The organism is Nocardioides turkmenicus, assembly GCF_011045035.1.
Lineage (GTDB): Bacteria > Actinomycetota > Actinomycetes > Propionibacteriales > Nocardioidaceae > Nocardioides > Nocardioides turkmenicus.
The window spans coordinates 1-55,928 of sequence record NZ_JAALAA010000002.1 but is presented as its reverse complement, the minus strand read 5'-3'; the positions used below and the strand labels follow the sequence as shown (position 1 = coordinate 55,928).

General features: G+C 69.8%; 54 protein-coding genes (1 of these 54 running past the window's edge). 36 read left to right on the top strand and 18 right to left on the bottom strand.

Annotation, left to right across the window (positions count from 1 at the left end):
- Positions 1-537, bottom strand: partial view of a bifunctional glutamate N-acetyltransferase/amino-acid acetyltransferase ArgJ gene (argJ, locus tag G5C66_RS02460; RefSeq protein ID WP_165109382.1) — the beginning only. It extends 612 nt beyond the left edge of the window; 537 of the gene's 1,149 nt are visible here — the first part of the coding sequence; its start codon is at positions 535-537; its stop codon lies off the left edge, out of view.
- Between the two features lie 36 nt (positions 538-573).
- Complete coding sequence (locus G5C66_RS02455) at positions 574-1,035, bottom strand: hypothetical protein (RefSeq protein WP_165109381.1); 462 nt, start codon at positions 1,033-1,035, stop codon at positions 574-576.
- 331 nt (positions 1,036-1,366) lie between these two features.
- On the opposite strand from G5C66_RS02455, the gene G5C66_RS02450 reads away from it, so the two are divergent.
- The 3 genes from G5C66_RS02450 to G5C66_RS02440 all read left to right on the top strand — a co-directional run bounded on the left by G5C66_RS02450 (position 1,367) and on the right by G5C66_RS02440 (position 4,306).
- On the top strand, positions 1,367-3,208 hold the full coding sequence (locus tag G5C66_RS02450; RefSeq protein WP_165109380.1) for a phosphoenolpyruvate carboxykinase (GTP): 1,842 nt from the start codon (positions 1,367-1,369) through the stop codon (positions 3,206-3,208).
- A 166-nt stretch (positions 3,209-3,374) separates the two neighbouring features.
- Positions 3,375-3,749 (top strand): DUF805 domain-containing protein, encoded by a 375-nt coding sequence (locus G5C66_RS02445; RefSeq protein ID WP_206443652.1) that lies wholly within the window; start codon positions 3,375-3,377, stop codon positions 3,747-3,749.
- A 59-nt stretch (positions 3,750-3,808) separates the two neighbouring features.
- Positions 3,809-4,306 (top strand): PGPGW domain-containing protein, encoded by a 498-nt coding sequence (locus G5C66_RS02440; protein ID WP_165109379.1) that lies wholly within the window; start codon positions 3,809-3,811, stop codon positions 4,304-4,306.
- A 51-nt stretch (positions 4,307-4,357) separates the two neighbouring features.
- Here the strand turns inward: G5C66_RS02440 and G5C66_RS02435 are convergent, their stop codons facing one another.
- Together G5C66_RS02435 and G5C66_RS02430 are read right to left on the bottom strand one after the other, a co-directional pair.
- The gene (locus G5C66_RS02435; protein WP_165109378.1) at positions 4,358-5,743 is read right to left on the bottom strand and encodes a hypothetical protein; all 1,386 of its coding nucleotides are present in this window, start codon (positions 5,741-5,743) and stop codon (positions 4,358-4,360) included.
- Positions 5,740-6,237 (bottom strand): hypothetical protein, encoded by a 498-nt coding sequence (locus G5C66_RS02430; protein WP_165109377.1) that lies wholly within the window; start codon positions 6,235-6,237, stop codon positions 5,740-5,742. The genes G5C66_RS02435 and G5C66_RS02430 overlap by 4 nt, the downstream gene beginning before the upstream one ends.
- Positions 6,238-6,258: 21 nt before the next feature.
- Here G5C66_RS02430 and G5C66_RS02425 point away from each other — a divergent pair, with 21 nt between their 5' ends.
- The 4 genes from G5C66_RS02425 to recD all read left to right on the top strand — a co-directional run bounded on the left by G5C66_RS02425 (position 6,259) and on the right by recD (position 15,382).
- Positions 6,259-6,900: a hypothetical protein gene (locus tag G5C66_RS02425; RefSeq protein ID WP_165109376.1), complete on the top strand. Its 642-nt coding sequence runs from the start codon at positions 6,259-6,261 to the stop codon at positions 6,898-6,900.
- A 63-nt stretch (positions 6,901-6,963) separates the two neighbouring features.
- Complete coding sequence (gene recC / locus G5C66_RS02420; protein WP_165109375.1) at positions 6,964-10,350, top strand: exodeoxyribonuclease V subunit gamma; 3,387 nt, start codon at positions 6,964-6,966, stop codon at positions 10,348-10,350.
- 2 nt (positions 10,351-10,352) lie between these two features.
- Positions 10,353-13,628, top strand: coding sequence for a UvrD-helicase domain-containing protein (locus tag G5C66_RS02415; RefSeq protein WP_165109629.1), 3,276 nt, complete (start codon positions 10,353-10,355; stop codon positions 13,626-13,628).
- A complete protein-coding gene (gene recD / locus G5C66_RS02410) occupies positions 13,625-15,382 on the top strand; it encodes an exodeoxyribonuclease V subunit alpha (protein WP_165109374.1) in 1,758 nt (585 codons plus the stop codon). Before G5C66_RS02415 ends, recD begins: the two co-directional genes overlap by 4 nt.
- A gap of 8 nt (positions 15,383-15,390) precedes the next feature.
- On the opposite strand, the gene G5C66_RS02405 is transcribed toward recD, so the two are convergent.
- The 4 genes from G5C66_RS02405 to G5C66_RS02390 form a co-directional block, all read right to left on the bottom strand.
- Complete coding sequence (locus G5C66_RS02405; protein WP_165109373.1) at positions 15,391-16,002, bottom strand: ACT domain-containing protein; 612 nt, start codon at positions 16,000-16,002, stop codon at positions 15,391-15,393.
- 71 nt (positions 16,003-16,073) lie between these two features.
- Complete coding sequence (locus G5C66_RS02400) at positions 16,074-16,523, bottom strand: nitroreductase family deazaflavin-dependent oxidoreductase (protein WP_165109372.1); 450 nt, start codon at positions 16,521-16,523, stop codon at positions 16,074-16,076.
- A 46-nt stretch (positions 16,524-16,569) separates the two neighbouring features.
- Positions 16,570-16,905 carry a thioredoxin gene (gene trxA / locus G5C66_RS02395; protein WP_165109371.1) on the bottom strand — a complete coding sequence of 112 codons (336 nt, stop codon included), beginning with the start codon at positions 16,903-16,905 and terminating at the stop codon, positions 16,570-16,572.
- Entirely contained in the window at positions 16,902-17,282 is a 381-nt protein-coding gene (locus tag G5C66_RS02390; RefSeq protein ID WP_165109370.1) for a MerR family transcriptional regulator, read from the bottom strand. The genes trxA and G5C66_RS02390 overlap by 4 nt, the downstream gene beginning before the upstream one ends.
- Before the next feature lie 73 nt (positions 17,283-17,355).
- On the opposite strand from G5C66_RS02390, the gene G5C66_RS02385 reads away from it, so the two are divergent.
- Complete coding sequence (locus tag G5C66_RS02385; RefSeq protein ID WP_165109369.1) at positions 17,356-18,303, top strand: 1,4-dihydroxy-2-naphthoyl-CoA synthase; 948 nt, start codon at positions 17,356-17,358, stop codon at positions 18,301-18,303.
- Positions 18,304-18,313: 10 nt separating this feature from the next.
- Here G5C66_RS02385 and G5C66_RS02380 read toward each other — a convergent pair whose 3' ends face one another.
- The 3 genes from G5C66_RS02380 to G5C66_RS02370 all read right to left on the bottom strand — a co-directional run bounded on the left by G5C66_RS02380 (position 18,314) and on the right by G5C66_RS02370 (position 20,646).
- On the bottom strand, positions 18,314-18,532 hold the full coding sequence (locus G5C66_RS02380; RefSeq protein WP_165109368.1) for an amphi-Trp domain-containing protein: 219 nt from the start codon (positions 18,530-18,532) through the stop codon (positions 18,314-18,316).
- A 161-nt stretch (positions 18,533-18,693) separates the two neighbouring features.
- Positions 18,694-19,818, bottom strand: a complete 1,125-nt coding sequence (locus G5C66_RS02375; protein WP_206443650.1) for a Fic family protein — start codon at positions 19,816-19,818, stop codon at positions 18,694-18,696.
- 102 nt (positions 19,819-19,920) lie between these two features.
- Complete coding sequence (locus tag G5C66_RS02370) at positions 19,921-20,646, bottom strand: PaaX family transcriptional regulator C-terminal domain-containing protein (protein ID WP_165109367.1); 726 nt, start codon at positions 20,644-20,646, stop codon at positions 19,921-19,923.
- A 63-nt stretch (positions 20,647-20,709) separates the two neighbouring features.
- On the opposite strand from G5C66_RS02370, the gene G5C66_RS02365 reads away from it, so the two are divergent.
- Together G5C66_RS02365 and G5C66_RS02360 are read left to right on the top strand one after the other, a co-directional pair.
- Positions 20,710-22,353 (top strand): acyl-CoA dehydrogenase family protein, encoded by a 1,644-nt coding sequence (locus G5C66_RS02365; RefSeq protein WP_165109366.1) that lies wholly within the window; start codon positions 20,710-20,712, stop codon positions 22,351-22,353.
- On the top strand, positions 22,350-23,117 hold the full coding sequence (locus G5C66_RS02360) for a crotonase/enoyl-CoA hydratase family protein (protein ID WP_165109365.1): 768 nt from the start codon (positions 22,350-22,352) through the stop codon (positions 23,115-23,117). The genes G5C66_RS02365 and G5C66_RS02360 overlap by 4 nt, the downstream gene beginning before the upstream one ends.
- A 7-nt stretch (positions 23,118-23,124) precedes the next feature.
- On the opposite strand, the gene G5C66_RS02355 is transcribed toward G5C66_RS02360, so the two are convergent.
- On the bottom strand, positions 23,125-23,589 hold the full coding sequence (locus tag G5C66_RS02355; protein ID WP_165109364.1) for an Lrp/AsnC family transcriptional regulator: 465 nt from the start codon (positions 23,587-23,589) through the stop codon (positions 23,125-23,127).
- Between the two features lie 84 nt (positions 23,590-23,673).
- Here G5C66_RS02355 and G5C66_RS02350 point away from each other — a divergent pair, with 84 nt between their 5' ends.
- A complete protein-coding gene (locus G5C66_RS02350; RefSeq protein ID WP_241248167.1) occupies positions 23,674-24,642 on the top strand; it encodes a DMT family transporter in 969 nt (322 codons plus the stop codon).
- On the opposite strand, the gene G5C66_RS02345 is transcribed toward G5C66_RS02350, so the two are convergent.
- Entirely contained in the window at positions 24,628-25,674 is a 1,047-nt protein-coding gene (locus G5C66_RS02345; RefSeq protein WP_165109363.1) for a LacI family DNA-binding transcriptional regulator, read from the bottom strand. The two genes, G5C66_RS02350 and G5C66_RS02345, sit on opposite strands and share 15 nt — an antisense overlap.
- A 135-nt stretch (positions 25,675-25,809) precedes the next feature.
- Here G5C66_RS02345 and G5C66_RS02340 point away from each other — a divergent pair, with 135 nt between their 5' ends.
- Genes G5C66_RS02340 through G5C66_RS02325 form a run of 4 tightly spaced genes read left to right on the top strand, consistent with a single transcriptional unit; the run spans position 25,810 to position 30,254 of the window.
- Complete coding sequence (locus tag G5C66_RS02340) at positions 25,810-27,201, top strand: ABC transporter substrate-binding protein (protein WP_165109362.1); 1,392 nt, start codon at positions 25,810-25,812, stop codon at positions 27,199-27,201.
- The gene (locus G5C66_RS02335; RefSeq protein WP_165109361.1) at positions 27,201-28,133 is read left to right on the top strand and encodes a carbohydrate ABC transporter permease; all 933 of its coding nucleotides are present in this window, start codon (positions 27,201-27,203) and stop codon (positions 28,131-28,133) included. The genes G5C66_RS02340 and G5C66_RS02335 overlap by 1 nt, the downstream gene beginning before the upstream one ends.
- Positions 28,134-28,143: 10 nt before the next feature.
- A complete protein-coding gene (locus tag G5C66_RS02330) occupies positions 28,144-28,983 on the top strand; it encodes a carbohydrate ABC transporter permease (RefSeq protein WP_165109360.1) in 840 nt (279 codons plus the stop codon).
- Between the two features lie 44 nt (positions 28,984-29,027).
- Positions 29,028-30,254, top strand: a complete 1,227-nt coding sequence (locus tag G5C66_RS02325; RefSeq protein ID WP_165109359.1) for a glycoside hydrolase family 32 protein — start codon at positions 29,028-29,030, stop codon at positions 30,252-30,254.
- A gap of 263 nt (positions 30,255-30,517) precedes the next feature.
- On the opposite strand, the gene G5C66_RS02320 is transcribed toward G5C66_RS02325, so the two are convergent.
- Positions 30,518-30,937: a MarR family winged helix-turn-helix transcriptional regulator gene (locus G5C66_RS02320; protein WP_165109358.1), complete on the bottom strand. Its 420-nt coding sequence runs from the start codon at positions 30,935-30,937 to the stop codon at positions 30,518-30,520.
- Between the two features lie 84 nt (positions 30,938-31,021).
- Here G5C66_RS02320 and G5C66_RS02315 point away from each other — a divergent pair, with 84 nt between their 5' ends.
- The 6 genes from G5C66_RS02315 to G5C66_RS02290 all read left to right on the top strand — a co-directional run bounded on the left by G5C66_RS02315 (position 31,022) and on the right by G5C66_RS02290 (position 38,516).
- A complete protein-coding gene (locus tag G5C66_RS02315; RefSeq protein WP_165109357.1) occupies positions 31,022-31,786 on the top strand; it encodes a crotonase/enoyl-CoA hydratase family protein in 765 nt (254 codons plus the stop codon).
- Positions 31,783-33,762, top strand: a complete 1,980-nt coding sequence (locus tag G5C66_RS02310) for an acetoacetate--CoA ligase (protein ID WP_165109355.1) — start codon at positions 31,783-31,785, stop codon at positions 33,760-33,762. The genes G5C66_RS02315 and G5C66_RS02310 overlap by 4 nt, the downstream gene beginning before the upstream one ends.
- Positions 33,759-34,658, top strand: coding sequence for a 3-hydroxyacyl-CoA dehydrogenase NAD-binding domain-containing protein (locus G5C66_RS02305; RefSeq protein ID WP_165109353.1), 900 nt, complete (start codon positions 33,759-33,761; stop codon positions 34,656-34,658). The genes G5C66_RS02310 and G5C66_RS02305 overlap by 4 nt, the downstream gene beginning before the upstream one ends.
- Positions 34,659-34,694: 36 nt before the next feature.
- Entirely contained in the window at positions 34,695-36,233 is a 1,539-nt protein-coding gene (locus G5C66_RS02300) for an acyl-CoA synthetase (RefSeq protein ID WP_165109351.1), read from the top strand.
- Entirely contained in the window at positions 36,230-37,120 is an 891-nt protein-coding gene (gene couO / locus G5C66_RS02295) for a 4-hydroxyphenyl-beta-ketoacyl-CoA hydrolase (protein WP_165109349.1), read from the top strand. The genes G5C66_RS02300 and couO overlap by 4 nt, the downstream gene beginning before the upstream one ends.
- Positions 37,121-37,214: 94 nt before the next feature.
- The gene (locus tag G5C66_RS02290) at positions 37,215-38,516 is read left to right on the top strand and encodes an MFS transporter (RefSeq protein WP_165109347.1); all 1,302 of its coding nucleotides are present in this window, start codon (positions 37,215-37,217) and stop codon (positions 38,514-38,516) included.
- Between the two features lie 50 nt (positions 38,517-38,566).
- Here the strand turns inward: G5C66_RS02290 and G5C66_RS02285 are convergent, their stop codons facing one another.
- Positions 38,567-39,037, bottom strand: coding sequence for a winged helix-turn-helix transcriptional regulator (locus G5C66_RS02285; RefSeq protein ID WP_165109345.1), 471 nt, complete (start codon positions 39,035-39,037; stop codon positions 38,567-38,569).
- A gap of 96 nt (positions 39,038-39,133) precedes the next feature.
- Here G5C66_RS02285 and G5C66_RS02280 point away from each other — a divergent pair, with 96 nt between their 5' ends.
- From G5C66_RS02280 to G5C66_RS02255, 6 genes are all read left to right on the top strand, one after another.
- Positions 39,134-39,598 carry an SRPBCC family protein gene (locus G5C66_RS02280; RefSeq protein WP_165109343.1) on the top strand — a complete coding sequence of 155 codons (465 nt, stop codon included), beginning with the start codon at positions 39,134-39,136 and terminating at the stop codon, positions 39,596-39,598.
- Between the two features lie 458 nt (positions 39,599-40,056).
- Entirely contained in the window at positions 40,057-41,241 is a 1,185-nt protein-coding gene (locus G5C66_RS02275) for a histidine kinase (protein WP_165109341.1), read from the top strand.
- Positions 41,238-41,900, top strand: a complete 663-nt coding sequence (locus G5C66_RS02270) for a response regulator (RefSeq protein ID WP_165109339.1) — start codon at positions 41,238-41,240, stop codon at positions 41,898-41,900. The genes G5C66_RS02275 and G5C66_RS02270 overlap by 4 nt, the downstream gene beginning before the upstream one ends.
- A gap of 102 nt (positions 41,901-42,002) precedes the next feature.
- Positions 42,003-42,839: an alpha/beta hydrolase gene (locus tag G5C66_RS02265; protein WP_165109337.1), complete on the top strand. Its 837-nt coding sequence runs from the start codon at positions 42,003-42,005 to the stop codon at positions 42,837-42,839.
- The gene (locus G5C66_RS02260; protein WP_165109335.1) at positions 42,836-43,576 is read left to right on the top strand and encodes an ABC transporter ATP-binding protein; all 741 of its coding nucleotides are present in this window, start codon (positions 42,836-42,838) and stop codon (positions 43,574-43,576) included. Before G5C66_RS02265 ends, G5C66_RS02260 begins: the two co-directional genes overlap by 4 nt.
- 1 nt (position 43,577) lies before the next feature.
- Positions 43,578-44,408: an ABC transporter permease gene (locus tag G5C66_RS02255; RefSeq protein ID WP_165109333.1), complete on the top strand. Its 831-nt coding sequence runs from the start codon at positions 43,578-43,580 to the stop codon at positions 44,406-44,408.
- Between the two features lie 18 nt (positions 44,409-44,426).
- Here G5C66_RS02255 and G5C66_RS02250 read toward each other — a convergent pair whose 3' ends face one another.
- From G5C66_RS02250 to G5C66_RS02240, 3 genes are all read right to left on the bottom strand, one after another.
- Positions 44,427-44,978: a hypothetical protein gene (locus tag G5C66_RS02250; RefSeq protein ID WP_165109331.1), complete on the bottom strand. Its 552-nt coding sequence runs from the start codon at positions 44,976-44,978 to the stop codon at positions 44,427-44,429.
- Between the two features lie 45 nt (positions 44,979-45,023).
- The gene (locus tag G5C66_RS02245) at positions 45,024-45,434 is read right to left on the bottom strand and encodes a hypothetical protein (protein ID WP_165109329.1); all 411 of its coding nucleotides are present in this window, start codon (positions 45,432-45,434) and stop codon (positions 45,024-45,026) included.
- A 75-nt stretch (positions 45,435-45,509) separates the two neighbouring features.
- Positions 45,510-46,670 carry a beta-1,3-glucanase family protein gene (locus G5C66_RS02240; RefSeq protein ID WP_165109327.1) on the bottom strand — a complete coding sequence of 387 codons (1,161 nt, stop codon included), beginning with the start codon at positions 46,668-46,670 and terminating at the stop codon, positions 45,510-45,512.
- A 133-nt stretch (positions 46,671-46,803) separates the two neighbouring features.
- Here G5C66_RS02240 and G5C66_RS02235 point away from each other — a divergent pair, with 133 nt between their 5' ends.
- From G5C66_RS02235 to G5C66_RS02195, 9 genes are all read left to right on the top strand, one after another.
- A complete protein-coding gene (locus G5C66_RS02235) occupies positions 46,804-47,505 on the top strand; it encodes an NAD-dependent deacylase (RefSeq protein WP_165109325.1) in 702 nt (233 codons plus the stop codon).
- Positions 47,506-47,536: 31 nt separating this feature from the next.
- Positions 47,537-48,253 (top strand): hypothetical protein, encoded by a 717-nt coding sequence (locus G5C66_RS02230; protein ID WP_165109323.1) that lies wholly within the window; start codon positions 47,537-47,539, stop codon positions 48,251-48,253.
- 119 nt (positions 48,254-48,372) lie between these two features.
- Positions 48,373-49,737 carry an MDR family MFS transporter gene (locus tag G5C66_RS02225; RefSeq protein ID WP_241248180.1) on the top strand — a complete coding sequence of 455 codons (1,365 nt, stop codon included), beginning with the start codon at positions 48,373-48,375 and terminating at the stop codon, positions 49,735-49,737.
- Positions 49,738-49,797: 60 nt separating this feature from the next.
- Complete coding sequence (locus G5C66_RS02220) at positions 49,798-50,946, top strand: acyl-CoA dehydrogenase family protein (protein ID WP_420901724.1); 1,149 nt, start codon at positions 49,798-49,800, stop codon at positions 50,944-50,946.
- 161 nt (positions 50,947-51,107) lie between these two features.
- Positions 51,108-52,289, top strand: coding sequence for a M24 family metallopeptidase (locus G5C66_RS02215; RefSeq protein ID WP_338144041.1), 1,182 nt, complete (start codon positions 51,108-51,110; stop codon positions 52,287-52,289).
- Between the two features lie 22 nt (positions 52,290-52,311).
- Positions 52,312-53,520, top strand: a complete 1,209-nt coding sequence (locus G5C66_RS02210) for an aminotransferase-like domain-containing protein (protein WP_165109319.1) — start codon at positions 52,312-52,314, stop codon at positions 53,518-53,520.
- Positions 53,517-54,683, top strand: coding sequence for a M20/M25/M40 family metallo-hydrolase (locus G5C66_RS02205; protein ID WP_165109317.1), 1,167 nt, complete (start codon positions 53,517-53,519; stop codon positions 54,681-54,683). The genes G5C66_RS02210 and G5C66_RS02205 overlap by 4 nt, the downstream gene beginning before the upstream one ends.
- A gap of 58 nt (positions 54,684-54,741) precedes the next feature.
- Entirely contained in the window at positions 54,742-55,185 is a 444-nt protein-coding gene (locus G5C66_RS02200) for a hypothetical protein (RefSeq protein WP_165109315.1), read from the top strand.
- Positions 55,169-55,928 (top strand): VIT1/CCC1 transporter family protein (locus G5C66_RS02195; RefSeq protein ID WP_165109313.1); only part of this gene is annotated, 760 nt, incomplete at its 3' end. The genes G5C66_RS02200 and G5C66_RS02195, both read left to right, overlap by 17 nt.

The window sequence follows — 55,928 nt, the reverse complement described above, 5'->3', positions numbered from 1 at the left end:
GTAGGTCAGCATCGTGGCCATGTCGGGCTCGAGCATCCCGACGCCCTTGGCGATCCCGACGATGGTCGCCCCGCCGACGGTCCGGGTCTCGATCTTGGCGATCGTGTCGGTCGTCATGATCGCCGCCGCGGCGGCCTCGAAGTCGGCCTCGCCGGCGGTGCCGACGAGCTTCTCCAGCGCGGGGGTGAGCACGTCCATCGGGTACTGCACACCGATCACGCCGGTCGACGCGACCAGCAGCTCCTCGGGGCGCACCCCGACGATCTCGGCCGCCCGGCGGCGTACCTCCAGGGCGTTGGCCTCGCCCGTCGGGCCGGTCGCGACGTTGGCGTTCTTCGAGATCGTCACCATGCCGCGGAACGCGGAGAGGTCCGAGGCGCGGGAGAGCAGCACCGAGGGGCCGGCGAAGCGGGAACGGGTGAAGACCGCTGCGCTCGTGACCCGGCCCGAGGGGGCGGCGACGACGGCGAAGTCGTCAGCGCCCTCCTTGAGACCGAGGTTGGCGGTGACTCCGACGAATCCGGCTGGCTGAGGCATGCGCACAGCCTAGAACCAGTCGATGCCTTGCAGGCCCTATGTCCGCAACCAGGCGAACGCCGCCGCCTCGAGGATCATCCAGGACCGGAGTACGCGACCCACGAACGTGATCCCGACGAAGAGCATCAGGTTGGCCTTGAGCGAGCCGTAGACGACCGCGAGGATCGCCAGCGGCGGGAGGCCGCTGAGCGCTGCGACGGCGAGCAGGCCGCCCGCGTAGGCGGGTCGTCCCTGCGTACGTCGCTCCCACTTCTCCATCCGCCGCTGCCACTTCTCGCACGACATCTTCTTGCGGACGAAGGGGAGGGAGGTGGTGCCGTGGCCGGCGTAGTACCAGACGACCTTGGAGCTGGTCTGGCCGATTCCCGCCACCAGGGCGAGGATGAGAGCCGAGAAGGTCAGGTTCGAGGCGGCCACCGCGAGGTAGGTCTCGAAGTTGATGACGGGGAAGAGTCCTCCGGTGAAGGACGCGGCGAAGGTCCCGAGAACGAGGTCCATCAGCCGACCTCTGGACCGCGCAGGAATTGAAACAATTCAACGGAAGTGTGTTGGGGGATCACCCGCGAAACCTTAGATGTAATTCGTGTCACCATGCGACTTGGGCGTCACATCCACATTACGGACCGACCTCCGAAATGAGGCGTTTCTCACTTAGACATGGGGGTCACGGGGGTCTCGGGACCGGCTATCGGAACATCGCCTGCAGTTGGATCGATCAATTGTCCAGGCCCGTGACCGATGACCCACTCTGGTGCACGGTACCCCGGTTGGAGGCCTCTTCAACTGGGGTAACGTGCCTGCAATCGGCGAAACTTTGAAGGGTGTCGGAATGGTTGACGTGGACAAGGTCCTCGATGAGGCGGGGCTGACGAATCCTCATGTGCGGGAGTATGTCTCCTACTGGGCAGGGGTGACCGGAGCCGAGCGGATCGAGGTTGTCAGCGCGGCCGACGACGAGCGGCTCCTCCAGGAGTCGCTGGAGGCTGGTGAACTGCTCCCGGTGACGGGCGGTCGCTACTACAGCCGTTCCTACAGCAAGGACACCGCGCGCTCCGAGGAGCGCACCGTGGTCGCCACCTCCAACCCGGAGGACAAGGGCGTCTACAACAACTGGAAGCCGGCCGACGAGACCGTCAAGACGCTCACCGAGCGGATGACCGGTGCCTCCAAGGGCAAGACGATGTACGTCATCCCCTACCTGATGGCTCCCGCGGGCAGCCCGCTCGAGGCCTACGCCGCCGGCGTCGAGCTCACCGACAGCCGCCCGGTCGTGCAGCAGATGATCCGGATGGCCCGCGTCGGCATCGACTACATCAACAACCTCGAGGACCCGAACTCGTTCGTCCGTGCCGTGCACGTGACCGGCGACCTGCCCAACCTCGGGCAGGGGACCGACGACGACCAGCGTCTGTTCGCGACGGTCGCCGACCAGCGTACGATCCTCCACTTCGGCTCCTCCTACGGCGGCAACGCGCTGCTGGGCAAGATCGCCCACGGCCTGCGCCAGGCCTGCTACGACGGCCGCGCCTCCGGCAAGTTCCTGGCCGAGCAGTTCCTGCTGCTGGGCATCAAGGACAAGGAGACCGGCGAGGAGTTCCACGTCGTCGGCGGCTTCCCCTCGGCCTCCGGCAAGACCAACCTCTCGATGACGCTCTCGCCCGACGCCCTCGGTGAGCGCTACGAGGTCACCTTCTATGGCGACGACATCGCCTGGATCTGGGTGGGCGAGGACGGCAAGCTGCGCGCCTTCAACCCGGAGAACGGCGTCTTCGGTGTCGCCAAGGACACCAACGAGAAGACCAACCCGGGCGCCATCCAGGCGATCCTGCCGGGCTCGGGCGCGATCTTCACGAACGTCGCCTACAACGAGAAGACCCAGGAGGTCTGGTGGGAGGGGCTCACCAAGCACCACCCGGACGATCTCGACGGCTGGATCGACTGGAAGGGCGAGCGCATCGCCGACCGGATCGACGACGAGCTGAGCGAGCCCTGGGCCCATCCCAACTCCCGGTTCACCACGCCGATCTCGCAGGTGCCCAACGCCGCGCCCGACTTCGACGACGCCGCCGGTGTGCCGATCGACGCGATCATCTTCGGTGGCCGCACCCGTGACCGCGAGCCGCTGATCCGTGCGATCACCGACGTGGCCGAGGGCGTCTACGACGGCCTGACCCTGGGTGCCGAGGCGACCGCCGCGGCCGACGGCCTCGAGGGCGTGCTCCGCTACGACCCGATGTCGATGCGTCCGTTCCTCGCCTACGAGGAGGGCGACTACGCCCGCCACTGGCTGAAGATCATCGGCGAGGCCACCGACAAGCCGGTCTTCGCCCACGTCAACTGGTTCCAGCGCGACGCCGAGGACGGTCACTTCCTGTGGCCCGGCTACCGCGAGAACGTGCGCGCGCTGCTGTGGCTGCTGCAGTTCAAGAAGGGTGAGGTCAAGGGCCAGCAGAGCCCCGTCGGCATCATCCCGACCGAGGACGAGCTCGACCTGCGCGGACTCGACCTGCCGCAGAAGGACCTCGACCGGATCCTCTCCCTCGACCTCGCCCGCTGGAAGCAGGAGATGGGCTTCCGCGAGGAGCACCTCAAGCAGTTCAAGCTGCCCGAGGAGATCTGGGAGGCGCACAAGCGCGTCGCTGCTGCCATCGACGAGGCCGCTCAGGCCTGATCGAGCCACAGCCGGGGGCGGCGTACGGGATTTCGTTCCGTACGCCGCCTCTTCATGTTTCCGTCTGCGTCCGTTTCCTACGGGAAGATGAACTTTGTACTGATCTGGAACAGATGCCCGGCCAGACATTTACGCGGCCGATCCCGCCCACCTAAGGTTCCTGCCCGTGACGATCCCCATTGACCAGCCGCTTCGTGCTGCCTCGATCACCGAGGCGTACGCGCGGTTCTGGAAGAAGTACGCGACATTCTCGGGTCGCGCCAGCCGCACGGAGCTGCTCTGGCCGATGCTCGTGAACCTTCTGCTGCTCATCGTCCTCGTGCTGGCACGCAACGACGTGGTGAGCCTCGTGATCGGTCTCTACGCGCTGGTCGCGTTCGTGCCGACCATCGCGCTCGGCGCCCGACGGCTGCACGACATCAACCGTTCGGGGTGGTGGCAGCTGATCCTGGTCGTACCGATCATCGGCGACATCGTCCTCGCGGTCCTCTGGCTGACCTTCCCGAGCCCTGAGGGTGTCAAGTACGACCTGGCCGCATGACCCCTCGTAAGATTCCCCTGGTTGTTCTCGGGGTTGTCCCGGAATGGCAGGCTATTGGCATGAAGTCCCTCGCAGGAGCCGCAGCGAAGCGGCTCGCCCTGGAGACCCTCGGCTGGCTGCTCGTGGTCGCCGGGATCGCGGCGATGGTGTTGCCGGGTCCGGGGCTGTTGATGCTCTTCGGTGGGCTTGCTGTGCTCTCTCGTCAGTACGCGTGGGCTCGCCGTTACGTCGAGCCGGTCCGCCTCCGGGCCCTGCGCGGGGCCGCCGAGGGCGTCGAGACCTGGCCACGGATCATCCTGTCCACGCTCGGAGCGCTCTCGATCGGTGCCGTCGGCGTCGTCTTCCTGATCAGGCCGCCCGCGCCGCACTGGTGGCCGCTCGAGGCTTCGCTGTGGCTCCTCGGCGGTGAGTGGACCGGCGTGACGCTGCTGGGCTCCTGCATCATCGCTCTCGCCGTCCTGGGCTACTCCTACAAGCACTTCCACGGCCACCCCGACGCTCGCCACCAGCTCGACGAGGACATCGAGCACACGGGCGAGATGAACAAGGTCGCCTGACGTACACGAAACCGGCCGTCGGATTCATCCGACGGCCGGTTTCGCGTAGTGCTAGGCCTTCCGGCCGTTCTTGCCGGTCTCGTCGCCCTGAGGAGTGCTCGGGGTCCAGCCGCGGGACGCGTTGGGGTCCAGAACGTCGCTGGCGCTCTCGGTCCAGTCGTCGCTGTAGTCGGCCTGCCAGTCCTGGTCCTGACCGTTGCGCCGGTCGTTCTTCTTGCCGCCGCGGCCGCCGGCCCCGCCGACTCCGCCGCGCCCGGCCCGGCTGCCCGCGCCGGTCGGACCGCCTCGGGTCCCGCGCGCGCCTGCGCCTGCCCCGGCACCCCGGGCACCTGTTCCGGCGCCCGCGCCACGTACGCCTGCTCCGGCCCCGCGCGCTCCAGCGCCTGCGCCAGCACTCGCGCGGGCACCGGCAGCACCGGCCCGGGCGGCCGCAGACCTCGACGTCGCACCCGCCGTCGCGGCCTTCGCCGAGGCTCCGGCAGCGAACTTGCTGGCAAGCGCCTTCGCCACACCAGCACCGAGCAGAGCCCCACCGCCGCCGATCGCGAGCGCGGTCATGCCACCCGCACCGCCCGCGAGCGGCGCGAGACCATCAGCCGTCTCGACCATCGCGTACGACGTCGACGGCGCCGGCGAGCCGTCGGCGTTCACCCACTGCGTGCCGTTCCACTCGGGGATGTTCTCAGCCTTCGCCGCCTCGATGTTCGCCTTCTCCTGGGCGATCAGCTCGTGGCCCCAGCCCTCGGGGTAGAGCGTGCCGGAGTTGTACTTCGCCATCCGGGCTTGGGACGCCGCGATGGCGCTGTAGGAGCCGGGTGACGAGGGAGGCTGCGGGGCGGGATCGTTCGGAGTGCCGGGCTCCTCGGTCAGCGCACGAACAGGGGGCTGCGAGGTGTAGTTCTGCTGATCGACGACCTCGATCTGTTTGGCCGCGGCCGCCTCGGCGTCTGCGATCGCCGCCTGCTGAGCGTTGTACGCATTGCGATCGGCTTGCAGAGCCTTCTGATTCTGAACCGCCTGAGCCGAATCGATGCCAGGGCCGGACTGGGCATACTTTGACGATGACGCGTCTGGCGCAGAGACAGGTTCGAAAGAAAGCGTCTGTTCGAGCTTTTCGTGGGTCTTCTGGGCGTTCCGTGTCGTGGTCTGCGCTTGGGAGAGAGCGTCTATGGCAGCAGTGAGCTGTTGAACCTTGTTCGTCAGCTTGGTTGCCGAGGTTCTGAACGCTTCCTGGGCCGCACTTGCGGTGTAAGAAGTCTCCTCAAATGCCTCTGGCACCCGCCTGGCCGCAAGGTCGAGATCGCGGGCGAGTTCTTCGAAGGTGCGCTTTGCGGTTTCCCAGTCGTTCAGCCGCGCTTCGACTTCCTCTGGATTGGCGGTGGCCACGTACTGCTTCAAGACGTTCATCATCGCGCCTCTAGGACCCATGTCGGTCATCCCTCCTCATCCTGGCCGAACTTCGACCTAGTTACCGCTTCTTCGATCGCGCCGAGATCTGGGAAGAACGGAAGGTTCACGTCAGGCAGATTCAGCCTCGCATCCTTCGCCAGGTTGTCGAAGAATGGCTGGCTGATCAGGTCCACGGCAGTCGTCATCTGGTTGTCGAAGGCCTTCCGAGCGTCCTCGTCGGCGTCTTCGACGGCCCGGACGGCGTCATCGAGACCATCGACGAAAGCAACCATGGCCTTGGATGTCTCTGAGAGGGCAGAGTTGATCCGCTCCGTCGCCAAGTTCATGAGAGTCTCAAGGGTCTCAGCGGTCTTGCTCCCGCCCAACGTGCCAGCGCCAGGCTTGTCGACGTGAATCTTGTCGACCTTGACAGTGTCGTCGATGAGAACCTGTTTGATCTTGTTGACGAGGGGCTTGTTGACCCCGGTTGAGCGCGACCCAGTCATCGCCAGCCTCCCGAGTGTTTCCGGATGTTGCTCCAAGTAAACAGGAGACCCCACGGGGTGTCGACCGGAACAGCATTGCCCCAGCAAGCCGATACGCTCTCCGGCATGAGCCGATCTCGGACGTACCCCCTGTTTAAGTCGATGGCTGCTCTGGCTGCTCTGGCTGCTCTAGGCGTGGGCCTGACGGCCTGCGGCAATGAGAATCCGTCCGGCACTGAGCCGACGGGAAGTGGTGCCGCTTCGCCGAGCGAAACCACTTCGACAGAGCCTGCCTCGGAGTGGAAGGTCGCGGAACTGGAAGGGATGCAGTTCAAGGCTCCTCCGGACTGGTCTGTCAGTCTGGAGGATGGCGTCAGTTACGTCATGGGTTCGCCGAAGGACGAGCAGGGGTATCGCGCTGGGCGCGGCATCTTCAACGCCGGATCGTCGCTTGCGCTCTCGCTCGACGAGCTCGCTACGACGAGTCGCGACAACGTCATCGGGGACTACTCGAAAGTCGAGCGTTTGAAGGACGTGACGTTTGGAGGGACCACGTTCTTCCACATTCGAGGATCCGGCGAGGCGCAGACTTATGACCTCTACGGAGCGCTGGTAGGCGATGTCGAGGTCTCCGTCGCGTGGTCCTTCAACCCTGATCTCGCCACCCAGAAGCAGATTGACGGGTGGATCAACCAGGTCATGCCGACGTTTAAGGCGTAGGACCAGTTGGGCGCCGCGGAGCCCTGAGGATCACTGTCGGCGGTGCCCGATAGGTTGCGGTCTGTGGTCGTACATCTCCACCGCGCGCCGCGGACCGATCTGCTCGCCGACTCGCTCGGCGAGCTGTTGTCGGTGCCGCTCCGGGATCCGTTCGCGACCGAGGTCGTGGTGGTGCCGGCGCGGGGGGTGGAGCGGTGGTTGTCGCAGCGGCTGGCGCATCGGCTGGGGGCCGCGGAAGGTCGGTCGGACGGGATCTGCGCGGGGGTGGACTTCCGGTCGCCGTGGTCGCTGTTCGCCGAGATCGCGGGCACGGGGGACGAGGATCCTTGGGTGCCCGAGTTGCTGACCTGGCCGGTGCTGGCGGCGATCGACGCGTCGCTGGACGAGCCGTGGGCAAGGCCGCTCGCGCAGCATCTCGGGCATGGGGACGCGACCGAGGAAGGCGTACGTCGGCGGGGGCGGCGGTTGGCGCTGGCCAGGCGGCTGGCGCGGCTGTTGGCGGCGTACGCGGACCAGCGGCCGGCGGTGGTCGCCGACTGGGGTGCGGGGCGGGACACGGACGGGCTCGGCGGCGAGATCGCCGAGGACCTGGCGTGGCAGCCGCCGCTGTGGCGGGCAGTCGCTGAGCTGGTCGGCGGGCCGACGCCGGTGGAGCGGCAGGCGGCCACGGTGGCCAGACTGAGGCAGACCCCGACGGCATTCGAGCTGCCGGAGCGGGTCTCGTTGTTCGGGCACACCCGGCTGTCCGCGACCGACGTCGAGCTCGTCGCGGCGCTGGGGGAGCACCGGGAGGTGCACCTGTGGCTGCCGCATCCCTCCGAGGCCCTGTGGGACGCGCTTGCGGGTCTCAGCGGGACGGTGGCCCGCACCGCCGACAGGTCGCACGACGCGGTCGGTCATCCGCTGCTGGCCACCTTGGGGCGGGATACGCGGGAGCTGCAGCGCGGGCTCGCGCGGCTCGCGGCCGTTGACGACTGTGTTGGTCTCGACACGCTCGCTGGCGCTCGCGGCTCGACCAGCGGGGGACTGCTGTCTTGGCTGCAGGAGGACATCCGGGGCAACACCCTCGGCGAGGCGGCGAGCCGGGTGCTCGATCCCGGCGACCGCTCGATCCAGGTGCACGCCTGCCATGGCGAGGCGCGGCAGGTGGAGGTGCTCCGGGAGGTGCTGCTCGGCCTGCTCGAGGACGACCCGACGCTGGAGCCGCGGGACGTACTGGTGATGTGCCCCGACATCGAGACCTTCGCGCCGCTGATCGAGGCCGGGTTCGGGCTGGGCGAGGTGATCGGCGAGACCGGGCACCCGGCTCACCGGCTGCGGGTCAAGCTGGCGGACCGGTCGCTGACGCGTACGAATCCGCTCCTGGACGTGGCCACCAGGCTGCTCGACCTGGCCGGCGGCCGGGCGGGGGTGAGCGACGTACTCGATCTCGCTCATCTCGATCCGGTGCGGCGCCGGTTCGGGCTCAACGACGACGCGCTGGAACAGCTCGAGGAGTGGGCCAAGGACGCCGGGATCAGGTGGGGCTTCGACGCGGAGCACCGCGAGCCCTTCGGGCTGGAGACGTACGTCGCCAACACCTGGCGCTTCGGCATGGACCGGATCCTCACCGGAGTGGCGATGTCCGAGGATTCGGCGACCTGGCTGGACACGACACTGCCGTTGGACGACGTCGGCAGCGGCAGCGTCGAGCTGGCGGGGAAGTTCGCGGAGCTCGTCGATCGGCTGGAGCGGGTGACCGACGAGCTGGCCGGGGTGCATCCGCTCGAGCACTGGCTGAAGGTGATCGAGGAGGGGGTCGCCGGACTGACGTCGGTCTCGACCAACGACGAGTGGCAGTCGGGCCAGGTGACCCGGGAGCTGTCCCGGGTCCGGGACGACGCCCGAGGTCACGAGGTGGACGAGCTGCGGCTCCCCGACGTGCGCGCGCTGCTGGGGGCGCGGCTGGCCGGGCGGGCCACGCGCGCCAACTTCCGCACCGGCACGCTGACCGTGTCCACACTGGTGCCGATGCGGTCGGTGCCGCATCGCGTGGTGTGTCTGCTGGGCATGGACGACGGGGTGTTCCCGCGGGTCGGGGTCACCGACGGCGACGACCTGCTGGCGCGCGATCCGCAGACGGGGGAGCGCGACCTGCGCAGCGAGGACCGGCAGCTGTTCCTCGACGCGCTGCTGGCGGCGACCGAGACGCTGGTGGTGACCTACACGGGCGCCAACGAATACTCGGGTCAGCCGCGGCCGCCCGCGGTGCCGCTCGGTGAGCTGTTGGACGCGCTCGACGCGACCGCTGTCACCGCAGACGGCAGGCCGGTCAAGGAGGCCGTGACGACCCGGCATCCGCTGCAGCCGTTCGACCCGCGCAACCTGACGCCCGGAGCGCTGGTGGCGGGACACCCCTTCTCCTTCGACAGGTCGGCCGAGGCCGGTGCTGTCGCCGCGGTGTCGGACCGGGTCGAGCCGCCGGAGCTCCTGCCCGCGCCGCTGGGACCGAGCACCGCCGGCGATGTGACGCTCGAGGAGCTGCTGGCCTTCTACCGCGCGCCCGTGCGCGCGTTCTTCCGCGACCGCCTGGAGCTGGCGCTGCCGCGCGACGACGACCCGCTCTCCGACGCGCTGCCGGTCGAGCTCGACGGGTTGGGGCAGTGGTCGGTGGGAGACCGGCTGCTCCACGACCTGCTCGCCGGGATGTCGGAGGAGCAGGCGACCCAGCAGGAGTGGCGGCGCGGCGTACTCCCGCCGAAGTGGCTCGGCTGGCGCATCCTCACCGATGTGATCACCAAGGCGAAGCCGATCGCGGCCGAGGCGCTGCGGGTGCGTCACGCGGGCATCTCCACCGGCCAGGCGCGAGCGGTCGACGTGGAGGTCGATCTCGGCGACGGCCGCCGGCTGACCGGCACCGTCCCCCAGGTCTACGGGGACCGACTCGTCCCGGTGACCTACTCCCGCCTGGGCGCCAAGCAGCGGATCGAGTCGTGGGTGCAGCTGGTCGCGCTCGCCGCCTCCGACGAGGACCGGGCGTGGAGCGCCTGGACGCTGGGCCGGCCGGGCAACTCCAGGTCGCGTACGCCGTTCGGGCTGTCCCAGCTCGGGCCGCTCGATCACACCGCGCTCGACGTGCTGCGTGACCTGGTGCGGTTGCGCGACAAGGGGCTCTCCGCGCCGCTCCCGCTGCCGCTGAAGACCTCGCTCGCCTACGCCCGCCAGCGCCGCACCCAGGCCGGTGTCGACGACGCGCTCTACAAGGCCGGATGGGAGTGGAACGACGGACGCTACGAGGGCGAGGAGTCCGACGTGGAGCAGGTGCGGGCCTGGGGCGCTGGGTCCGGGATCCCGGGGCTGGGCGATCCTCCGGAGCCCGGCGAGGAGTTCGACGGGGAGACCTCCCGCTTCGGTGCGCTCGCGATGCGGGTCTGGTCGCCGTTGCTCAAGGCTGAGCAGGGGAGCTGGTGAGCATGGACGGATTCGACCTGACCGGGCCTCTTCCGACCGGCACGACGCTGATCGAGGCCTCGGCCGGCACCGGGAAGACCTTCACCATCGGCGCGCTGGTCACCCGCTACGTCGTCGAGGGGGAGGCGACGCTCGACGAGATCCTGGCGATCACGTTCGGACGCGCCGCCTCGCAGGAGCTGCGCGACCGGGTGCGATCCCACCTCGTCGAGGCCGAGCGAGCCTTCGCAGCCGCGGTCGCCGGACAGCGGCCGAGCCCGCTCGACGCCCACCTCGACCTGCTGTTGGACGTGCCCGAGGAAGAGATTCGCGTACGCCACGAGCGCGTGCGCGACGCGCTCGCCTCGTTCGACGGGGCCACGATTGCGACGACCCACCAGTTCTGCCAGCTCGTGCTGCGGTCGCTGGGCGTGGCCGGTGACACCGACGCCGGCGCCGAGCTGGTCGAGTCGCTGGACGAGCTGGTCGTGGAGGTCGTCGACGACCTCTATCTGAAGTGGTTCGGTGAGGCGCGCGAGCGTCCGCCGTTCGACCGCGACGACGCGCTCGGGCTGGCGCGCACCGCGGTCGAGGACCCGCAGTCGCGGATCGCTCCGGCGCCGGAAGAGGACCCGGTGGCCGGTGCCCGGGTGCGGTTCGCCGAAGCGGTGCGGGACGAGGTCGACCGACGCAAGCAGATGCGCGGCGTCCTCTCCTACGACGACCTGCTCTCCCGGCTCGCGGTCGCGCTGGAGGATCCTTCCGCGCCCGCACGGGCACGGATGAGGCAGCGGTGGAAGATCGTGCTGGTCGACGAGTTCCAGGACACCGACCCGGTGCAGTGGCAGGTGCTCTCGCGCGCCTTCGAGGGCCACGCCACCCTGGTCCTGATCGGTGACCCGAAGCAGGCCATCTACGCCTTCCGCGGTGGCGACGTCTTCACCTATCTGACCGCCGCCCGAACGGCCGAGACGCAGGCGACGCTCGACACCAACTGGCGCAGCGACGCGCCCCTGGTCGACAGCCTCCAGGTGGTCCTGCGCGGCGCGGCGCTCGGCTCGCCCGAGATCGTCGTCCACGACGTGAAGGCCCATCACGCCGGGTCCCGGCTGGTCGGCGCCCCGCATCTGTCACCGTTCCGGATCAGAAGGGTCGGCCGCGCCGGCTTCAAGCTCACCCGCGGCAAGATGATCACAGCCGGCGACGCCCGCAACCACATCGCCCGCGACCTCGCCGCCGACATCGCCGAGCTGCTCGGCTCCGGAGCGACCTGGTGCGACCGGCCGGTCCAGGCCGGTGACATCGCCGTCATCGTCGCGATCCGTTCCCACGGGCTGTTGGTCCAGCGCATCCTCCAGGAGCACGGCATCCCGGCGGTGATGGCCGGCGGCGGCGACGTCTTCCTGACCCCCGCCGGCGAGGACTGGCTCGCGCTGCTGCAGGCGCTCGACTCGCCCCACCGGGCGCCGCTGGTGCGCGCGGCCGGACTGAGCGTGTTCTTCGGCTACACCGCGACCGAGCTCGACGCGGGCGGCGAGGCGCTGACCTCGCGCATCGCCGACACACTGCGTGGCTGGGCGCTGCTGCTGCGTGGCCGGGGTGTGGCCGCGCTGATCGAGGCGGCGGAGGAGCGCGGGCTCACCGCGCGGGTGCTGCGGCGCACCGACGGGGAGCGGCTGCTCACCGACGTACGTCATCTCGGGCAGCTGCTCCACGACATCTCCGTGCGCGACTCGCTCGGCCTGCCGGCGCTGCTGACCTGGTTCCGCGACGAGCGGAGGCGATCCGCGGCGACCGAGCGGCCGCGGCGGCTCGACTCGGACGCCGCGGCGGTGCAGATCGTGACGGTGCACGGCTCGAAGGGGCTGCAGTATCCGGTCGTCTACCTGCCCTTCGCCTACGACTTCTTCGTGCGCGATCCCGAGGTCGCCCGCTTCCACGACGCCGACGGGCAGCGCACGATCGACGTCACCCGCACTGGCGCTCAGTGGGCGCAACACCTGGCCCGTCACCAAGAGGAGGAGCTGGGCGAGGAGCTCCGAGACCTGTACGTCGCGCTGACCCGGGCGCAGTCGCAGGTCGTCGCGTGGTGGGCGCCGACGGCCAACACCGCCACCGGCGGACTGCACCGGCTGCTGTTCGGACGGCAGCCCGGGGTCACCGCGGTGCCGGCGTCGCAGGAGGTCTTCGACGACGCCTACGCCGAGCGGGTGCTCGGACTCATCGAGAAGATGGGCGGGCCCACCGCCGAGCCCTCGGTCGTGGCAACGGCGGTCGCGACGCCGCGGCCATCGCCTGCCGGAACACTTGCCGCACGGGCGTTCACCCGTGAGGTGGACGCGGAGTGGCGGCGTACGTCCTACTCGGGGCTCATCCGGGTCGACGAGGGTGTCGCGGCAACCTCGGAGCCGGAGGTCGAGGGCAAGGACGACGAGCCCGTCGCCGAGGACGTCGACCTCGTGGAGGCGGACGTGCCGGAGGAGCACCTCTCGCCGATGGCCGAGCTGCCCAAGGGCGCCGGGTTCGGCTCGTTGGTCCACGCCGTGCTCGAGCACACCGACCCGGAGGCACCTGACCTCGGCGAGGAGCTGCTGACCACGACCCGCGAGCAGCTGCGCTGGTGGCCGGTCCCGGCCTCCGCCGAGGAGCTGGCGACCGCGATGCTGCCGCTCAACCTGACCCCGCTCGGTCCGCTGGCCGACGGGCTGACACTGGCCCGGATCCCGCTGCGCGATCGGCTGCGCGAGCTCGACTTCGAGATCCCGCTGGCCGGCGGCGACAGGCGCGGGCCGGGTGCGCCGGACGTACGGCTGAGCGATCTCGCGCCATTGCTGCGGGCTCATCTTCCGGCCGACGACCCGATGGTGACCTACGCCGACCGGCTGGAGGTGCCGCCCCTGGGTGAGCAGTCCCTGCGGGGCTATCTGACCGGTTCGGTGGACGTGGTGCTGCGGCTGCCGAGCGGCCGGTTCGTCGTGGTCGACTACAAGACCAACTTCCTGGGCGTGGAGGCGATGGACTACACCCAGCCGAAGCTCGCCGAGGCGATGCTGCACTCCCACTACCCGCTGCAGGCGCTGCTCTACTCCGCGGTCGTGCACCGCTTCCTGCGCTGGCGCCTGCCCGGCTACGACCCCGAGAAGCACCTCGGCGGCGTGCTCTATCTCTACGTGCGCGGGATGCTCGGCCCGGACACCCCCGTCGTCGACGGCATCCCGACCGGCGTCTTCACCTGGCAACCGCCCGCGTCCCTCGCGGTCGCCCTGTCCGACCTGCTGGATGGAGGGACGACAGCATGATCGAGCGCTGGGAGTCCGACGACCCCTTCGACGCCCGCCTGGCGCGGTCCGCGACCGGCCTCTTGGAGTCGTTCAACAAGGAAGGCGTGCTGACCGCCGCCGACGTGCATGTCGCGACCCGCGCCGCCGCGCTCGCCGGAGAGGAGCGCGACGAGGTGCGCCTGGCGGTTGCGCTGGCGGTCCGCGCTGTCCGGCACGGGTCGGTGTGCGTCGACCTGGCCGCGCTGCGGGAGACCGAGGAGACGCTGCCCTGGCCGGCCGCAACGGGCTGGCTCGAGGCCGTCGCCGACAGCCCGCTGGCCGAGCAGTCCGTGGTGCAGGTCGAGGACGGCCTGCTCTACCTCGACCGCTACCACCGCGAAGAAGGACAGGTACGCGACGACCTGCTCGCCCGCCTGGCCTCACTCCGTCCCGTGGCCGATGAGTCCCTGCTCGAGGCGACCGCGGCCCGGCTCTTCCCGGGCGAGGGCTACGCCGAGCAGCGCGACGCCGCGCTCGCCGCCGCCCGGCAGTCCACGACCGTGCTCACCGGTGGTCCCGGCACCGGCAAGACCACGACCGTGGCCGGGCTGCTGGCGCTGCTCACCGAGCAGTCCGCGACTCCGTTGCGGATCGCCCTGACCGCGCCGACCGGCAAGGCGGCCGCGCGACTGCAGGAAGCGGTCGAGGGTGCCCAGCGGGCGCCACAGTTCACCGAGGCCGATCGCGCCCGGCTCAACGGTCTGACCGCGTCGACGCTCCACCGGCTGCTCGGCTGGCGGCCCGGATCCTCGACCCGGTTCAAGCACCACCGCACCAACCGGCTGCCGCACGACGTGATCGTCGTCGACGAGACGAGCATGGTGTCGCTGACGATGATGGCCCGGCTGCTCGAGGCGGTGCGTCCGGAGGCCCGGCTGATCCTGGTGGGCGACCCCGACCAGCTCGCCAGCGTCGAGGCCGGGGCGGTGCTCTCCGACCTCGTCGCCGGTCTCGCCGTCCGCTCGCCCGACGCCGTCGCAGCCCTCCGTACAACCCACCGCTTCGGCGGTGCGATCGGCGCGCTGGCCGCGGCCCTGCGCGACGGCGACGCCGACGCGGCGCTCGACGTGCTGAAGTCCGGCGACCCCGCGGTCGAGCTCGTCGACCCGGCTGATGAGACCGCGATGGCGAGCGTCGAACGCGACCTGGTCACCCACGCCGTCGCCCTCCACGAGGCCGCCCTCGCGGGCGATGCGGCGGGCTGCGTACGCATGCTCGACGAGTCGCGCCTCCTCTGCGCCCACCGCGACGGCCCCTGGGGCGTCTCCCACTGGAACCGGCAGGTCGAGCGCGGCCTCGCCGAGACCACCGGCGAGCCGCTCGGCATCGGCTGGGGCCACGAGTGGTACCCCGGCCGCCCCGTCCTCGTCACCGCCAACGACTACGGCCTCGGCCTCTTCAACGGCGACACCAGCGTCACCTATCAGGACGCCGCCGGGGACCTCCGGGTCGCGATCGCCGGCGGCGCGACGTACGCGCCCTCACGCCTCGGCGACATCGAGACCCTGCACGCGATGACCGTCCACAAGTCCCAGGGCAGCCAGGCCAGGTCGGTCACCGTCCTGCTCCCACCCGACGACTCGCCCCTGCTCACCCGCGAGCTCTTCTACACCGCGGTCACCCGCGCCCAGGAGCGGGTACGCATCGTCGGCACACCCGACGCCGTCACCGCCGCGATCACCCACCGCGCCCAGCGCGCCTCCGGCCTCCGCCAGCGCCTCGGCCACGAGTAGTCGCGCGGTCAGGACCGCGCGATCGAGGTCGCGAGGGAGGCCAGGTGACCGAGCCGGGCGAGCTCGGAGTCGAGGAAGTCGGGACCGCCGCGGCGGCCGATGATGACGATCTCGTTGCCGTCGATGCGGGCGCCGGCGAACATGTTCTCGTCCTCGCCCTCGACCTCGATCCGCTCGGGCCGGTCGAGCTCGATGAAGGGGACGTTCTCGGGGGCTCCGTCGGTGGAGCGGGCGATGCCCTTGACGCGGTGGACGCGGATGGCCCAGTCGGCACGGAAGGTCAGGGGGAGCACGTCGACGAGCCGGTCGAGGGCCTCGTGAGCGTTCTCGGTGAGGTCCTCGACCGCCTCGAGGTCGAGGAAGAGGTTGCCGCCGGCGGCGTAGCGGGAGATCCAGACGACGTGCACGCCGTCGAGCTCGTTGCACGCCGAGACGATGGAGTCCGGCATGGTGCCCGGAGAGGTCTCGAGAAGAACGTCGTCGACGGCGAGTCCCTCGGCCTTGTTCTTCTCGACGATCTCGATCGCCTCGATGTCGCCACCGGCTTCACCGATGGCGGAGGCGAGGCGACCGAGGGAACCCGGGACATCGGGCAGCTCGACGCGTAGCAGGAACGGCATGGCCATAGACCCTAGCGTCGTGAACCGACAGCCGTCGCACTGTCCCGGTTACACACCGGTCAACTGACGGGCTATTCGGCGACCGGCTCCAGCAGGAAGAGCGGGAAGATCCGGGACGTGTTGGGCTGGTATTCGCCGTACGTCGGCCAGGTCTTCACGGCATAGTCCCACCACTCGTCGCGCTCGGCCCCGGAGAGCTCGCGGGCGACGTACGCCTTCTTGGTGCCGCCGTCCTGGAGCACCATCTCGGGGTGCTTGCGGAAGTTGGCCACCCAGGCTGGGTTCTTGTCGGACCCGCCCCAGGACGCCACCGCGAGGTAGCGCCCGTCGCGCTCGATGCGCATCAGCGGCGTCTTGCGGATCGCGCCGGTCTTGGCGCCGCGGTTGGTGATCAGGATGATCGGCTTGCCATCGCGCTCGAGGACGTTGGCCTCGGCGCCGTTGGAGGCCTCGAACGCGGCAACCTGCTCGCGCACCCAGTCGGCCGTGCTCGGGATGTACTCGCCTTGCAGTTCGGTCATGCCCACTACAACACCACGGGACGGTGGCTATTCCGAGAGGATCGGATCAGGCGAGGGCCTTGTCGATCTCGCGGTCGAGATGCGACTTCGGCCGCGCGCCGACCATCTGGAGCACCGGCTTCCCGCCCCGGAAGAGGAGCATCGTCGGCACCGCCATGACCCGGTAGTCGGCAGAGGTGGCCGGGTTCTCGTCCTGGTTGAGCTTCACCACCCGCAGGCTCCCGGCCCGCTCGGCGGCGATCTTCTCGAGGATCGGTGCGAGCTGACGGCAGGGCGGGCACCACTCGGCCCAGATCTCCACCAGCACCGGCGTGTCGGACATGAGTACCTCGTCGACGAACCGGGCATCGGTGATGTCCTCGATCACAGCGGTCTGACTCATCGCTTCTCTCCTTCTGGGTTCGGTCGGTACGACTCGGCCTCGTGCAGCAGCCCGGCGAGCTCACCGCGCAGAGCGGTCAGCTCGGTGACCCGCCGGTCGATCTCGGCGATGCGCTGCCGATACGCCTCGAGCGAGGCAGGGCACACGTCCGCACGGTCGTTGCCGGCGCGCAGGCAGTCGACGAACGGCAGCGTCTCCTCGGCGGTGAGGCCGAGCGACAGCAGGGCGCGGATCTCCCGCACCACCTGCACGTCCACCTCGGCGTAGTCGCGATAGCCGTTGCCCGACCGTCGCGGCGTGAGCAGCCCGCGCGACTCGTAGTAACGCACCGCCTTCACCGTCACGCCGGCCCGATCCGCGAGCTCCTTGATCTGCACGCGTACGACGGTAGACCTTGCCCCTGGGGGCAAGGTCAAGCCTGCAATCGCCGGTCCGGATAACCTCAGGGCCATGAGCGCCATCGAGGGAGTCTCCGACACGTTCGACCCGACCCGCTGGGACGTGGTGAAGGGCTTCGAGGATCTGACCGACCTGACCTATCACCGGGCCAAGGAGCACGGCACCGTACGCATCGCCTTCGACCGCCCCGACGTGCTCAACGCCTTCCGGCCGCACACGGTCGACGAGCTCCTCCGCGTGCTGGAGCACGCCCGCACCTCCGCGGACGTCGGCTGCGTCCTGCTGACCGGCAATGGGCCCTCGGAGAAGAACGGCAAGTTCTCCTTCTGCACCGGCGGTGACCAGCGCATCCGCGGCAAGGCCGGCTACCAGTACGAGGAGACCGATGCGTACGCCGCCGGCCGGACCGGCGCGGAGGAGCCCACCCCGATCGACAAGGCCAAGCTCGCCCGCCTGCACATCCTCGAGTGCCAGCGGCTGATCCGCTTCATGCCGAAGGTCGTCATCTGCGTCGTCCCCGGCTGGACCGCTGGCGGTGGCCACTCCCTTCACGTCGTCTGCGACCTCACCCTGGCTTCTCTGGAGAACGCCCGCTTCAAGCAGACCGACGCCGATGTCGGCTCGTTCGACGGTGGTTACGGCTCGGCCTACCTGGCTCGCCAGGTCGGCCAGAAGTTCGCCCGGGAGATCTTCTTCCTCGCCGAGGAGTACTCGGCCGAGGACGGCGTACGCATGGGCACCGTCAACCGCGCCGTCCCGCACGCCGAGCTCGAGGACGTCGCGCTCGAGTGGGGTCGCAAGATCAACGGCAAGTCACCGACGGCCCAGCGGATGCTGAAGTACGCCTTCAACCTCCTCGACGACGGCCTCGTCGGCCAGCAGATGTTCGCCGGCGAGACCACCCGCCTGGCGTACATGACCGACGAGGCGCAGGAGGGCCGCGACCAGTTCCTGGAGAAGCGCGACCCCGACTGGTCGCCCTACCCCTGGTACTACTGATCTGCCCCGGTCACCACTTCAGCTCGATCTCGAGCTCGCGCTCGTCGTCCCCGATCTCGATCTCGAGCGTGAAGTCGACCTCGTCAGGTACGCGCACCTTGAAGCGCAGTCCTTCTCTTTCGAACTCGACCTCGTTGTTGCTGGCGAGCGCGTCGGCCAAGGCACGCAGGCGCGCCGCTGCTTCCTCACGACGCAACCTAGCCTGTTCCGTGACTTCCATCAGGTCCATGCTGAACTCCTTGTTCTGACGTTGAGACGCGGAGCGTCCGGCAGACGGCACGATCGCAACCTACCCCGCGCTGACACGGAGACCGACCGACAAATGCGTGACGTGCAGACGAACAGCCGGAGTCTCCAACCCACGTGCCTGGCCTACACGACCGACGAGGCCTAGGGGAGTGCTCGGCGGATCTCCCTGAGGAGGCTTGGGTACGGGTCGGCGAGCGGTGCCCGCTGCGAGCGGATCTCCTCGTGGATCCGACGCAGTGGTTCGCCGGCAACGTAGTGTCGCCCCCGTCGTTCGCCACGTGGTTCCAGCAGGCCAGCCTCGGCGGCATTGACCAGGTCACGCGTCGCGGTCCGTTCGTCGAGCCCGGTGAGTTTCACATAGGACGGTCTCGTGACTCGGAGGCCGATCAGAGCGTCGAAGAGAGCGGCCCCGACGCGGTCGTGGAGCTTGTAGCCGTCGAGGAGTGCGTCGAGTCTGCGCCATTGAGTCTCGGCCTCGTCGAACCGTCGCCGCATCGTCTGAGCCTGCATGTGATGGGCGCGGAGATTGAACTTCACCCACAACGTCGCGTCGTTGGCGGGGTTCCACGAGCCGCGCCCCGTGGCTGCGAGAACGTCGTAGTAGTCCTGGGTGTTGTTGCCGAGCCACTCCTCGATACTCGAGAAGGTCGGCTCCACCACCTGGTCTTGAGCAAGAACCATCGTCTGCAGCGCTCGGGCCATGCGCCCATTGCCGTCTTTGAACGGGTGGATCATCACAAGGTTGAGGTGTGCCATGGCGCCGCGGACCAAGGGATCGTCCGTGGTGGTGGGGGTTGCCAGCGATCGCGACAGCTCACGCATCAGCTCGGGGACTGTAGCGCAGTCGGGTCCTTCGTAGACGTTGACGTCGCGTCTGTCGTCGCGGACGAAGATCTCTTTCGTGCGGTAGCGACCGGGAGCCTTGGACAGATCATGGTCGAGCAGCATGAAGTGCATCGACCGCAGGACTGCCTCATCGATCACGAAGCCTGGCTCGGTCGCGACGTTGAGCACGTAGGTGAGAACACGGCGGTAGGCGATGATCTCGAGCCATGTCGCCTCATCGGCGCTCAACGGCGGCTCGTCGTCCACGGCGGCCACGGCGTCCTCCTCGCTGACGGTGTAGCCCTCGATGGTGTTGGACCCTTGGATGGCGCGGGCAGTGGAGGTACGTCGCAGCAGCCCGTTCCAACGTCGAGGCGCGCGCAGGTAGTCCGCGAGGGACGCGCGCGTGTCGTGGATCTCGTCGATGACCTGCTGGTCCACGAGGTCGGGGCGTTTGTCACTTAATAAGAGACATAGGTGCAGCCGCGTCCGCCGGGCGTTCACTGGGCGCGGATGACGCCGATGCGCCCTGCCCCGGGGTGCTCAGTGTGGCAGCGCGGCGAGCTCGCTCAGCTCACGCTGATAGGCGCGGTAGGCCTCGCGCAGGGCTGCGGCGGGCCAGTCCGCCGGGCGGAGCTCGCGGGGGAGCAGTGGGTCGGCGCTGAGGTGCCGCACGATGGCTGCCGCGGTGGCGAGCCGGAGTGCGGGCTGGGCGGTCGCGGCCAGGCGCTCGAGCAGATGCTCGGCCTCGCGGGTCCATCCGGCCAGGTCCCACAGGGATGCGGCCAGGTCGGCCGGATCCAGGTCCGGCACAGCGGTGAAGTCGCGCAGCACCGGGTCGGAGAAGCGCGGGCGCTGGAGGTTGGCCGGCCGGGTCCAGACTCCCTCGCGCAGCTCGGCGAGGCGGTGCGCCTTGAGGGCGTCACGCAGGAAGGCGCGCTCGGGACCGGGGCGCCCGGTCGCGACCACGATGGCCATCTCCCAGGAGCCGTCCCAGGGCGTGTCGGCCATGCGTACCGCTTCGCCCTGGTGGGCCTGCCGCTGGACGAGCCGCTCGCCGAGCCGGTAGCCGGCGTCGGTACGCCGCAGGTCGCCGTCGCTGACCGCACGTGCCGCCGCGACCCGCACCGTCGCTGGTGCGATGCCGAAGAACTGGCCCGCGCGGGCGAGGTCGGCGGGAGTCAGCGGGTTCGGGTGCGCGCCGAGCATCAGGCTCAGGATGGTGGAGCGGGCGGAGAGCGGAGCCAGTTCGTCGCGCGCGGTAGCCACCTGCGCATCCTCTCATGCAACAACTATGGACACGATTGTCGCCATTTCTGTAACGTCATGGACATGACCAGCACCCCTGAGGCCCACGCCACCCATGTGGTCACCAACCAGGTCCCACCGCTGGTGGGTCACAACACGGCCGCTGACCCGGTCCTGCGCGAAGGCGTCGAGCGGGAGGGCGCGGGCTGGGCGCTCCCCCAGATCGACGAGCTGGGGCGCCTCGCCGGCAGCGCCGAGGCCCAGGAGTGGGGGCGCCTCGCCGAGCGGGTGCCGCCGCGTCTGCACACCCATGACCGCTATGGGCACCGGGTCGACGAGGTCGAGTACGTCCCGGCGTACCACCAGCTCATGCAGACCGCGGTGGAGCACGGTCTGCACGCGGCCCCCTGGGCCGACGACCGGGCCGGCGCCCATGTCGCGCGGGCCGCGAAGTTCTACACCTGGAACGTCGACGCCGGTCACGGCTGCCCGATCTCCATGACCTACGCCGTGGTCCCGGCGCTGCGGGCCAACCTGGAGCTGGCGACGAGGTTCGAGCCGCTGCTGACCCGGCGGGAGTACGACTTCGGGCTGCGTGATCCCGAGACCAAGCGCGGCCTGATCGCCGGGATGTCGATGACGGAGAAGCAGGGCGGCTCCGACGTCCGCGCCAACACGACCACGGCGACCGAGCAGGCCGACGGGACGTACGTCCTGCGCGGTCACAAATGGTTCACCAGCGCCCCGATGAGCGACCTGTTCCTCACCCTCGCCCAGACGCCGGCGGGCGTGTCCTGCTTCCTGGTGCCGCGTGTGCTGCCCGGTGGCGAGCGCAACGCGATGCGGTTCATGCGGCTCAAGGACAAGCTCGGCAACCGGTCGAACGCCTCCTCCGAGATCGAGTACGACGCAGCGGTCGGCTGGCTCGTCGGCGAGGAGGGCCGCGGGGTGCGCACGATCGTCGAGATGGTCAACATGACCCGCCTCGACTGCGTGATCGGCTCCTCGGCCGGCATGCGCACCGCGCTGACCATGGCCGCCCACCACGCCAGCCATCGCTCGGCGTTCGGGAAGCTGCTCGTCGACCAGCCGGCGATGCGCAACGTCCTGGCCGACCTGCAGGTCGAGTCGGAGGCGGCGACGACGGCGATGCTGCGGCTCGCCGGTGCCAACGACCGGGCGGTCCGCGGTGACGAGGGCGAGGCCGCGCTGCGCCGGATCGCGCTGGCGGTCACGAAGTACTACGTCTGCAAGCGGGCCCCGTTCATGGTCAACGAGGCCCTGGAGTGCCTGGGCGGGAACGGCTACATCGAGGACTTCGACGTCGCGCGCATCTACCGCGAGATGCCGCTCCTCTCGATCTGGGAGGGATCGGGCAACGTGGCCGCGCTCGACGCCCTGCGGGCGCTGGCGAAGGAGCCGCACACCCTGGACGCGTTCCTCGCGGAGGCCGAGCTCGCCTCCGGCGCCGACGCCCGCTACGACGCCGCGCTGGACCGGCTGAAGAAGGAGTTCACCTCCTTCGACGACATCGAGCTCCGGGCCCGGCGGATCGTGGAGCAGATGGCCCTGGTCTTCCAGGGCTCGCAGCTTCTGCGGTACGCCCCGGCTCCGGTGTCGGATGCGTTCTGCGCCTCGCGTCTCGGCCGGGACTGGGGTGGTGCGTTCGGCACGTTGTCGCCGCGGGGCGACCTGGACGCGGTCATCGAGCGGGCGCTTCCGGCATGACCGTCTCGGTCACCAAGGACGGTCCGGTCACGACGATCGGGATCGACCGTCCCGACGTACGCAACGCCGTCGACCGGGCGACGGCAGCGGCCCTGGTCGCCGCGTTCGAGCAGTTCGACGCCGATCCCGACGCCGCCGTCGCGGTGCTCCACGGCGAAGGCGGCACCTTCTGTGCCGGCGCCGACCTGAAGGCGGTCGCGGGCGGGGACCCCAACCGGTTCGAGCCCGACGGGCACGGCCCGATGGGACCCACGCGGATGCGGCTCGGCAAGCCCGTGATCGCGGCGGTCGCCGGTCATGCGGTTGCCGGCGGCCTGGAGCTGGCGATCTGGGCGGACCTGCGGGTCATGGAGGAGGACGCGGTCTTCGGCGTCTTCTGCCGTCGCTGGGGCGTACCTCTGATCGATGGCGGCACCGTCCGGCTGCCGCGCCTGATCGGCACCAGCAACGCCATGGACATGATCCTCACCGGCCGCCCCGTCGGCGCCGAGGAGGCGCTGCGGATGGGGCTGGCCAACCGCGTCGTGCCGACCGGCCAGGCCCTCGCGGCGGCTCAGGACCTGGCCCGTCAGCTCGCCGCGTTCCCGCAGACCTGCCTGCGTCACGACCGGCTCTCGGTGCTGGAGCAGGAGGGTCTCGGCGAGGAGGAGGCCCTGGCCGCGGAGTACGCCCACGGCGTCGTCTCCGTCACCTCCGACACCGTCGCGGGCGCGACCCGGTTCGCCGGCGGAGCCGGACGTCACGGCACCTTCGGCGACGGTTGATCGCAGGTCAGCCCAGGGGGAGCGGAGCGCTCTCCTTGGTGTTGCCGAAGGCGAACGTGGTCTCGATGGAGGCGAGGGCCGGCATGGTGCGGAGGTTGTCGCGGAGGAACTGCTCGTAGGTCTCGAAGGACGGGGTGACGATCTTGAGCAGGTAGTCGTGGTCGCCGGCCAGGACGTACGCCTCGGTGATGTCGGGGATCGACCGTAGGTGCTCCTCGACCGCCTCGACGGCGGCGTTGGTGTGGGTCGCCATCTTGATACGTACGAAGGCAGTGATGTTCATGCCGACGGCGTGCGGGTCGATGACCGCGCGGTAGCCGCTGATCACGCCGGCCTCCTCCAGGGCCCGTACGCGCCGCAGGCACGGCGAGGGGGAGAGGCCGACGCGGTCGGCGAGCTCCTGGTTGGTCAGGCGGCCGTTCTGCTGGAGCTCCCAGAGGATGTGCTTGTCGGTGTCGTCGAGCGTGCGCATGGTGGCAGATTCTGCCACTCGCGCGGTTGATCGCGGCAGATCCGGCAATCATATGCGCCGCTGATTTCCCTATCGTGGCGCGACATGGGGATGCGACAGGAGAGCGGCACACGGGCGCCGGCTGGGTGGGCGGCGCTGGCGATGACGGTCGTTCTCTGGTCGTCGTTCGCACTCAGCACGCGCGGCATCGGCGGGTCCAGCCTGACCGTCGCCGATGCCGCGTTCCTCCGCTTCGTGACGCCCGTGGTCCTGCTGGCCCCGCTGCTGCCGAGCACGATCCAGGCCGTACGCCGCGAGCGACCGCAGGTGCTCGCCCTGCTGCTCGTCGGCGGGCTCCCGCACTTCCTCGTCTTCGCGTTCGGCGCCCACCTCACCAGCGCCGCGCTGACCGGGATGCTGGTCCCGGGCACGGTGCCGCTGTTCGTCACGCTGCTCGCGATGGCGCGCGGCCGGACCTCGTTGCCGCCGCGGCGGCTGGTGGCGCTGGGGCTCATCACGGCCGGGGTGGCGGTGAGCGGGCTCCTGGTCGGCGGCGGCGCGTCGCTCGGCGGGGTCGGCCTGCTCCTCGTCGGCGGGTTCGCCTGGGCGGTGTTCACCTCGGGCCTGCAACGTACGAGCCTGTCGCTGCTGCAGATGGTGCTGATGATCTGCACCGTCTCGAGCATCGCCGCGCTCGTCTTGGCGGTCTCCGGTGCGATGCCGTCGCACCTGCTCGCCGGGACCGCCGAGGTCGGCGACGTCCTCGCGCTCACTGCGCTCCAGGGCATCGGCACCGGTCTGATGTCGACGCTCTGCTACGCCTTCGCCGTCAAGGCGCTCGGCAGCGGCCGTGCCTCGGTCGGTGGCGCGGTGAGCCCCGTGCTGACCGCGGTCGTCGCGGTCCCGATCTTCGGCGAGCAGATCGGCCTCGGCCTCGCCGTCGCGCTGGCGCTCATCGTGGCCGGTGTCGCCACCTTCAACGGCACCGCGAGGCGGCCCGTCGTTCCTCGACCACCGATGTCGTGTGGAGCTCCCGGTGGGCTGAACTCGACGGCGTGGTCAGTCGGGCGGTGACGCGACCGAATCGCGCCGCACGATCGGACACTCCAGGAGCGAGATCTCGCCGCCGCCCTGCTCCGTCCAACCTGCGTACGAGGTGTCGAGACCGAGCACGGACTCGACCGCGAGGCGGCCCATCTCGCGGTGCGGAAGGCGCATGGTGGTCAGCGGTGGGTCGAGCTCGGAGGCGATGAACTCCTGGTCGTCGAATCCGACGACCGAGAGGTCGTCGGGGATCTTGAGCCCGCGGTGTCGTACGCCCCGGTAGAGACCCATCGCCATCCGGTCGTTGAAGCAGAAGATTGCGGTCGGTCGTTGACCGGCGGGCAGGTCGATCAGCTCGCCACCCCGTACGCCGCCGCTCACTCCGGAGGGCATCCGTACGTGCAGTCTGGGGTCGGGCGCGATGTCGTACTCGGCGAGCGCGTCGAGATAGCCCTGGTGCCGTAGGCCGGAGGCGATGGTGTTGGTGTCGTCGTCGAGGAAGGCGATCCGCCGGTGGCCATGCTCGAGCAGCTCGCGGACAGCGGCCCGGGCCGCGGCGCGCTCGGCGGGCACGATCGAGCGATAGCTGCCGCTGGTGGCGCGGGCGTTGAGGAAGACCGTCGACTCAGGCATCGACGCGACCGGCTCGACTTCCTGGTGGTACATCCGAGCGACGATCAAGGCGGAGACCTGGTGCTCCACCAGCGAGTCCATCGCTCGCTGCATCACATCGGGTCGCGCGGGCTTCCCGACGTTCACGACGAAAAGGAGATGATCGTTGCGGGCGGCCTCCTCCTGGGCCGCGGCCAGCATCGACACCGCGAATGGCGTCGTCGTGACCTCGTCGGAGATGAAGCCGATCGCCTGACTGGTGCGCCGCCGCAGACCCCGCGCCATCTGGTTGGGCCGGTAACCGAGCGCGTCGGCCGCCTTGCGCACCCGCTCCCGGGTGGGTTCGGGGACCCGGACTCCCGCGCGCTGGCCGTTGAGCACCACCGAGACGGTGGTGACCGAGACGCCCGCCCGCTGTGCGACGTCTTTGAGGGTCGGTCGCCCTGTCATCGCTATCGCCTCCTCGGTTCGGGCCTCGTTCGCAACCGGGCCAGAGGTTGACACTGAAGAAACGTTGTATCACAGTTGGAGAATCGTTTCTTCAAGTGATGGCAGTCACATCCACCCTCCGATTGGAGACCAGCAATGGCCGATCTCAGCCGCAGGGGGCTCCTGGCCCTCGCCGGACTAGGAGCCGTCGGCACCGCGTTCTCCTGGGACCGTCTCATCGCCAAGGACATCCCAGGACGCGACACCGACGCCCTCACCGTGGTCATCCTCGGCACCGCGCAGGACGCTGCCGCCCGCAAGAACCTCGTGGACGCGTTCCGCGGGAAGAACCCCGACATCAAGGTCCGGGTGCAGGGCATCCAGGGCACCGACTGGAGCGACTACTTCGCGAAGATCCTCACCCTGGTCGCGGCAGGGACCGCGCCCGACGTGGTCCTCGTGGCCACCGAGGGTGCTCAGCTGTTCGCGGACCGGCTCGCGCATCCACTCGACGAGTACGTCGTCCGTGACCAGGCCGAGATCCAGGAGTACTTCGACGACGTACATCCGGCGCTGATCGAGGCGTTCATGTACCAGGGCAGCCTGTTCCAGGTCCCGATCGACTTCAACGCCGCCAACATCTACTACAACACCAAGGCCTGGGAGCGCGCCGGCCTCGCGCGGCCCGCCGACGACTGGACCGTCGACGACTTCCTCGACGCCTCTCGGCGGATGGCCCGCAGCGCGAAGGGCTCGTTCCGGCCGTTCTACTGGACCAACCGGCTCTGGGGCGGGGTCGTCCCGTGGCTCTACGCCAACGACACCAGCTTCCTCACGGAGTCCAAGGCCGGTGGCGGCTCGTGGCTGTGGGACAAGTTCTACCCCGATGACCCGTCGTCGGCCAGCCGAGGTGGCGGCTTCCAGTGGCTGGAACCGAACGCGGAGGACCCGAGGGTTGCGGAAACCTTCGAGATGTTGCGCGCGATGGTCGCCGACGGGCTGGCGTCCAGCCCAGCCCAGGGCGGCGGCAACGAGCTCGTCGGCCGGTTCGCCGACGGGCAGATCGGGATGACGCCGGCTGGCGGGTTCTGGGTCGACGGCCTGGCCGCCGGCGGGATGAAGCCTGGCGACTACGACGTTCAGTTCTTCCCGCGCGGACGTGTGCAGCGGCACCAGTTCGGCGCCGCGGGCTACGCCATCCTGAAAACCTCACAGCGCAAGGACGAGGCCTGGGAGTGGATCAAGTTCTGCTGCAGCCGTGAGGGCATGCAGATGTCGATACCGATCCCAAACACGACACCGACTCGACGGTCCATGGTCAACGCGACCTTCTATGAGGGCAAGGGCCCCGAGCACTGGAAGGTCTTCTACGACACCCTCGACCGCTTCCCGACGACCGCGCCGATCCCAGCACCCCCGCAGCAGGCCGCCGTCGAGACGGCCCTGATCAAGAACGTCGTGGGCATCCTGACGGGTTCAGCCGGCAACGTACGCCGCGGCCTGAGCGGCATGCAGCGCGACCTCGAGCTCGCCCTGAAGGAGAAGTGATGGTCACCACCGACCTGGCGGCGCCGAAGGCGGCCGCTCCCCAGACCCGGCGACGTACCCATCGTGCAGAGCGGTTGCTCGCGGTCGCCTTCCTGGCGCCGACGGTCATCGGGATGGCACTGTTCGTGCTGCTGCCGATCGTCGCCTCGCTGCTGCTCGCGTTCTTCCGCTGGGACATCATCACCAGCCCGGAGTTCGTCGGGTTCGACAACTTCGTCGACATAGGCGCGGACCCGACGGTCCGGGTCGCGTTCATCAACACGATCCTCTTCGTCGTCATCGCGGTCACGCTCCAGCTCGCCGTGGCCCTGGGCCTGGCGGTGCTGCTCGAGACCAAGATGCCGCGGCTGCTGGCATCGTTCTTCCGCTCGGCGTTCTTCTTCCCGCTGATCCTGTCCGCCGCATCGGTGTCGCTGGTCGCGTCCTACCTGTTCAACCAGGACTTCGGGCTGGTCAACGTCATCCTCGGCTGGGTGGGCCTGCCGAACGTACCCTGGCTGACCTCGTCTGCAGGTGCGGTGACCGTGGTGATCGCGGTGTACGTGTGGCAGAACTTCGGCTTCTCGTTCCTGCTCTTCGTCGGTGGTCTCGCCAACGTTCCTCGCGAGGTGTACGAGGCGGCCTCGATGGACGGGGCCAGCGGCTGGCACCGGTTCACCCGGGTCACGCTCCCGATGATCAGTCCGACCATCCTGGTCGCCTCGGTGATGGCGATCATCAGCGCCCTGCAGATCTTCGACCAGCCCTACGTCCTGACCCGAGGCGGTCCGGGCGACTCCACACGCACGGCCGTGATGGTGATCTTCCAGTCCGCCTTCCGTGAGCTCGAGTTCGGCAAGGCCTCCGCCATCGGGATCGTGCTGACCCTGATCATCATCGGCGCCACCTACGCGCAGTTCCGACTGAGCCGCCGCTTCGTCTTCTACCAGTGAGGAACCCACGATGACTGTCGACGTACGCCTTCCCGCGGCCGCGCCGCGGAGCGCAACCAGCCCCTTGGTCCGGCTGCGGGGCCTCGGTCGCCCCGTGGTCCTGGCCGCAGCCGCCTTCCTCACGCTCGGACCGGTCGTATGGACCGCATGGGTGGCCCTCGCGCCCTCCGGCGAGGGCTTCGGCCTCTCGGCCTTCCGTGACGTGTTCGCCCAGGTGGACATGGTCCTGCTCGTATGGAACTCCGTCCTGGTGACCGGGCTGATCGCGGTCGGACAGATGGTGACCGCAGCGATGGCCGGATACGTGTTCGCACGGATCGAGTTCCGCGGCCGCGAGCTGCTCTTCGCGGTCGTCCTCGGCACGATGATGGTGCCCCTGCAGGTGACCATCGTGCCGGTGTTCATGCTCATCCGCGGCATGGGCCTCGCCGACACCCTGATGGCGCTGATCCTGCCGGCGATCCCCACGGCGTTCGGGACGTTCCTGATGCGGCAGTTCTTCCTGGGGCTGCCCGGTGATCTCGCCGACGCCGCCTCGATCGACGGTGCCAGCCCGTTCCGTACGTTCGCCTCGGTGTACGCGCCGCTGGCGCTGCCCGGCATGGCGATCGTCGGCGTGCTCGCCTTCAACTATCACTGGAACGAGTTCTTCCGACCGCTGATCCTCACCGTCTCCGAGGAGAACTTCACGCTCCCGCTCGGCCTGGTGAGCCTCCAGGGCAACCTCGGCACCGGATCGATGTCCACCGTCCTGGCCGGGGTCGTGCTGTCCATGCTCCCGGCCCTGGCCGTCTTCGTCTTCGGCCAGCGGTCCCTCCGAGAGGGCCTCACCGCCGGGATCAACAAGTGACCGAAACACTCGACATCTCCCGCGGGAGGGAAGGAACGACAGGGATGACTGCACGACCACGGGTGCACTTCGCACCGAGGGCCGGATGGATCAACGACCCCCACGGCCTGACCTGGTACGACGGCCGCTACCACCTGTTCTTCCAGCACGTGCCCGACTCGCTGGAATGGCGTCAGGACATCCACTGGGGCCATGCGACCAGCACCGACCTCCTGCACTGGGAGGAGCAGCCCGTCGCGCTGCGCCCCAGCGATGACGAGGCCGGCTGCTGGTCGGGCGCGGTCGTCGTCGGCGAGGACGGTACGCCGCGGATCATCTACACCTCGGCCCGCGAGGAGAACCTCGGACTGGGCAAGGTACGGGTCGCCCGGCCGCAGGACCCGAGCCTGACCTCATGGGTCCACGGCAACGTACTCGCCACCGCGCAGCGCGACGACACCGACGTCTTCCGGGACCCGATGATCTTCCGCGATGGCGACCGGTGGCGGATGATCGTCGGCCATGGCAACCGCGACGGGGTCGGGGGTGCGGAGGTCTTCAGCTCCGACGACCTCGACTCGTGGACGTACGACGGCCTGCTCGCCACCCGGTCGCACGAGGAGAAGAATCCCTGGACCGGGACGGCGTGGGAGTGCCCGCAGCTCGCCCGCCTCGGCGACTCCGACGTGCTCGTGGTCTCGGCCTGGGAGGAAGGCACGACCCACCACGTGGTCGCAGCCCACGGGATGTACGCCGACGGGCGTTTCTCCGCCGATCGCTGGCAGCAGATCACGGCGGCCCCGGGACATTACGCCGCCTCTGCCTTCGTCGACGCGGAGGGACGCCAATGCCTGATCTTCTGGATCCGCGGGATTCGCGACGGTGACCAGTGGGCGGGGGTGATCAGTGTGCCGTACGTCGTCTCCGTCGATGACCGCATCCGGTTGACCCCGCACCCCAGTGTGGAGAAGGCCCGGAGGGTCGACGATCGTCCGGGCACGGCGCTGGACATCGAGTGGAGCCCGACCGGCGATGGAACACTCCGGCTCGTCGGTGACAGCCAGGTCGCCGAGCTCGAGCTGCGCGACGGTCAGCTGCGGTTGGCGGTGGCCGGCGGTGCAGAGCCGGTCGTGGTCGACCACACCGGCCCGACCGTGCGGATCGTCGTGGACGGACCGGTGCTCGAGGTCGTCGCCGACGGTGGCCTGGTCGGTCTGCAGGTCGCAACCGGAGACGGCGTCGTCCCCGAGACCGACGCCCCTGGCCGGCTGGACTGGTGGCATCTCACCTGATGTTTGATCACCGCCTCCGTCGAGCTCGACGAGCAGCCGAACGAGATCGCGGTGAGCTGAGCTCACCGAACGCCGACTCGGCGCGTCTGTCCCAGCTCAAGCCGTCGAGTCGGCGCGTCTGTCCCGGCAACAAGGCCTGAGTCGGCGCGTCTGACCCAAGCCTCGACCGGACTTGGGACAGATACGCCGACTCGGCGGCATTTCGTGGGACAGATGCGCCGGGTCGGCGGCGGTTTTCGGGACAGACGCGCCGGGTCGGCGGGTCAGGACAGGGCGCGGCGGGCGGTGTCGAGGAACGTACGGAAGGACTTGCGGTCGTCCGGGCCGAGGTCGGCCAGCATCTGTTCCTCGAGCTCCTCGACGCGCGGGTCGTAGGTGTCGAGGAAGGCGCGGCCCTCGGCCGTGAGACTGATCAGCATGCGGCGCCGGTTGTCGGGGTCGGTGCGGCGCTCGATGAGACCGCGGCGCTCGAGGGCGCCGATGAGGTCGGCGGCCGACTGGGCGCGTACGAAGGAGGCGCGGGCGAGGTCGGCGGCGCTCATCGTGGGGCGGCGCTCGAGCACCGATAGGGCGGTGTACTGCAGGGCGGTGACCCCTGATTCCTTCAGCACGGCGTCGAGCCGGGCCCGGGTGGCGAGCTCGAGCTGCTTGACGACGTAGAGCAACAGGGGTGCATCGGTCATGCGGTCATTCAAGCATCGCCGCGCTTGCGGGAGGCGCACATCTCTGCAATTATCAGGATTCCTGTCAATCATGAGGAGTTCACCATGCCCCTGCGAGCCGAGCGCATCGACGACGTCGCGGTGCTGACCCTCGCGCGTCCGGAGAAGCGGAACGCGCTCAGCGACGAGGCGGTGCTCGGGATCGAGCGGTTCTTCGACGGCCTGGAGCCGGACGTACGTGCCGTCGTCATCGACGCGGACGGCGACCACTTCTGCGCCGGGCTCGACCTGGCCGAGATGACTGAGCGCGACACCCTCGCCGGGGTCACCCACTCGCGGATGTGGCACCGGGTCTTCGAGAAGATCGAGTTCGGCCCGGTGCCGGTCGTGGCGGCGTTGAAGGGTGCCGTGGTCGGGGGCGGGCTGGAGCTCGCCGCCGCCGCGCACGTCCGGGTCGCGGAGGATTCGACCTTCTACGCCCTGCCCGAGGGGCAGCGTGGACTCTTCGTCGGCGGCGGCGCCTCGGTGCGCGTCCCGCGGCTCATCGGCGTCCCCCGGATGGCCGACATGATGCTGACCGGCCGGCGCTACGACGCCCAGGAGGGCTTGGCCCTGGGACTGAGCCAGTACGCCGTCGCCGACGGCCTGGGCCGCAAGACCGCCCTCGAGCTGGCCGGCCGGATCGCCCAGAACGCGCCGCAGACCAACTTCGCCGTCGTGCAGGCGCTGCCGCGCATCGCCGAGGCCAACCCTCGCGACGGCTTCCTGATGGAGTCGCTGATGGCCGCGATCGCCCAGGGGACCGACGACGCGAAGGGCCGGATGCAGGACTTCCTCGCCGGACGGGCGAAGAAGGTGACGGACCAGTGAGCATCGAGCAGGGTGACGTCGTCTGGTCCCCGCCCGCGGACATCCTCGAGACCTCGCGCGTCGGTGAGTTCCTGGCCTGGCTGGCCCGCGAGCGCGACCTGGAGATGACCTCCCACGAGGAGCTGTGGCGCTGGTCGGTGACCGACTTCGACGGATTCTGGTCGGCGGTGTGGGAGTTCTTCGGGGTGCGGTCGCACTCGCCGTACGACACCGTGCTCGCCTCCCGCGAGATGCCCGGCGCGCGCTGGTTCCCGGGCGCGACCCTCAACTATGCCGAGCACGCGCTCGGCACCGACGAGGATCGCGACCGGGTCGCCGTGCTCGGCCGGTCGCAGACGCGTGCCGACGTCGAGCTGACCTTCGGCGACCTGCGCGACCAGGTGGCTCGGGCGCGAGCGGCGCTGCAGAGGCTGGGCGTACGCCGCGGCGACCGCGTAGCCGGCTACCTCCCCAACATCCCCGAGGCCCTCGTGGCCTACCTCGCCACCGCCAGCCTGGGCGCGACCTGGGCATCGTGTGCGAGCGAGTTCGGGCCGCGCAGCGTGATCGACCGCTTCGCCCAGATCGAGCCGGTCGTCCTGCTCGTCGCCGGCGGTTACCGCTACGGCGCCAAGGACGTCGACCGGCAGGGCCAGGTGGCCGAGATCCGGGCCGAGCTGCCGGCGGTGCGCCATGTGATCGACGTGGAGTACGGGGCACACCGGGTCGACGACGCCCTCTCCTGGACCTCTCTGCTCGACGCGGAGGAAGGGGCCGAGCTCGCCTTCGAGCCGGTGCCCTTCGACCACCCGCTGGTGGTGCTCTTCTCCTCCGGCACGACCGGCCGGCCGAAGGCGATCGTCCACGGCCACGGCGGGATCCTGCTCGAGCACCTCAAGAACCATGCGCTGTCGTGGGACATGGGGCCTGACGACCGGATGCTCTGGTTCTCCACCACCGCCTGGATGATGTGGAACGCCCTGGTCTCCTCGCTCCTGGTGCGCTCCTCGATCGTCATGGTCGACGGCAACCCGATGCACCCCGATCTGACCTGGCAGTGGCGGCTGGCGGCGTCGACCGGGGCCACGGTGATGGGTGCCAGCCCGGGGTTCGTGATGGCCTGCCGCAAAGCTGACGTCGATCTCAAAACCCTTGGTGACTTGCGGATTCGCATCCTCGGCTCGGCTGGCGCGCCGCTCCCGCCGGAGGGCTACGCCTGGCTCCGGGACCAGCTCCCGGGAGCCCAGATCAACGTCGGCAGCGGCGGCACCGACGTCTGCTCCGGCATCGTGCAGAACAACCCGCTGCTCCCGGTGTACGCCGGCGAGATCTCCGGCCGCTGCCTGGGCGTCGACGCCCACGCCTACGACGAGTCCGGCCGCCCGGTCACCGGCACCCTCGGCGAGCTGGTGATCACCTCGCCGATGCCGTCGATGCCGGTCGGGTTCTGGGGCGATCCTGACGGTTCCCGTTACCGCGCGGCCTACTTCGACCACTATCCCGGTGTCTGGCGCCACGGCGACTGGATCCTCTTCCACGACAACGGCAGCTGCCACGTCGCCGGCCGGTCCGATGCCACCCTCAACCGTGGCGGCGTACGCCTCGGCACCGCCGAGTTCTACCGCGTCGCCGAGGAGGTGGACGGTGTCGCCGACTCGCTGGTCGTCCACCTCGAGGATCCCGAGGGCGGCAACGGCGAGCTGCTGCTCTTCGTCGTCACCGACGACGGCGTCCGCCTCGATGACCTGCTCCGCGCCCGCCTGGTCGGTGCGCTGCGGTCGGCCCTCTCCCCGCGGCACATCCCCGACCAGGTGATCGAGGTGCCGGCGGTGCCGCGCAACCTCACCGGCAAGAAGCTCGAGCTGCCCGCCAAGCGCATCCTGCAGGGAGCCCGCATGGAGGACGTGGCCAGCCGGGACGCTCTTGCGAACCCGACGTCGCTCGACCCGTTCGTCGCGCTGGCCAGGTCCGGCGCCCTACGGAAGGTGGACGCATGAGGAGCGGTGAGAACGTTCGTACGCTCGGGGTCGTCGGCACCGGCGCGATCGGCGTCAGCTGGGTGGTGCTCGGGCTCGAGCACGGTCTCGACGTGGTCGCCTGGGACCCGGCCGAAGGTGCCGAGGAACGGCTGCGCGCCCAGGTCCCGGAGGGGTCGCTGCGGTTCGCGGGCGGTCTCGCCGAGGTCGGGCGCGACGCCGACCTGGTGCTCGAGAGCGGACCCGAGCGTCTCGACGTCAAGCGCGAGATCTTCGCCGCGCTCGACGCGGCGGCGCCGGCCGACGTGCTCCTGACCAGCAGCTCCTCGGGGTTGATGCCGAGCACCTTCCAGGACGCCTGCACGCGGCACCCGGAGCGGGTGCTGGTGGCACACCCGTTCAACCCGCCGCACCTGGTGCCGCTGGTCGAGGTCGTCGGCGGTGCGGCGACGAAGCCCGAGGCCGTCGAGGCAGCCCTGGTGACCCTGCGCCACCTGGGCAAACGCCCCATCCACATCCGCCGCGAGGTGCCCGGCCACGTCGCCAACCGGCTCCAGGCAGCCCTGTGGCGTGAGGCCTACCACCTCGTCGACCAGGGCGTCGTCTCCGTCGCGGACATCGACACCGCAATCGCCGACGGACCCGGGCTGCGCTGGTCGCTGCTCGGACCCTTCGCGACCCAGCACCTCTCCGGCGGCCCCGGCGGTCTCGGCCATGTGCTCGAGCACCTCGGCCCGCCCATGGTCGACTGGTGGGACGACCTGGGTCACCCCGAGCTCACCGACGGCCTGATCGAGAAGCTGGTCTACGGGGTCGACGAGGAGCTCGACGGGACCTCCGCCGAGGACCTGGTCGCGCGCCGCGACCAGGCGCTGCGGCGGCTGCTGGAGATCAAGACCGACCTCGGGCTCAGCTGAGCCCCACGCATCCGAAGACGACGAACGAGGATCGACATGTTGGACAGCGGCATCGGATCGTGGCCCGCCCGCCGGGCCCGGATGACCCCCGGCGCGCGGGCGTTCGTGCAGGACGAGGCGGTGGTGACGTACGCCGAGGTCGACCGTCTCGTCGAGGCGGTCGCCCGCGGGCTGCGTGCCCGTGGCGTCACGACCGGCGACCGGGTCGCCTTTCTCGGCCTGAACTCGATCGAGCTCGCGGTGACGCTCTTCGCCACCGCGCGGCTGGGGGCGGTCTTCCTGCCGCTCAACACCCGGCTCGCGCCACCCGAGCTGGCCTGGATCCTGACCGACGCCGAGCCTGCGCTGCTCATCCACGCCGACGACTTCGACGAGGTGGTCTCCGCGGAGGCGGTCGCGACGCTCGGCCTGCCGAGCCACCGGTTCACCGCCGCCGCCGGGCACGGGCTCGACACGCTGGCCGTGGACGCGGCGGGGGAGCGGGCCGAACGGATCGACGTCGAGGTCGGCCTCGACGACGTCTTCATGATCCAGTACACCTCCGGCACCAGCGGCCGCCCCAAGGGCGTGATGTTGACGCACGGAAACATCGCCTGGAACGCCTTCAACCTGCTCGTCGACGTCGACATCCGCTCCGACGAGATCGCCCTGGTCACCGCCCCGCTGTTCCACACCGCGGCGCTCAACCAGGTGCTGCTGCCGACCTTCCTCAAGGGTGGTACCTCCCTGATCGCAGCGCGCTTCGACCCGGCCGAGGCGATCGCGACCATCGAGCGCGAGCGGGTCACGCTCCTCTTCGGTGTCACCTCGATGTACCAGGCCCTCGCCCAGGAGCCGACCTGGGCGACCGCCGACCTGGACAGCCTCCGCTCGGCCCTCAGCGGAGGCGCCCCGATCCCGCGCACCCTCCTCGACACCTGGCAGAGCCGCGGCCTGCACATCATCCAGGGCTACGGCCTGACCGAGGCCTCGCCGGGGACGACGATGCTGCGTGCCGGCGACGGTCTCGACAAGCTCGGCTCCGCCGGCACCCCGTGCTTCTTCACCGACGTACGCGTCGTCGCCCCCGGTGGCGAGGACGCGGCGCCCGGGGAGGCCGGTGAGGTGCATGTCAGCGGCCCCAACGTGACCCCCGGCTACTGGCACAACGGCGCGGCGACGGAGGCTGCCTTCGACGGACCCTGGCTGCGTACGGGAGATGTCGCGGTGCTCGACGACGACGGCTTCCTCTACGTGGTCGACCGGGTGAAGGACATGTTCATCAGTGGCGGCGAGAACGTCTATCCGGCCGAGGTCGAGCAGGCGATCTACACCCATCCCGACGTCGCCGAGACCGCCGTCATCGGCGTCCCGGACGAGCGCTGGGGAGAGGTCGGCCGCGCCGTCGTCGTCCGCCGCCCGGACTCGGTCCTCACTCAGGAAGACCTGCTGAAACACCTCGACGGACGGCTCGCCCGCTACAAGATCCCGAAGTCGGTCGTCTTCGTCGACGAGATCCCGCACAACGCCTCCGGGAAGCTGCTGAAGTCCCGGGTGCGCGAGCTGTACGGCACCCCGGAAGGAGCCACCCCATGACCGGCCGCTACCAGCCCCGGATCGACACCGGCGCGATCCGAGCCCTCGACATGCACACCCACGTCGAGGCCGACCACCACGGTCACCTCTCGCTCGACCAGGAGCTGATGGACGCCTCGGCGGCGTACTTCCGCGGCGACCACCCACGCACCCCGACCGTCGACGACCTCGCCGCCTACTACCGCGAGCGCGACATGGCCGCGGTGATCTTCACCGTCGACGCCTCCACCGGCCTCGACCACCCGCCGCTGTCGAGCGAGGAGATCGCCGAGCGCGCGACCGAGCACGCCGACGTGCTGATCCCGTTCGGGTCCGTCGACCCCCGCAAGGGCGAGGCGGCGGTGAAGCAGGCCCGAAGGCTGGTCGAGGACCACGGCGTCCGCGGCTTCAAGTTCCATCCCGGCCTGCAGGCCTTCTCCCCGAACGACCCCGAGCACAGCCCGCTGTGGGCGACCCTGGAGGAGCTCGGAGTGGTCGCGCTGTTCCACACCGGCCAGACCGGGATCGGCGCCGGCCTCCCCGGCGGACGCGGAATCCGGCTGCGCTACTCCGACCCGCTGCTCATCGACGACGTCGCCGCCGACTTCCCCGACCTGCAGATCGTGATGGCCCACCCCGCGGTGCCGTGGGTGGACGTACAGATCTCGATCGCCACCCACAAGGCCAACGTGCACATCGACCTGTCCGGCTGGTCACCGAAGTACTTCCCGCCGCAGCTGGTCAAGCAGCTCAACGGCCCGCTGCGCCACAAGGTGCTCTTCGGGTCGGACTTCCCGGTGATCACGCCGGACCGCTGGTTCGCCGACCTACGGACGCTCGAGATCAAGGACGAGGTGCGCCCGCTGCTGGTGAAGGACAACGCCCTGCGCCTGCTCGGGCTGGCCTGAGCCTCACATTTCGCCGCCAGGCCCTTGACGGGGTGACGTGCATCACTAGAATCGACAGGAATCCTGATAAACAGGAATCCTGAATGGAGCCCCCATGACCCTCACCTCCGGCGGTAGCACGACCGGCCCACGCACGCAGATGGGCCGGATCGTCGCCAGCAGCTTCACGGGCAGCCTGATCGAGTACTACGACTTCCTGCTCTACTCCACCGCCTCGGCGGTGGTCTTCAACCAGGTCTTCTTCTCCAACCTCGACCCGGTCACCGGCACGATCGCCTCCTTCGGCACCTTCGCCGCCGGCTACCTGGCGCGCCCGCTCGGCGGCGTCGTCTTCGGCCACTTCGGCGACCGCCTCGGGCGGAAGAAGATGCTGGTCCTCACCATGCTGATCATGGGCGTGGTCAGCTTCCTGATCGGCTGCCTGCCGACGTACGGCCAGATCGGGGCGGCCGCGCCGGTTCTCCTGGTCCTGCTCCGGGTCGTCCAGGGCGTCGCGATCGGCGGCGAGTGGGGTGGCGCGGTGCTGATCACCGCCGAGCACGCCACCTCCCGGCGTGGGCTGTGGGCGTCGTTCACCAACGCGGGCGCCCCGGCCGGCATGGTCCTGTCCACTGCCGTGATGGCGGTGATGGCCTCGGTCACCACCCCGGAGCAGTTCACCGCGTGGGGCTGGCGGGTGCCGTTCCTGCTCAGCATCGTCCTGCTCGGGGTCGGTCTGTGGATCCGCCTGAGCGTGACCGAGTCGCCGGCCTTCGAGGCGATGAAGGACCGTCGGGCCGAGGCGAAGACGCCGTTGCTGGAGGTCCTCCGCAACCACCCGCGTACGCTCCTGCTGGCTGTCGGGGTCGGCCTCGGCGCCTTCGTCGTGCAGGGCACCTTGACCACCTTCCTGATCTCCTACGCCCTCGGTGCCGGTTTCGAACGCCCGACCGTGCTCAACGCGCTGACGGTCTCCTCGGCAGGTGCGGTCGTCGGCATCCTCGGCTGGTCAGCGCTCAGCGACCGCGTCGGCCGTCGGCCTGTCGTCCTCACCGCCGCCGTCACGACCGCGGTCTTCGCCTATATCCTGTTCCCGATGCTCGACAGCGGGTCGGTCGCGCTGCTGGTGCTCGCGGTGGTCCTCGGCCAGTCGGTCATCCATGCCGCCTTCTACGGCCCGCTCGCCGCGCTGATGAGCGAGGTCTTCAAGACCTCCTCGCGCTACACCGGCGCCTCGCTCGGCTACCAGCTCGCCGGCATGGGCGCGGGTCTGTCCCCGCTGCTCTTCGCCTCCCTGCAGAAGGCTGGAGCCGGCACCGTCATGCTCTCGACCGTCATCGCGGGGTTCTGTCTGCTGAGTGTGTTCTCCCTGATCAGGTTGGGGGAGACCAGCTCGCGAGAACTCGTCGACGCCTGAGGCCCCATGCAGCAGAGCCCGCCGTGCGAGTCACGGCGGGCTCTGCTGTCTCATCTGTCCCGGGCCGGTCGGCGAGCTGCCAGGTAGTCGGCGGGCATGCCCGGCCCGGGCCGCACCGCGACCTGGTCCGGCGGCACCTCGCCGTGCCGCTCGCACCGGGTCTCGATGTGGACCGGCTCGCCGCAGTCGGCGTGCAGGTACTCGATCGGTCGCCCGTCCGGGGCGAACCAGGTGTCGCCCCACTCGGTGAGGGCGATCAGCGTCGGCCGCAGGCCTTGGGCCATCGCGGTGGGCCGGTAGTCGCCGGCGTCGTCGCGGGTCATCAGTCCGGCCTCGACGAGCGTGGCGAGACGCGTCTTCAGGACGTTGGTGGCGATGCCGAGATTGTGCTGGAAGTCGCCGTAGCGCGTGACCCCGGCGAGGATCGCGTCCCGCAGGATCAGCATGGTCCATCGCTCGCCCACCACCTCCAGGGATCGGGCGATGGAGCAGATCTGGCCGTCGTACGTCTTTCCGAGCACGACAACGACTCTAACAAACCACTTGCATGATGAAAGTGCTGGTGTCTACGGTGGTGCTTGCATGATGCAAGTCACAGCTGACCTCAAGGGGAGACCATGAGCGACCTGACCGCAACCTTCACCGTCGACGCCACCCCGCAGGAGGCGTACGAGGCCATCAACGACGTACGTTCCTGGTGGGGGCACCACATCGCCGGCCCCACCGACCAGGTCGGTGCCGAGTGGTTCTACCTGGTGCCGGACATCCACTACTCCAAGCAGCTCGTCAAGGAGCTCGTGCCGGGCGAGCGCGTCGTGTGGGAGTTCACCGACGGCTACCTCGACTTCATCGCCGACAAGAAGGAGTGGATCGGCACGACGGGCCGCTTCGACATCGCCGTCGACGGCGATCAGACCCGCGTGACCTTCACCCATGAGGGGCTCGGCCGCGGCGACGAGTGCTTCGACGTCTGCTACGACGCCTGGACCCACTACATCACCGTCAGCCTCAAGGGCCGGATCGAGTCCGGCGAAGGCACCATCCGGACGCAGGACGAGGACAAGGCCGCCGTCGGCCGGTGATGCTCAGGCGAGGATGCCCCGGATCTCCTCGATCGTCCGGACGAGCAGCGCTCCGGTGTGCGGCTTCGCCACGCCCATCGTCGGCTCCGGCCAGAGGGAGCTTCCACTGGTGAGAAGTGGTCGATTCGGGTCAGCCGGAGGCGCTCGAGAGAGCCCAGATCGACCACTTCACCAGCGACAGAGTCGGGATGCCCTTCACCAGATCCAGTATTTGCTCGTGACGCGACGCTCTTGGCCCGCCGTTCGGTTGGATCGCGCCGTGCCCCTACCTTCGGCGGACGAACGAACTTTCATTCGTCCCGGACGCGTGAACGAACCTTCGTTCACCTCATCGAGAAGGGAGGAGCAGGTTTTCGCTCCATCGCCTGGCCATGGAGGAGGAAGCCACAAGCTCTCGGTTCAGCGTGCAGGGCTTCACAGGGGCATGTGCCAGGCATCGCCCTGGTATTACTGAAATCATGCTGAAGACCTGGGCGGGGCGCGGACGACTGGCTGTGTACGTCGCCGCGATCGTCCTCGGGATCGTCCAGTCGGCCGTCCTGGCGGATGCCTACTCGGTCGCCGGGGGTGTCGCGCTGCTGCTGGGCGGTGCTCATGCCGGGTCGATCGCGCTCGCGCTGTGGCGCCCGGTCGAGGCCGCCGGCCTGTCCTTGGTCGCGGTGACGCTCTGCGCGGTGGCGATCATGGGCCGGGGTGAGGACGGCTGGCCGTGGATGGTGCCGCCGCCGACGCTGACGCAGGTGCTGGTGCTGATCGTGCTGACCCTGGTCGCGGGCTGGCGGCTGGCGGCGATCACCCTGGGCATCCAGGTCGCCGCGGGGGTGGCGCTGGCGGTCGTCGGACTGGCCTGGAACGACTTCGTCCCCGCTCTCGGCGAGGTCGCGAACTTCGCCTCGCTCGCGCTGATCCTCGGTGCGCTCGCGACCGTCGCTCGCCGGCTCGCCGAGAGCCGCAGCGCCTTGCGCGAGGAGCACGAGCGCCGCTCGGTCGTCGAGGAGAAGGCGCGCATCGCCCGAGAGCTCCACGACGTGATCGCCCACAACATGTCGCTGATCACCGTGCAGGCCAGGTCGGCACCGCACCGGGTCGACGACGTCAGCCCGGCGGCTGAGGCCGAGTTCGCCGAGATCGCCGACCTGGCGGCGTCGGCGCTGCGGCAGATGCGTGGGGTGCTCGACGTGCTGCGTACGGAGGAGGGGCAGTCGGGCCGGGTCCCGGTGCCGGGCATCGACGGGCTGGGCGAGCTCTTCGAGTCTGCCCGCGGGACCGGCCAGCGGGTCGAGGTGCGCGGCGACCTTCCCGAGCTCGCCGACGTGGCGCCCGAGGTCGGCACCGCGGCCTACCGGATCGTGCAGGAAGCGCTCAGCAACGCCCGCCGTCACGCCCCCAGCGAGGCGGTGAGCATCGACATCGACCAAGCAGAGGACCTGACCGTACGCATCGCCAACCGGCTCGACGGCGCCGCTCCCGCCATCGAGGCGACTGGTGGTGGGCACGGGCTGATCGGGATGCGCGAACGAGCCGCTGCTGTCGGCGGCAGTCTCACTGCCGGACCGGTCGACGACGAGTTCGTCGTCGAGGCGAGACTCCCGGTCGAAACGGCTGTGCGCACCCCGATCGAACGCGGTAGGAAGACCCCGTGACGGTGAGAATCGTGGTCGTCGACGACCAGGAGATGGTGCGCTCCGGCTTCGTGGCGCTGCTCAGCACCCAGCCGGACATCGAGGTCGTCGGCACCGCGGCAGACGGCTCCGAGGCGTTGCAGGTGGTGCGGCGTACGCATCCCGACGTGGTGCTGATGGACGTCCGGATGCCGGTGATGGACGGCATCGAGGCGCTCCGGCAGCTCTCCGAGAACCCGACCACGGCCCAGACCAGGGTGGTCATGCTGACCACGTTCGACGCCGACGAGTACGTCCACGAGTCGCTGCGCCTCGGCGCCAGCGGGTTCCTCCTCAAGGACGCCTCGCCCGACGAGCTCGCCTCCGCGATCCGGGTGGTCCATGCCGGCGAGGCGCTGCTCTCGCCGTCGGTGACCCGGCAGGTGATCGCGCAGTTCGCCCGCGCTCCCCGTCGCCGCCGCGCCGACCCGCGCCTCAAGCAGCTCACCGAGCGTGAGCGCGAGGTACTCGAGAACATCGCCCGCGGCAGGTCCAACAGCGAGATCGCCGCCGAGCTCTTCCTCGCCGAGCAGACCGTGAAGACCCACGTCAGCCGCATCCTCGGCAAGCTCGGCCTGCGCGACCGAGCCCAGGCCGTCGTCTTCGCCTACGAGAGCGGCCTGGTCGCTCCGCACGTCTAGCCTGACCGGGCCCTCAGGGTCATCCCGCACTACCCCGGTAGGGGGTCGATTGGCTCCCCAGAGTGACGCGCGGCGGGGGACCTGAAACCTAGCGTCACAGCCATGACAGTTGTGACGCCGCTCAGGTACGGCCTCAACGAGGCCGATGGAACCATCGACGGAACAATCGGTGGGCGCCTCCTCGCCTGCGACCCGCCCGGAGGGGCACGGGTCGTGGAGGCCTTCGGGGATGTCGTGACCGCCGACCACGTCGCGGTCCTGGTGCCCGGCAACGGCCACCACCTCGGCAACTACTTCACCAGCACCGAGGCCCACAGTCCGCGCTCCCGGGGGCAGCTGCTGCTGCGTACGATGCAGGAGATCGCGCCCGAGAGCCGGTCGGCCGTCGTGGTCTGGCTGGGCTACCACTCGCCGCCGGAGTGGTACAACGCGATCACCAACGGGCCCGCCTACGCCGGCGCCCGCGACCTGGCCGCCCTCACCCACTACCTGCCGCGCGCCGCCCATCTCACCCTGGTCGGGCACAGCTATGGCTCGACCGTCGCCGGCCTCGCCCTGGCGAGCGCCCGCGCCGAGGACTGCGTGGCGCTGGGCAGCCCCGGGATGGGCGTGGTGCACCGCTCCGAGCTCGGGTCACGCACCCGGCTCTGGGCGGCGTACGGCGAGACCGACCGGATTCGGCTCGTCCCGCAGGTACGCCTCGGCCGACTCGGTCTGGGGCGCGGCCCGCTGCATCCCGAGCTGGGCGCGACCCGCTTCGGGACCGGCGACATCCCCGGCCACTGCGGCTACTACACCGAGGGCAGCGAGTCGCTGCTCAACATCGCCCGGATCGCTCTGGGCCGCTACGACGAGGTGACGAACGCGTCGGGCCCGACGCGCCGCCGTTCGTCCCTCACCACGTCGGCTCGACCGACAGAACTGGAGGCAGCAGCATGATCACCGACGAGCCCGCGATCTGGACCCAGGGACTCCGCAAGAGCTACCCCGGCCGCGGTGCCGCCCTGGACGGCATCGACCTCGCCGTCCCCGCCGGCACGGTCCACGGCCTGCTCGGCCCGAACGGAGCCGGCAAGACCACGACCGTACGCATCCTCGCCACGCTCGCGAGCTTCGACTCCGGCCAGGCCTGGGTCGCCGGCCGCAACGTGGCTCGCGACCGGGCGGGCGTGCGGGCGCGGATCGGCATCGCCGGCCAGTACGCGGCCGTCGACGGTATCCTGAGCGGTCGCCAGAACCTGGAGATGTTCGCCCGCCTGCACCGGATGCGAGCCCGCGAGGCTCGAGCCCGAGCCGACGAGCTGCTCGAGCGCTTCGACCTCGTCGAGGCCGCCGGCCGTCCGGTGCGGGGCTACTCCGGGGGCATGCGCAGGCGGCTCGATCTGGCGGTCAGCCTGATCCGCAGCCCCCGGGTGCTCTTCCTCGACGAGCCCACCACCGGCCTCGACCCGCGCAGCCGGATCGAGGTCTGGGACGCCGTCCGCGAGCTGGCCGACTCGGGCACGACCGTGCTGCTCACCACCCAGTACCTGGAGGAGGCCGACCGGCTGTGTTCACGCATCACGATGGTCGACCGCGGCCGGGTCGTCGCCGAGGGGACGCCCGCCGAGCTCAAGTCCAGCGTCGGTGGCCGCGACCTCGACGAGGCGTTCCTGCTCATCACCGAGGGGGCCTGAGATGACCACAGTGACCGAACCCACCGTCCACGGATCACGCATCACGTGGGCGACGGTCGACACCTGGGTGGTGGCCAAACGCCACCTCCTCCATCTCGTACGCCGCCCCGACGAGCTCCTCGGCACGCTGATGATCCCGGTGATGGCGGTGGCCATGTTCGGCTTCGTCTTCGGCGAGGCCTTCGGGGTCGCGATGAACGTGCCGGGGGACGAGTACCGCGAGTTCCTGCTCCCCGGCCTCTTCGCGCTCACCATGGCGTTCGGCATCGGCAACACCACGATCTCCGTCGCCGAGGACGTACGCGGCGGGGTGCTCGACCGGATGCGATCCCTCCCCATGTCGCCGGTGGCCGTGCTGGCCGGGCGCGCTCTGGCCGACGTGATCCTGGCGGTCGTGGAGCTCAGCATCCTGCTGGCGCTCGGGACCCTGTTCGGCTGGCAGGCCCATCTCGGGGTCGGCGCGGTGATCGCCGCGCTGGGGCTCCTGGTCCTGCTCAGGATGGCGTTCTCCTGGGTCGGCATCCTGCTCGGCCTGCTGGTCAGCGGTCCGGAGGCGGCGATGAAGTACTTCGCGCTCGTCTTCCCGCTCGCCATGGTCGCCGACACGATCGTGCCGACCGACCTGATGCCGGGCTGGCTGGCCGTCCCCGCCGAGTGGAACCCGCTCTCCTCGACCGTCATCGCCACCCGCGAGCTCTTCGGCAACATGGCCGCCCCGGCCACCTCCTGGGTCGGCGAGCACGCCCTCACCATGGCCGTGCTCTGGCCGGTCGCCATCATCGCGATCTGCCTGCCGTTGGCCATGGCCCGACTGCGCCGGCTGGGGCGATGACCGGGTGGCGTGGGGCGGCTAGGGCGCGGCGAGCACCTCGCCGCGCACCCGCCCGTGGTCCGAGTAGTCCGGCTGGACCTCGACGGTGCCGGAGCCGCCCAGCGCGGCCTCCCAGGTCTCGCCGAGCGACTCGGCCTCGCCCTGCTCGCGGGCTCGCCGGTCGAAGGTGACCCGCGTGACGTACCCGTCGTCGGACCAGACCAGGACCCCGTCGACCTCGGCCTCGAACCGCTCGCCGTCGGGCAGCACCAGGTCGACGTGCTTGCTGTCGTAGTCGCGCATCCCGGGGAACTCCTCGTTGTCCTCGGGCAGGCTGGAGAGCAGGACCGGCTCACGCAGGTCGAGCTCGATGGTGTCGGGGTCTCGGACGGTCTGCGCCCACACGACGAGCGTCGCGACGAAGAGCACCGGGATCGCGAGCACGCCGACCCCGGTCCACGCCAGCGGCCTCGGGTTCTTCCCGGACGCCCGCACCACCGCGGCCGCAACGAGCAGGACGAGCGCGACCGCCACCAGGAACAGCAGCACTGCGCCGACGACGATGATCAGAACCGCGCCCCCTGCACCCATGGGGTCAGTATCCCGACAGCAACGGCGCCCCGCACCGACAATGCGTCACCCGACGGTGTCGACGATGCAGACGGCCAGGGTGGAGAAGTAGACGACCCCGGCGAACACCGCATGGAAGCTGACCCGGAGCGGAAGCCGGCCCTTGAACATCGAACGCAGCGCGACCATGTAGGCGTTGACCGTCGAGAGGTGGCGTCCGCCCATCGCTCGCGCACGACGCAGCAGCATCATGTCGCCGAAGCTGTTGCCGATCGTGATGAGGACGATGGCGGCCCACGCCCACAGGACCCGGTCGGTCAGGACGTACGTGATCCAGGAGGCGACCCCGAGGACGGAGGCCACCACGTGGCTGAGGACGATCGGCGTCCGGCCGCGGCCGCGCCGGAGCCAGCCCGTCAGCAGCAGGACCCCGACCGCTGCCTGGACGAGCCACGCCACGAGGACGACGTACGTCATGGTGCGACCGTACGGGCCCTCGTGGCGTGCTGGGCGTGTGATGCCGGCGATCCCCGATAGAGGGGAGGCGACAGGTCAGAACGGGGTGAGCGTCACCGCCATCTCGGAGGCGTTGTCCTCGACGTACGAGGCGAAGCCGCCGACGTCGTCGAAGGCGAACCCGTAGGCCTTCCCGTCGACGGTGTTGTCGTGCATCGCCTTGCAGTACGCATGGACCGGCGAGCCCTGGTAGAACCCGGCGGGGTCGCCGGTGGGCTGGTCGGCGGAGGCGAGCAGCGTGGTCCGGTTGAAGCCGGCGCCGAGCACGGCGGCGACGGGGCCGGTGATGCCGTCGTTGGGCGCGGCCAGGGCGCCGTCGCAGAAGAGCACGTCGCGGGTCGAGGGGCGGCTGAACGCCTTGACCCCGCCGTCGAAGACGAACTGGTCGCCGCTGACGCGGCCGGTGAAGGTGGTGTTGTTGGCCTTCACGACGAGCGGCTCGCCGGCGTACTTCGACCAGACCTGGTCGATGTAGGTGTCGAAGTAGGTCGTGGAGAACCTCCCGGCGTCCAGCCCGTGTCCTGGCGCGATGATCCGGCGGTCGTCGACGACGAGCGAGGCGAAGTCGGGCGAGGCGGAGACGGCGGAGAAGATCTTCGCGCGGCCTCCCTCGACGAGGGTGCCGGTGGTCGGCGACTGCTCGCCGGTCAGCGCGATCGAGAGCGGGACGCTGAACATGTCGACCATGGTGGTGTTGCAGTAGATCCGGCCGCTCTTGTAGGTGAACTCGACGCAGTCGTGCAGCACGCCGTAGCTGGGGTCGGACTCGACCCAGGCCGCCGGGTAGGCGAGCGCGTTGCCCTCGTTGACCTTGAACTTCAGCTTGTCGCCGAGCGAGAAGTAGATCCGTCCGGACATGTCGGCGGGGATCTGGGAGAGCGTGTCGCCGCTGCTCGAGAACGGGATCGCGTAGTCGGCGTAGCCGTCGGCGCCGTTGTCGGCGAGGGAGACCGGAACGAGCGTGCCCTCGGGCGTGACCCGGGACTGCTCGCCCGTCGCCAGGTTGGTCCCGACGACGTAGAAGTGGATGGAGGCGTTGTCGTACGCACCGGTCCGGTTGACGAAGCGGAGTCGGATCGCGGCCTGGGCGCTGGCGCCCTGTGTCCGCATCGCCTGGGCCTGCCACGGGGTCGCGCCGAGGAGCGGCAGGGCGAGGGCGGCAGAGGTGGCGGTCAGTACAGATCGTCTGGTCAGCATGGGACCTCCCGAGTGGGGAACTGTAGGAACCCGAATTACAGTAAGGGGCCTTTACAGAAAAAGTCCATACCGATCGTGTGACCAAAATGGCCGTCCGGGGGCAGCGGATGCTTCGTCAACCTCGGTAGCCTGAATGCTTGTGAAAGTTGTCGTGCTGACCGGAGCCGGGATCTCCGCAGAGAGCGGTCTCGCGACCTTCCGGGACGCCGATGGCCTCTGGCAGGGCCACCATGTCGACGACGTGGCCACGCCCGAGGCGTTCCATCGCGATCCGGCGACGGTCCACCGGTTCTACGACGACCGCCGCCGCGAGCTGCGGTCGGTGGTGCCCAACCCTGCCCACCTCGCGCTGGCCAGGCTCGAGCAGGTCCTCGGCGACGAGCTGCTGGTGGTCACGCAGAACGTCGACGACCTCCACGAGCGAGCCGGCTCCCGCCGGGTCGTGCACATGCACGGCGAGCTGCTCTCGGCCCTCTGCGACTCGTGCCAGGGCCGGTTCGCCTGGGACGACGACCTCGGCGACGCGCCGGCCTGTCCGGGCTGCGGCAACGACACCCTGAGGCCCGACGTGGTGTGGTTCGGCGAGATGCCCTACGACCTCGATGTGATCGAGCGCGCTCTCGTCGAGGCCGATCTCTTCGTCGCGATTGGCACCAGCGGCGCGGTCTACCCGGCCGCGGGGTTCGTACGCATGGCCGCCCTCGCCGGAGCCAAGACGCTCGAGCTCAACCTGGACCCGTCCGAGACCTCGCACCTCTTCGACGACGCCCGCCATGGACCGGCCGGCAAACTGGTGCCCGAGTGGGTTGCCGACGTGCAGGCGCTGTCGCGTTGACCCCCTCGTAATTTCTGTCACGATAGGCCGCGTGTTTCGCCATGCCGTGCCCACGACCGTCCTCATCGTCGCGCTGACCAGCGCTCTCGCCGGCTGTGGCGACCCGGAGGGAACCCTGTCCCAGGCGCGCGAGTACGCGAAGCAGCCCGGCAACCAGATCGCCGAGCACGCCCGGACCGCGATGCACGACCTCGACACCGTCCACGTCGAGGGCGACGTACTCGACCCGCAGGGCACCAAGATCACCGTCGACCTCGACGTCTCCGCCGAGGACAGCTGTGTCGGCAAGGTCAGCATCGGCGACGGCGAGATCTCGCTCCGCTCCATCGCCGGCTCGGCCTGGTACCAGGGCGACGAGGCGTTCTGGAAGTCGATCGCACCGGCCAAGGGCGAGGGTGAGCGCATCGCCAAGCGGGTCGGCAAGAAGTGGGTCAAGCTCGAGGGTGAGATGGCCAGCCTGCGTGCCTTCTGCAGCATCGACAGCCTCACTGCCCAGATGGTCCCGGCGGAGGCCGAGGCGCAGGCGATCGGCCCGGCGATGGCCGCCGACGGGCCGTCCGTGCGCCTCGACGTCACCCACGGCGACACCGAGAGCCGGACGTACGTCCTGGCCGCCGAGCCCCACCGGATCGTGAAGTGGACCCAGGGCAGCGCCGGCGAGCTCACCTTCTCCGACTTCGACAAGGAGTTCCGGGTCGAGGAGCCAGCCCCCGACGAGGTCTTCGACCTGGCCGAGCTGGAGAAGTGACTCCAGGAATGAATCCGCGGTCGTGAGGCTTGCTAAGTAATGTGCCCACCTCGACGACCAGACCAACGCGCAGCTCGGTAGGACTACGTAGCGAACGCGGGCCGATCCTGCTCGCGGTGATGGTGTCGCTCAGCCTGGTCGCGATCGACATGACGATCCTGGCGACGGCGGTGCCGAGCGTGGTGAAGGACCTCGGCGGCTTCGAGCAGTTCCCGTGGCTCTTCTCGATCTATGTGCTGGCCACCGCGGTGACCACGCCGCTGTACGCCAAGGTGGCTGACCGGCTGGGGCGCAAGCCGGTGATGATCGCCGGGATCGTGGCGTTCCTGGTCGGGTCGCTGCTGTGCGGTCTGGCGTGGTCGCTGACTGCACTGATCGTCTTCCGGGCGGTCCAGGGCATCGGGGCCGGGGCGATCCAGCCGATGGCGATGACGATCGTCTCCGACATCTACACGCTGGAGGAGCGGGCGGTCGCGACCTCGTACGTCGCCTCGGTCTGGGCCACCGCCGCCATCGTCGGGCCGACGCTGGGCGGTGTCTTCGCCGACTACCTCGATTGGCGGCTGATCTTCCTGATCAACCTGCCGATCGGGGCGGTCGCGCTGTGGCTGCTGCGCCACTTCCGCGAGGACCGCCGGCCCGCCGCGACGACCGCGATCGACTGGTCCGGGGCGGGACTGCTGACCGTCGGCGGCATCGCGCTGCTGCTCGGGCTGCTCGAGGGCGGGCACGCCTGGGCCTGGGCCTCGTGGCCGTCCTACCTGATCTTCGCGGTCGGCATCGTCGCCCTGGTCGCCTTCGGCTTCGTCGAGCGGCGGGCCGTCGACCCGGTGCTGCCGCCATGGGTCCTCGGTCACCGCGTCCTCGCGCCAGCCAACGCCGCCAGCCTGATCGTCGGCGTGGTGATGCTCGGGCTGACGACGTACGTCCCGCTCTATGCGCAGAGCGTCCTCGGTCACTCGGCGGTGGTCGCCGGGTTCGCGCTCGCCGGGATGAGCATCGGCTGGCCGATCGCCGCCGCCACGGCCGGCCGGATCTACCTCTCGAAGGGGTTCCGGGTTGCGGTCGCGCTCGGGGCGCTGCTCGTCATCATCGGCGGGCTCGTGCTGGTCACGGTCGGCGAGAGCTCGTCGTTCTGGCACCTGGCGATCCCGTGCTTCGTACTCGGTCTCGGCTTCGGCTGGTCGGTCAACCCCGGCGTCGTCGCGGCTGGTTCCGCGGTCGACTGGGAGGTGCGTGGGGTGGCTACCGGGTCCAACATGTTCGCCCGCTCGGTCGGCTCGGCCCTGGGCGTCGCGCTCTTCGGGGCGGTCGCGAACGGGCTGGTCCGGAGCGAGTACGCCGGGGGAGAGGTGCCTCCCCTCGAGTCTCTGCCGGCCGACGTCCTCGCGCCGGCGCTGCACGTCGTCTTCGTCGTCGGCCTGGTCGTCTCGCTCCCGCTGCTGGTGGTGGCGTGGCGTACGCCCGTCCGGATCAGCAGGTGACTCCGCCGTTTTGAAACAGTGGTTACCACCGAGTAACCACTGCGTCGTAGACTCCGACGCATGCTGAAGCGCGACCACTATGAGGAAGACCACGAGGACTTCCGAGCCTCCGTCCAGCAGTGGCTGGAGCGTTCGGTCAAGCCCCACACCGACAAGCACATCGCCGACAAGGCGCTGCCCCGCGAGTTCTGGCTGGAGGCCGGCGCGCAGGGCTTCCTCGGGCTCGCGATCCCGGAGGAGTACGGCGGCGCCGGCGCCGACGACTTCCGCTTCAATGCGGTCCTCGCCGAGGAGCTCGCCAAGATCGGCGCGGCCTACCCGACGTGCGTCGGCATCCATTCCGACATCACCGCTCCCTACCTGGTCCGTCTCGGCACCGAGGAGCAGAAGCAGCGCTGGCTGCCGGGCGTGGCGTCGGGTGAGATCCTGCTCGCGATCGGCATGACCGAGCCCTCCGGCGGCTCCGACCTGGCCGCGCTGAAGACCACCGCCGTCCGCGACGGCGACGAGTGGGTCATCAACGGCTCCAAGACCTTCATCACCAACGGCTACTCCTGCGACCTGGTCATCACCGCGGTCCGCACCGACCCGGAGAAGGGCGCCAAGGGCATCACCCTCTTCGCGATCGAGGCGACCAAGGAGGGCTTCTCGCGCGGCCGCAAGCTCGACAAGGTCGGCATGGAGGAGTCCGACACCGCCGAGCTCTTCTTCGAGAACGTACGCGTCACCGACGCCGAGATCATCGGCGAGCTCAACCGCGGCTTCATCCACATGATGGAGGAGCTCCCGCAGGAGCGCGTCTCCTGCGCGGTCGCCAACGTCGCTCAGGCCAAGCAGATCCTGATGGAGACCATCCAGTACGCCAAGGACCGCAAGGCCTTCGGTCAGTCCATCGGTGCCTTCCAGCACAACAAGTTCCTGCTCGCCGAGCTGGTCACCCAGATCGAGGTCGCTGAGGCGTACGTCGACAAGTGCGTCGCCGCGCACGCCCGTGGTGAGCTCACCCCGGTCGAGGCGTCCAAGGCCAAGTGGTGGTCCTCGCAGGCGCAGTCCGAGGTCCTCGACCACTGCGTCCAGATCCACGGCGGCTACGGCTTCATGAACGAGTACCGCGTCGCTCGCGCCTGGCGCGACGCCCGCGTCACCAAGATCTGGGCCGGCTCCAACGAGATCATGAAGGAGCTCATCGGCCGCGAGCTCGGCTTCTGAGCCTCTTCGTACGTCCGTGGCGGGCGCTCACCTCAGGGTGGGCGCCCGCTCGCGTATTTCCCCGTGTTTCGGCGGCGCTACGGCCGTTCGAAATCTTCGGCTTGTCTATTGTCAACAATCAGCGCGTTCGGTCACGATGATCGGGTGACGGTGTTGGTGTGGTGAGCGTCTTCGGCCCCGAGGAGTTCGCGGAGCGGCTGGGGAAGGTGCAGCAACGGATGGCGGAGCGGGGCTGGTCGGCGCTGGTGGTCGCGGACCCGGCGAACCTCTACTACCTGACCGGCTACAACGCCTGGTCGTTCTACGTGCCGCAGTGCGCCGTGGTGCCGGCCAGCGGCGAGCCCCACCTGTTCCTGCGGGCGATGGACGCCCATGGGGCCCGGCACACGGCGGTGCTGCCCGAGGAGCGGATCCACGCCTATCCGGAGGAGCTGGTCCACCGGCCCGACGTCCATCCCTACGACCACATCGCCGCCCTGGCCCGAGAGCTAAATGTATTTGTCGACAATCCTGACGCGGTCGTCGCGATGGAGCTGGACGCACACTACCTGCCGGTGCGGGGGTACTTGGCGGTCCAGCGAGCTCTTCGGCACGCGCGGATCGTCGACAGCGAGGAGCTCGTCAACTGGGTGCGCCTGGTGAAGTCGCCGGCCGAGCAGGACGAGATGCGGGCCGCAGGCACGGTGGCCGAACGGGCGATGACCGCAGCCCTGGCGGGGGTGAGGTCGGGGCGTCGTGAGTGCGACGTCGTCGCCGAGATCCAGGCGGCGCAGACGGTCAGCGTCGGCGGTGTCGGCGGCGACTATCCGGCGCTGGTGCCGCTGCTGCCGACCGGCGTCAGTGCCGACACACCCCATCTGACCTGGACCGACAGGGTCCTGCGGCGCGGCGAGGCGACCACGGTCGAGCTCGCCGGCGTACGCAACCGCTACCACGCCCCGCTCGCCCGCACCGTCTGCCTCGGGCCGCCGTCGGCCAAGCTCCTCGACTGCGCCACCGCGACCGCCGAGGGCATGGAGGCCGCGCTCGGGTCGATGAAGCCCGGGGCGGCCGGTGCCGACGTGCATGCCGCCTTCACCCGGGTCATCAACGCACACGGGCTCAGCAAGGACTCCCGGATCGGTTACTCGATCGGGATCGGCTTCCCGCCCGACTGGGGCGAGCGGACCGTCAGTCTCCGGGCCGGCGAGGAGACGGTTCTCGAGCCCGGGATGGCCTTCCACGTGATCCTCGGGATGTGGATGGACGGCTGGGCCTATGAGCTCTCCGAGTCGGTCCTGGTCACCGAGCACCTGCCCGAGCCGCTGACCTCGATGCCGCGTCAGCTGATCGTCAACGAGTAGTCCACCAAGGAGGGAATGTCGAATGTCGACAATCCGCGCAGAGTCCCGGCTGCCCCTGGCAGCACGCAGCGAGCAGCTCGTGGGCTCGGTGATCGACTCCAGTACGTCGCTGCTGGCCCAGCAGACCCACGACATCGTCCGCCTCGCCATGGGCAGCCCGGCCCAGGACGCGATCCCGGCAGCCGCGCTGGCCGCGGTCCCGCTCGAACCGCACGCCTTCGACTACGCCGCCACCGAGGGCGACCCGGTCCTCCGTGAGGCGCTGCTGGCGCAGCTCGCCGGCACCAGCGACGCGACCACCCCGGACCGGGTGACCATCACCTCCGGCGGGATGCAGGGTCTCGACCTCGTCCACAAGCTCTTCACCGACCCCGGTGACCTGGTCGTCGTCGAGGCACCGACCTACACCAACGGCAGCGCGACCGCGCTCTCCTACTCCGCCGAGCTCCGCGAGATCCCGGTCGACGAGGAGGGCCTCGACGTGGAGCGGCTGGAGGCAGAGGTACGCCGCACCGGCCGCCGCCCGAAGTCGATCTACGCCATCCCCACCTTCCAGAACCCGTCCGGCGCGACCCTGTCGCTGGAGCGAAGGACCCGGCTGATCGAGCTCGCCCGGGAGTGGGGCTCGATCCTGATCGACGACGACCCCTACGGGCTGCTGCGGTTCTCCGGCGACCCGCTGCCGACGCTGCACGAGCTCGCCGAGGGCGACCCGCTGGTCTTCTCGGTGCGCACCTTCTCCAAGACCGTCGCGCCCGGGCTGCGGGTCGGCTGGGTCGACGCCGACCCGTCGCTGGGACAGCTGCTGATCAACGCCAAGCAGGCGATGGACACCTGCACCAACCTGCCGGCGCAGCGGCAGCTCGCCGGGTTCCTCGACTCGGGTGCGTTCGACGCCCATGTGGCCGGTCAGCGGATCGTCTACAAGGAGCGGAAGCAGGCGATGCATGCGGCGCTGACCGAGCACTTCGAGGGCCTCGCGACCTGGACGGCCCCCGACGGCGGCTTCTTCCTCTGGGTCACCTTCGACCCGCCGGTCGACACCACCGCGCTGTTCGAGGTCGCGCTGGCCGAGGGGGTCGCGCTGATCCCGGGCAACGCGTTCTCGCCCGGCGGGCTATTCCCGCACTCGATGCGCCTGTGCTTCGCCTCCACCCCGCCCGACCGGATCGCCGAGGGCGTCGCGCGGCTGCGGCGGGCTGTCGACCGCCTCGCCCAGGAGGGTCGGTGAGGGCCCGTCCGGTCGACACCGACGAGGTCGTCGAGCTCGCTCAGCGGCTGGTGCGGGCACGTGGCCAGAACCCGCCGGGGGAGGAGGCCGCGACCGTCGCGGTGATTGCTGACGAGTGCCGCCGGCGCGGCTTCGAGGTGGCCCTCGACGAGGTCGCGCCGGGGCGCGCCAACCTGACCGCGACGGTCGGACGTGGTCCTGGGCCGGGCCTCCTGGTCGTGAGCCACTCCGATGTGGTGCCGCCCGGCGACGGCTGGAGCGGCGACCCGTTCTCCGGTGACGTACGCGACGGGCGGCTGCACGGCCGCGGCAGCGCCGACACCAAGGGCGGCCTGGCTGCGGCGATCGTCGCATTGTCCACAGTCGACAACACCGTCGACCAGACGCCGATCGCGCTCGCCGTGCTGGTCGACGAGGAGGAGCTCGGCCTCGGCATCCGTCGCTTCGTGCGCGATTTGTCGACAAATAGTCACTCCGCCTGCCTGGTCATCGAGCCGACCAGCCTCCGACCGGTGATCGCCGCCCGCGGCGACGCCTACCTGGAGATCACCCTCACCGGCCTGGCCGCCCACTCCGGCAACCCCGCCGACGGCCGCAACGCGATCCACGGCATGGCCCGGGTGATCACCGAGATCGAGCGGTGGCACGACGAGCTGGCCGCGAGCCCGCACCCGCTGTGCGGCCCGGCCACCTGGAGCGTCGGCACCATCGGAGGCGGTCAGGCGACCTCGACGGTCGCCGCACACTGCCGGATCACCGCGGACCGCCGCCTGCTCCCGGGCGAGTCGGCGGACGACGTACGGATCGAGGTCGAGGAGCGGCTCGCGGCCCTCGACCTCGCCGGCCGCGGCCTCAGCACCGAGGTGCGGATGACCATGGACATGCCCGGCTTCGAGACGCCGGTCGACGATCCGATTGTCGACAACATCGTTGTGGCCCTGACCTCGGCCGGCGCGCCCTCACCGATCCCGACCGGCTGGACCGCCGCCTGCGACGGCGGCTTCGTCGCAGCCCGGGGCATCCCGGTCGTCGTGCTCGGTCCCGGATCCGTCGCCGAGCAGGCCCACCACCCCGACGAGAGCGTCGCGATCGCCGATCTGACGATCGCCGCCCACGCGTACGCGTCCCTCTTCCAGCACACCGGACGCCGGACCCCGGCATGATGACGGCCATGACCCAGCGATACGCAACGAACTCCGGACCGAGGACGTACCCAAGGGCATGACCCCCACCGACAACGACCGCCGCACGGCCTACCTGCTGCCCGTCCTGGCACTGACCCTGGCCCCGATGTTCGCCGGATGTGGCTCCGAGGCGACCGACCCAGGCGCTAACGTGTCTGACGTGCCCACATCGTCCAGTCCGACGCCCGCCGAGGACCCGAAGGTCGCTGCCGCGATCGCCGACCTGGCCAGGCGTCAGGGGGTGAAGAGCGAGGAGATCACGGTCGTCTCCCACGACAAGGTGACCTGGCGCGACAGCAGCCTCGGCTGCCCCGAGCCCGGGAAGATGTACGCCACCGTCCTGACCGACGGCGTGCGCGTGGTGCTCGAGGCAGCAGGGAAGACCTACGAATACCACGGCGGCGAGAGCGGCCCGGTCACCTACTGCGAGAACCCGCAGGAGCCCGTCCCCGGCAAGGGGAGCAGTGACGCTCCCCAGTGAGGGTGCCCACGCGGGCCACGACGACGCCGAGGAGCGGGCCGAGGGCCTGAACAACCGGCTCAACTGGCTGCGCGCCGGCGTGCTCGGGGCCAACGACGGCATCGTCTCCACCGCCGGCGTGGTGATGGGTGTCGCCGGTGCGACCACGGACGACTCCACGATCCTCATCGCCGGCGTGGCCGCCCTGGTGGCGGGCGCGATCAGCATGGCCGCGGGGGAGTACGTCTCGGTCTCGACCCAGCGCGACACCGAGGAGTCGCTGATCGCCAAGGAGCGCCGCGAGCTCCGGGAGATGCCCGAGGAGGAGCTCCAGGAGCTGGAGGGCTTCCTGCGAGCCCGCGGCCTCGAGCCCGACACCGCCGCCGACGTCGCCCAGCAGCTCACCGAGCGCGACGCGCTGCGAGCCCACGCCGCCCTGGAGCTCGGGATCGACGTCGACGACCTCACCTCGCCCTGGGCCGCGGCCGCAGCCTCGATGGTCGCGTTCACGCTCGGGGCGCTGGTGCCGCTCCTTGCGATCACGCTCTTCCCCGACGGCGCCCGCGTCTGGGCGACGATCCTGACCGTCACGGCCGCGCTCGCCGTCACCGGCTGGACCAGCGCCCGCCTCGGCTACGCACCACCGATCCGGGCAGCGCTCCGCAACGTCGCCGGAGGCCTGCTGGCGATGCTGGTGACCTACGTCGCTGTCTCTTATACGCATCTGACGCTTCCGACTACTGCGATTGTGTCGATCTCGGTTG

Excerpts from the sequence above, each read along its gene's own strand:
- G5C66_RS02245 (WP_165109329.1), bottom strand. The coding sequence starts at position 45,434 with ATGACGTACGTCGTCCTCGTGGCGTGGCTCGTCCAGGCAGCGGTCGGG.
- G5C66_RS02200 (WP_165109315.1), top strand. The coding sequence starts at position 54,742 with ATGACCCCCACCGACAACGACCGCCGCACGGCCTACCTGCTGCCCGTC.
- G5C66_RS02260 (WP_165109335.1), top strand. The coding sequence starts at position 42,836 with ATGATCACCGACGAGCCCGCGATCTGGACCCAGGGACTCCGCAAGAGC.
- G5C66_RS02280 (WP_165109343.1), top strand. The coding sequence starts at position 39,134 with ATGAGCGACCTGACCGCAACCTTCACCGTCGACGCCACCCCGCAGGAG.
- G5C66_RS02415 (WP_165109629.1), top strand. The coding sequence starts at position 10,353 with ATGGACGGATTCGACCTGACCGGGCCTCTTCCGACCGGCACGACGCTG.
- G5C66_RS02455 (WP_165109381.1), bottom strand. The coding sequence starts at position 1,035 with ATGGACCTCGTTCTCGGGACCTTCGCCGCGTCCTTCACCGGAGGACTC.
- G5C66_RS02275 (WP_165109341.1), top strand. The coding sequence starts at position 40,057 with ATGCTGAAGACCTGGGCGGGGCGCGGACGACTGGCTGTGTACGTCGCC.
- G5C66_RS02315 (WP_165109357.1), top strand. The coding sequence starts at position 31,022 with ATGCCCCTGCGAGCCGAGCGCATCGACGACGTCGCGGTGCTGACCCTC.
- G5C66_RS02320 (WP_165109358.1), bottom strand. The coding sequence starts at position 30,937 with ATGACCGATGCACCCCTGTTGCTCTACGTCGTCAAGCAGCTCGAGCTC.
- G5C66_RS02210 (WP_165109319.1), top strand. The coding sequence starts at position 52,312 with ATGTCGACAATCCGCGCAGAGTCCCGGCTGCCCCTGGCAGCACGCAGC.
- G5C66_RS02385 (WP_165109369.1), top strand. The coding sequence starts at position 17,356 with ATGAGCGCCATCGAGGGAGTCTCCGACACGTTCGACCCGACCCGCTGG.
- G5C66_RS02365 (WP_165109366.1), top strand. The coding sequence starts at position 20,710 with ATGACCAGCACCCCTGAGGCCCACGCCACCCATGTGGTCACCAACCAG.
- G5C66_RS02330 (WP_165109360.1), top strand. The coding sequence starts at position 28,144 with ATGACTGTCGACGTACGCCTTCCCGCGGCCGCGCCGCGGAGCGCAACC.
- G5C66_RS02340 (WP_165109362.1), top strand. The coding sequence starts at position 25,810 with ATGGCCGATCTCAGCCGCAGGGGGCTCCTGGCCCTCGCCGGACTAGGA.
- G5C66_RS02240 (WP_165109327.1), bottom strand. The coding sequence starts at position 46,670 with ATGCTGACCAGACGATCTGTACTGACCGCCACCTCTGCCGCCCTCGCC.
- G5C66_RS02380 (WP_165109368.1), bottom strand. The coding sequence starts at position 18,532 with ATGGACCTGATGGAAGTCACGGAACAGGCTAGGTTGCGTCGTGAGGAA.
- G5C66_RS02450 (WP_165109380.1), top strand. The coding sequence starts at position 1,367 with ATGGTTGACGTGGACAAGGTCCTCGATGAGGCGGGGCTGACGAATCCT.
- G5C66_RS02250 (WP_165109331.1), bottom strand. The coding sequence starts at position 44,978 with ATGGGTGCAGGGGGCGCGGTTCTGATCATCGTCGTCGGCGCAGTGCTG.
- G5C66_RS02440 (WP_165109379.1), top strand. The coding sequence starts at position 3,809 with ATGAAGTCCCTCGCAGGAGCCGCAGCGAAGCGGCTCGCCCTGGAGACC.
- G5C66_RS02435 (WP_165109378.1), bottom strand. The coding sequence starts at position 5,743 with ATGACCGACATGGGTCCTAGAGGCGCGATGATGAACGTCTTGAAGCAG.
- G5C66_RS02255 (WP_165109333.1), top strand. The coding sequence starts at position 43,578 with ATGACCACAGTGACCGAACCCACCGTCCACGGATCACGCATCACGTGG.
- G5C66_RS02335 (WP_165109361.1), top strand. The coding sequence starts at position 27,201 with ATGGTCACCACCGACCTGGCGGCGCCGAAGGCGGCCGCTCCCCAGACC.
- G5C66_RS02220 (WP_420901724.1), top strand. The coding sequence starts at position 49,798 with ATGCTGAAGCGCGACCACTATGAGGAAGACCACGAGGACTTCCGAGCC.
- G5C66_RS02355 (WP_165109364.1), bottom strand. The coding sequence starts at position 23,589 with ATGCGCACGCTCGACGACACCGACAAGCACATCCTCTGGGAGCTCCAG.
- trxA (WP_165109371.1), bottom strand. The coding sequence starts at position 16,905 with ATGAGTCAGACCGCTGTGATCGAGGACATCACCGATGCCCGGTTCGTC.
- recD (WP_165109374.1), top strand. The coding sequence starts at position 13,625 with ATGATCGAGCGCTGGGAGTCCGACGACCCCTTCGACGCCCGCCTGGCG.
- couO (WP_165109349.1), top strand. The coding sequence starts at position 36,230 with ATGACCGGCCGCTACCAGCCCCGGATCGACACCGGCGCGATCCGAGCC.
- G5C66_RS02405 (WP_165109373.1), bottom strand. The coding sequence starts at position 16,002 with ATGCCGTTCCTGCTACGCGTCGAGCTGCCCGATGTCCCGGGTTCCCTC.
- G5C66_RS02235 (WP_165109325.1), top strand. The coding sequence starts at position 46,804 with ATGCTTGTGAAAGTTGTCGTGCTGACCGGAGCCGGGATCTCCGCAGAG.
- G5C66_RS02345 (WP_165109363.1), bottom strand. The coding sequence starts at position 25,674 with ATGACAGGGCGACCGACCCTCAAAGACGTCGCACAGCGGGCGGGCGTC.
- G5C66_RS02360 (WP_165109365.1), top strand. The coding sequence starts at position 22,350 with ATGACCGTCTCGGTCACCAAGGACGGTCCGGTCACGACGATCGGGATC.
- G5C66_RS02290 (WP_165109347.1), top strand. The coding sequence starts at position 37,215 with ATGACCCTCACCTCCGGCGGTAGCACGACCGGCCCACGCACGCAGATG.
- G5C66_RS02400 (WP_165109372.1), bottom strand. The coding sequence starts at position 16,523 with ATGACCGAACTGCAAGGCGAGTACATCCCGAGCACGGCCGACTGGGTG.
- G5C66_RS02225 (WP_241248180.1), top strand. The coding sequence starts at position 48,373 with ATGGTGTCGCTCAGCCTGGTCGCGATCGACATGACGATCCTGGCGACG.
- G5C66_RS02265 (WP_165109337.1), top strand. The coding sequence starts at position 42,003 with ATGACAGTTGTGACGCCGCTCAGGTACGGCCTCAACGAGGCCGATGGA.
- G5C66_RS02325 (WP_165109359.1), top strand. The coding sequence starts at position 29,028 with ATGACTGCACGACCACGGGTGCACTTCGCACCGAGGGCCGGATGGATC.
- G5C66_RS02305 (WP_165109353.1), top strand. The coding sequence starts at position 33,759 with ATGAGGAGCGGTGAGAACGTTCGTACGCTCGGGGTCGTCGGCACCGGC.
- G5C66_RS02300 (WP_165109351.1), top strand. The coding sequence starts at position 34,695 with ATGTTGGACAGCGGCATCGGATCGTGGCCCGCCCGCCGGGCCCGGATG.
- G5C66_RS02350 (WP_241248167.1), top strand. The coding sequence starts at position 23,674 with ATGGGGATGCGACAGGAGAGCGGCACACGGGCGCCGGCTGGGTGGGCG.